Below are 57,264 nucleotides of genomic sequence, written 5' to 3'. Positions count from 1 at the left end.
CTACTACCCGTCCGCCGTTAGGCCGTTCCTTGCGGCTCTTGGTCGGGCGTTGGACTGATCGTCGGCGCAAGGCAAGCCACCTCGTGATGCGCCGATCGTCCCTCCAGGCGCACCAGTGACAGCCATCAGACGGTTCCAAGAGCCGTCAGAAGCGCCCTAGTACTCCAGTCGCGCTTCGCGATTCCCGCTGGTCAGGCAGTGTTTTCTCAGCCTGGGTAGCTGACGTGCCGTCGGGTAGAGCTTTCGGGAAACCCGCCGCGGCGCGTGGTGCGGCGCCCTCGCGCGGGCAGGCGCTGAACGTGGCGGTAGATGGTGCAATAGGCCGGTGGACGGCTGAGCTCGAGGAGCTGTTCCTGCGGGTCGGCGGGCGGTTCGGCCGCGTAGAGCCGCGGCGGGGCATGCGCGACTATGGAGTCCTTTCAGAAAGCTGGGAGTTCTGCGGGCGAGAGTCATGCAGTGGGCGAGTTGGAGGAAGGCGTCGTGCATGTCGTCGCGTGCTTCCCAGCGGATGCGTAGGCGACGTGGGCCGTGGAGGTGGGCGATAGCTGACTCGGCAACCCAGCCGGATGCGGCCCAGCCCCGAGCCGTGTGGCTGTCCGCGGCGTGCGACCTTCGGGGTGATGTGCCGCTCCCGCAGGCAACGGCGGTAGACGTCATGGTCGTAGCCACGGTCTGCGTAGAGGGCTCGGGGCTTTCGCCGGGGCCGTCCTCGCCGCCCTCGAACGGGCGGCACGGCGTCGACCAGAGGGAGGAACTGTGTGACGTCGTTGCGATGGCCACCGGTGAGGGACACACGCAGCCAAGTGCCGTGCGCGTCGGTCAGCACGTGATGTATCGAGCCCGGCCGTCCCCGGTCAACCGGACTCGGCCCGACTTTTGGGCGGCTTCGCCCCCGCTTGGCCTGCACATGCGAGGCATCGATCGTGGCGCGGGAGAAGTCCAGACGGCCCGCGGCCCGCAACCGGTCCAGCAGAACCCGCTGGAGTTCGTCCCACACCCCGGCCTCCTGCCATTCAGCCAAGCGCCGCCGGCAGGTAGGGCCCGAGCCGAACCCCAACTCCTGTGGCAGGAACTCCCACTGGATTCCGGTGTAGAGAACGAACAGAATGCCCTGCAGTGTCTTGCGGTCATCGATCCGCTTGCGGCCCGGATATCGGTACCGGCGAGGATGCCGGGGCAGTAACGGTTCGATGAGCGCCCACAGCTCGTCACCGACTTCCCATGGCTTCGGCTGGGACATCCTCACCCCCGAGGAACGAGATCACCGTCCCTTCCACCGTGCCACACCAAGATCTTTCTGCAAGGACTCCTAAGTCACAACTGCCAGCGGCAGCCGGACCGGCGGGGGCAGCGGCGGGATGGCCGGCTCGGCCCGCATGCCCTGGATCAGCAGCGCGGCGAAGCGCCGTGAGGCGGTCACCGCGGCGGCTGGCGAGGTGGTCCGGATGCCGCCGTTGGCCATGAGCACCATGATCAGGTCGTCCAGGACGAAGTCCGGGCGCAGCTTGCCACCTGCCTTGGCTCGGCGGGCGAGTTCAGCGACCTTGCCCAGTGCCTGCTCCCGGTCCGCAGCGAAGTCGATCGCGCGGGGGAAGGCCGAGACGAACGCCGCGGTGAAGCCCCGGTCCTGCGCCTGCATTTCACACACCGCCTCGATCACCAGGCAGAAGCCGCGCCATGGGTCAGGATCGGCCAGTCCCTCGTCGACGATGGCCGTGCAGGCCGTCATCTGCTCGCGGAACGCCTCGGTGACCAGCGCCTCCTTGGTCGGAAAGTGCCGGTAGAGGGTCGCGGGTCCGACCTCGGCACGCCGCGCGATCTCGCGCATCGCCACGTCCAGCCCCTGCTCGGCGAAAGTCGTGCGGGCCACGGCGAGGATACGTTCCCGGTTGTCCCGGGCATCGGAGCGCAGGGAGTGAGGCAAAGGGATCGTCACCGCTCTCACTTTAGTCAAACGGACGGGGTGTTCCGATAGCGTCCGACGCCATGAGAGCCCTGACATTCTCCGAGTACGGTTCCGCAAGTGTCTTGGAAGTCGCCGACGTACCGGAACCGCACGCGGGACCAGGCCACATCCGGGTGCGCGTGCGGGCATCGGGCCTCACTCCCGCCGACTGCCACCTCCGTTCAGGGCGGTTCCGCGACATGGTGCCGCTGTGCCTGCCCCACGTGCTCGGCATGGATGCCGCGGGTGTGGTCGACGAGGTCGGCACAGGGGTAACCGGTATCCGGCCAGGCGACGAGGTCTTCGGCATCGTCGAGGTCGCGGAGCTCGGCGGTGCGAACGCCGAGTACGCCGTCTTGGCAGCCTGGGCGCTGAAGCCGGACGCGCTGAGCTGGGAGCAGGCCGGCGGCGCGGCCGGGAACGTGGAGACCGCCACGCGGGCCCTCGACCGGCTGAAGGTCGACACCGGTACGACCTTGCTGATCGAGGGCGCGGCCGGCGGGGTCGGCACGGTCGCCGTCCAACTCGCAGCGGCCCGCGGCGCGACCGTCATCGGTACAGCCAGCGCGCACAACCACCAGTTCGTCGCGGGGCTGGGGGCGACGCCGGTCACCTACGGCCCCGGGCTGGGCGAGCGGGTCACCGCCCTGGCACCGGACGGAGTCGACGTCGTCCTGGACTGCGCCGGATCCGGCTCGCTGCCCGATCTGGCGGACCTCACCGGAAGCCCGGACCGGGTGGTGACCATCGCCGACATGAACGCCGCTAAGTATGGAGTCCACCACACACGCTCGGCGGGCCCAGGAGCGGACCCGCAGGCGGTCGAAGGACTTGCCGTGGCCGCCGCTCTCGCCGGCCAGGCCCGCTTCACCGTGCCGGTCGCGGCCGTCTTCCCCCTCGAAAACGCAGCCGCGGCGCACCAGTTGAGCGAGACCGGCCACGCCCGGGGAAAGATCGTGCTCACCCTCTAGTCCCGCACTTCGCGGGTCGTCGATTCGTATGATGTGACCGGCTTGGGGGTGTCCGGGGCCAGTGGTGTGGCGTTGGTCCGGGTGTGTCGATGACTTCCCGGTCTCCGCGGCCACGGTCTGTCCGTCAGCGCCTTGATGTGGTGGTGACGTCCGTGGTGGAGAAGCGTCTGGGCGCTCTGCCTGTCGCTGCCGAGTTTCTGCGCCGGCTGGATGTCGCCGGGATTGTCGACGAGGTGTGTCCGGGCGGCGCGAGCGCGCATCTGACCCACGGGCAGGTGATCGAGACGCTGATAGTCAACCGGCTGACCTCACCCGCACCGCTGGTGCGGGTCGGCGACTGGGCTCGCACCTGGGCGGTGGAGGAGGTCTTCGGCATCGAGCCGGCTCTGCTCAACGACGACCGTCTGGCCCGGGCCCTGGACGCGATCGCGCCCGGGCTGGAGCGGATCGCAGGGACGGTCGGTGCCCGGGCCGTCGCCGAGTTCGGCATCGATGTGTCCCGGCTGCACTGGGACATGACCAGCATGTCCGTCCACGGCGCCTACCCGGTCGAGGACCAGGACGAGCAGAACCCGGTCATCGGCTACGGGCGCCCCAAGGACCGGCGAGTGGCCCTGAAGCAGGTCCAGGCCGGACTCGCGGTCTCCGCCGACGGCTCCGTCCCCCTCCACGCCCGTGTCTTCGACGGCGGTGCGGCCGAGGTCAGTCAGGTCGTCGGCGCGATGAAAGACCTGCAGGGCATGGCCGACGAACAGAAGTTCCTGATGGTTGCCGACTCCAAGCTGGTGTCCCATGCGAATGTCACCGCACTGCTGGCGGCCGGGGTGGAGTTCACGTCCTGTGACTTCGGAGGCTTCGGATTGAAGCTATACGTTGCGGGGGATCTTGCGGACTGAAGGGCTACCTTGCGGACAGGGGCGGGGTTAGCTGGTCGTGGTCCATGCGTTAGAGGTTCTGCCGGGCGGTTCCGCCGGGCCGCTGGCGGCCGGGTTCGAGGTCGCGTACATCGCTCCGGAGAGGACGGAGTTGCGGCGCCCGCTGGCGAACGCGTGGGCGGTGTCGTTCGAGCACGCTGCCCCGGTACGCGCCTTCGCGTCGTACCGCCGGCAGCGCAACCTGCCGGGCCTGTGGTGGTCGGCGGCGAACGGGCGGCCTCTCTCGCACGCGCCGGACTACTTCGCCCGTCGCGACGACGGGACGGCCGTGATCGTCGACTGCCGCCCGGCTGAACGCCGCGGCCCGCGGGACGTGGTGAAGTTCGAGGCGACGGCGGCGGCCTGCACCGAGGTGGGGTGGGAGTTCCGGCTGCTGGGCGCCCCGGATGCGGTCGTGGTCCGCAACGTGCGGTGGCTGTCGGGCTACCGGCACCCCCGGCACCGGGTGGAGCCGGCCACCTCACGGCTGCGGGAGGTGTTCGCCGAGCCGCTGCCCCTGATGGACGGGGCCGCGGAGACGGGTGAGCCGCTTCGGTGCTGCCGGTGTTGTTCCACCTGCTGTGGTCGCACGAGCTGACGGTCGATGTCTCGGTGCCCCTGCACAGCAGCTCCCTGATCGCGCCGGGGGTGAGCCGATGACCGCGGGTGAGAGTCCGGTGCTGCGGCCGGGCGACTGGCTGACCTTCGACGGCGGCGAACATCAGGTGGTCGCGCTGGCCGGGACGGCCGTGCGACTGCGGTCGGCCGGCGGGGCGGAATCGCTGGTGCTGGCCTCGTATCTGATGGCGGCGCCGGACTTCGCTGTTACCGGCACCGAGCCGCTGCCGGAGCTGGAGCCGTTCGGTCTGCTGCAGACGCTGCCGGAGCCCGCGCGGGCGGCGGCGGCCGAGTGGCAGCGGCACGTGGTGGAGGTGGAGACCGGACTGCCGCCCGGCGCCGAGCCGGGCACGCCCGCGCGGCCGGAGTACGACCCGGCGACGCGGTCGCTGACCGAGCGGATGAGGGCGAAAGCGGCCGAGCTGGATGTGAGCCTGCGGACGGTGGAGGGCAAGCGGTCGCGCTACCTGAAGCAGGGGCTTGGGGGGCTGGTGGATCAGCGCACGACGCGGCGGTGGGAGACGACGGGCCGGGCGGACGCCCGGCTGGTGGCCGCGATCCGCGAAGTGCTCGACGGCGAGACGAACATCTCGACCGGCACGCGGTCGCGGCTGATCCGCCGCGTGACAAGACGGTGGAGGCCGCGCACGGTGAGGGGGTCGTTCCGCTGCCGAGCACGCGCACCCTCTACAAGCTCATCGACGCACTCGCCACGGGGCGGCACGCCTTCGGATCGGCGGTCACGCGGCGGCAGACGGCGAACCGTCCGGCAGGGCCGTTCACGCCGACGTTCGCGGACCGGCCCGGAGAACAGGTACAGATCGACTCCACCCCGCTGGACGTGATGGTGGTTCTGGACTCGGGGGTGACCGCGCGGGCGGATCTGACGATCGCGGTCGATGTCGCCACCCGCACGATCTGCGCGGCGGTGCTGCGGCCGGTGGGCACCAAGGCGGTGGACGCCTCGCTGCTGCTGGCGCGAATGCTGATCCCGGAGCCGATGCGGCCGGGCTGGTCCACCTCGCTGCGGATGGCGGCCTCGCGGATGCCGCACCGGCAGCTGCTCGACATCGACGCGCGGATGTAGCAGGCCGCCGCGAAACCGGTGATCGTTCCGGACACCGTGGTGATCGATGGCGGGAAGGTGTTCATCTCCGACACCTTCATCCGGGCCTGCGAACGCCTGGGCATCTCCGTCCAGCAGGCGCGTCCGCGCACGCCGACGGACAAGGCGATCGTGGAGGCGACGTTCTCCGCGGTCAACACGCTGTTCTGCCAGCACCTGGCCGGCTACACCGGCCGGGACGTGACCCGCCGCGGCGAGCGCGTCGAGCAGGCCGCCGTCTGGACGATCCCCGAACTCCAGGGATTGCTGGAGGAGTGGCTGCTGGCCGGGTGGCAAATGAGGCCGCACGACGCGCTTCGTGACCCGTTTCGGCCGGGGAAGGCGATGTCGCCGAACGACAAGTACGCCTGTCTGGTCGCGGCAGCCGGCTACCTGCCGCTGGTGCTGCGCGGGGAGGACTACCTGGAGTTGCTGCCGGTGGCCTGGCGGGTGATCAACGACTACGGCATCCGCATCGGCCACCGCACCTACGACGCGCCCGAGCTCGGGCCGTGGCGGCGCCAGCACTCCGGCCACGCGGCCAAGCGGGGGCTCTGGGAGGTGCACTACGACCCCTACGATCTCTCCCGCGTCTTCGTCCGCACCACCGGCGGCTGGATCACCGCGCCCTGGGTCCACCTGCCCCTGGTGAACGCCCCCTTCGCGGACTTCACCTGGGACCACGCCCGCCGCCTGGCCACCGCGACCGGTCTTGACGACTCCAGCGAGGCCGACGTCGCCCGCGTCCTGGACGCGCTGCTGACCCGGGCCGAGCACGGACCTGACCTGCGCTCCGCGCGGGTTATCGCCCGCACCCGCACCGCCGCCGCACTCCCGGCGCCCGCCGCACCACCCGAGACCGAGAACACGCCCGACCCTGAGCCCGACTCCGCGGCAACGCCGTCCGCGGAGGTGGTGCCCTTCGGGGTCTTCGACACCCACGCCGAAGCCGAAAGGTGGCTATGAGCACGCCCGCGACCAGCACACGCCAGCCGGAGTCCGGCGAGCAGGCCCCGCCGGACTCCCCGCTGACGACCAAGGAGGGCTGGCGCCGCTACGTCGAGCACGAGACTGTCCCGCCGAAGCTGCTGCCCGCCGCCGAGCGGGCCGCGCAGACCGGGCGGGAACGGGCACGGGCGGATGACCGGCGGTGGGAGTATCACGCGGACCTGCCGCTGGTGAACACCCCGACGATCCGGAAGGTGATCTCGACCGCCCGGCTGCTGATCCAGCTCAACCGCCATCAGGTCTCCGCCCGTCGCGGCGTGATCCTCTCGGGCGCCTCCGGCACAGGCAAGACGACGGCGCTCACGCAGCTGGGCCGCGCGCACGAGCTGGCCACGCGCCAGCGTCACCCGCGCGACCGGGCCCGGCTGCCGGTCGTCTATGTCACCGTCCCGCCGGCGGCCACGCCGAAGATGCTCGCGATGGAGTTCGCCCGGTTCTTCGGGCTGACCTTCCCGGCCCGGGCCACCCACACCGATGTCGTCGACGCCGTCTGCGCCACCGCCGCGCACGTCCACGTCGACCTGGTCCTGGTGGACGAGCTGCACAACCTCAACCTCGGCTCCCGCGCGGGGGCGGAAGCCTCCGACCAGCTGAAGTACTTCGCCGAGCGGCTGCCGGCCACGTTCGCCTACGCGGGCATCGACATCGAGAGCCAGGGCCTGTTCGCCGGAACCCGGGACCGGCAGATCGCCGGACGGTTCGTCGTGATCCCCGCCGCACCGTTCTCCTACGCCACCACCGCTGACAAGGACGCGTGGCGGGGGCTGGTCAGCACGCTGGAATCCATGCTCCGCCTCCACGAGCACGCCCCGGGCACGCTCACCGCGATGAGCGACTCCCTCTTCCACCGCACCGGCGGCATGATCGGCAGCCTGTCCCAGCTCATCCGCGGCGCCGCCGTGCTGGCCATCGAGGACGGCAGCGAGACGATCACCGAAGAACTGCTGGAGTGCGTCCCGACCGACTTCGCCGCCGAGCAGTCCGAACAGCTCACTGCCCCGGCCAAGGTGACCAGGCGGCGGAGGCGCGCGGCCTGATGCTCCTGCGCACGCTGCCCGACCCGGTCCCGCCCGCCCGGCACGAGATCCCTACCTCCTACATCACCCGCCTGGCTACCCTCCACGGCCTAGACGTCAACGGCCTGTGGTTACAGGTCACCCAGCCCGCCTACCTTGGGGCCAGCCGCCGCGTCGTCGTCCCCGAACGGCTCGCCGCACTGACCGGACGCTCCGTCCACGCCCTGGCCGGCGCGATGCCGGAACTACGCGACCCGCCACCGAACTGGGAGATGTTCCGCCACCAGCCGCAGACCGGCTGCCACCGCTGCGACGCCCGCCATCCCGGCGGCAAGGTGGTCCGGCTCCTGCCCCACCACACCTACGTCTGCCTGCGGCACGGCACCTGGATCGGCCCGCCCGACATCGACCACCCCGCCGTCGATCTCGCCCGGCTCCCAGACATCATCGACGCCCAGCGGCGCCACCTGCTCCTGCTGCGGCGCCACGGCTGGGCCACCACCTACGACGCGGTGCTGACCGGCCTGATGCTCTGCGCGCACATCTGGTCCGTGGACGGACGCCCGAAACCCTTCGGCTCCTGGGACACCTGGGACGACCGCCTCCACCTCCTGATCCCCTTCGACCGGGAGAAGCAGGACTACGTCAACTACAGCACCTCGCGGCTGTTCGCCGCGGTCTATCCCGAAGCCGTCGCCCTCGCCCCGCTGATCGCATCGTCCTACTGGCGTCGGCTGGCCGACGGCACCGAAGCCGAGCAGGAACGGTTCTTCGCCGAGGTCGCAGGTCGCGTCACCTACCCCTACAGCCCGCCTGACCGCGGCGGTGACGCCATCGCACACTGGGCCCTCGCCGACTCCTGGCGCCCACCCAGCCAGCCCCTGACCACCTACACACCCGGCCGCGTCCGCGGCACCCTCCCCGACGTCGCGGCGCACCGGCTCGCCCGCCACGAGAAGAGCACGATGTGGTTCAGCCGCAGCCGCCGGGACCAGGGCCGCACGCTCCTCTTCCACGGCCACCTCAAGCCCGTCCTCCTCCGAGGCCGCGAACATCAGTATGTGAAGTGGGAGGGCACCATCTGGCACAGCACGCGCACCGACGACCTCATGAGGCAGGACGTCGCACAGCGGCGCAAAGCTTCAAGACGGGGTCGTACGCCTGCGGCAGCGGCGGAGGGCCTTCACCAGAACCGGACGCACCGGCGAGGCTGTTGAAGGGCTTCCTCCCGTTGCCCGGGGAGGCGAGTCCGAATCATTTATGCATATCGCTGCGCGGAGTCGTGGGCCTGTCAGGAGGGCCCGTCTGTTCGCCTGCCTGGTACGTGGCCGCGTGGTGAAGTCGTTCGGCTGCCTGCTGGAGGTAGGCCGTGACCTGTGGGTCGGCGTCGAGGGTGTAGTCGGTGTCGAGGGCGGCGAGGGTCTGCGCGACGCCGGGCAGGTGGTCGCTGGAGCAGTCGACGGTGCAGGAGTTTTCGTCGAGAGGCTGGATGCGGCCGGCCAGGGCCCAGGTACGGCGGCGGACGGTGTCGGCGGGGGCTTGGACGGTGGCGATGGCGCGGTGGCGGGTGGGGGCGGTGGCGATCTTGTCGGCGACGTAGGCGGCGGGGTCGTCACCCGGTACCGGGCGGGGGGTGAAGCGGTGCCGGGTGGGGGCGAGGTGGGTGATGCGGTCGAGGCGGTAGATGCGCCAGTCGTCTCTGTCGGTGTCGTGGGCCAGCAGGTACCACAGGCCGCCGGAGGCGACCAGATGGTGGGGTTCGGCGCGGCGCGCGGCGGAGGCGCCGTGGCGGGTGGTGTAGTCGAAGGTGACGGTTTCATGGTCGCGGCAGGCGGCGGCGAGGGTGGCCAGCAGTTCCGCGTCGACGCGTGCTCCGCGGGTTTCCCAGCCGATGGTGGCCGTTGCCTGCTGCAGCGCGGCCACCTGGGTCCGTAGCCTGGTGGGGAGGATCTGTTCGAGTTTGGCCAGGGCGCGCAGGGCGGTTTCCTCCATGCCGATGAGGTGGCCGGCGGCGGTGCGCAGGGCGACGGCGGTGGCGGTGGCTTCGTCGTCGTCGAGCAGGAGGGGTGGCATGGCGGTGCCGGAGGCCAGGCGGTAGCCGCCGGCGTGGCCGGTGGTGCCTTCGACGGGGTAGCCGAGTTCGCGCAGGCGGTCGATGTCGCGGCGGATGGTGCGTCCGGTGACGCCGAGGCGGTCGGCGAGTTCGGTGCCGGACCATTCGCGGCGCGTCTGCAGCAGGGACAGCAGGCGCAGCATCCGTGCGGGAAGGTCGCTCGTCATGTTTCCCACAATGGCGCCCTTCACGGACGTGAGGTGTCCTAAAGGCCTCTTAGCGTGAAGGGCATGTCCGAGAACAAACCCCTCCGAACCTCATCGAATGCGGTCGATCCGCGCAGGTGGGCGGCGCTGGTCGTGGTGCTGGTCGCCTCCTTCATGGACGCGGTCGATGTGACCGTGGTCCATATCGCCTTGCCCGACATCCAGGCTGCGACCGGCGCGTCGACGGCGCAGGTGCAGTGGATCACCGGTGGGTACGCGCTGGCGTTCGCGCTGGGGCTGATCACCGGCGGCCGGCTGGGAGATCTGTTCGGCCGAAGGAAGGTCTTCCTGCTGGGGGTGGTCGGCTTCACGCTCACCTCGCTGGTGTGCGGGCTCGCCGGGAGCCCGGAGCTCTTGCTGGCCGGGCGGATCACGCAGGGCGCGATGGCGGCGCTGATGGTGCCGCAGGTGCTCTCCATCATCCATGTCACCTTCCCCGAGCGGGAGCGCGGCAAGGTCTTCGGGATCTATGGCTCGGTTATGGCCCTGGGCACCCTCGCCGGGCCCCTGGTCGGCGCCCTGCTCACCGAGGGGGATCTGTTCGGCCTCGGCTGGCGGCCGGTCTTCCTGGTCAACCTGCCGCTGGGCATCGCCGGACTGGTCGCCGGGGCACTGCTGATCGGCGAGTCGAAGGCCGAGCGGGCCGCCCGTCTGGACCTGGTGGGGGTGGTGCTGGCCACGGCGGGCCTGCTGGCGCTGGTGCTGCCGCTGACGCAGGGCCGGGAGCTGGGCTGGCCTGCCTGGACGTACGGGTCGATGGCCGCCTCCGTGCCGGTGCTGGGCGCGTTCGTGGCCTGGGAGCGGCGCCTGGCACGGCGCGGCGGATCACCGCTGGTGGTGCTGTCGCTGTTCTGGCGGCGCAGCTTCGCCGGCGGACAGGGCGTGCAGCTGCTGTTCGGCCTGGCCTCGGGAGTGTTCTTCCTGGCCTGGACGCTCTACCTGCAACTGGGGCTGGGCTTTTCGCCGCTGAAGGCGGGGCTGTCGGGGATGCCGCTGTCGGCGGCCATGATGGCCGGCGCCGGGCTGTCCATGCAGCGGCTGGTGCCGCGCTTCGGCCGCTGGGGGCTGCAGGCCGACGGGCTGCTGGCCGCGGTGGGGATGGTGCTGTTCGTCGGCCTGGCCGGGCACTACGGCACGGAGATCGCCGTGTGGCAGACGATGCTGCCGCTGGTCCCGATGGGCCTGGGCATGGGGATGATCATCGCTCCGCTGACCGACGTGATCCTCTCCGAGGTCCCCCACGAGCACGCCGGCTCCGCCTCCGGGCTGACCAACACCACCATGCAGCTCGGCCAGGCCGTCGGCGTGGCCCTGTCCTCGGTCGTCTTCTTCGGCCGGCTCGGGCCCGGCAGCCCCGCCGCCCAGGCGCAGCAGATGCCGCACGCCTTCACCGGCTCCCTGTGGTATGTCGCCGGCGCCTTCACCGCCGCGTCCGCCGTCCTGTTCGCCCTGCCCCGCACCGCCGGCACCAAGCGACCGGCCACCGCCAAGGCCGCCCCCGACCAGAAGGCCGAGCCGGTCCCGATCGGCTGACACGCCACCGGCCCCGCGGCCTCACTCCAACGGCCCGCACCACGGGCCCCCGCACCACAGGGGGCAAGGCTCGACACCACAGGGGGCAAGGCTCGACACCACAGCCTGTTCCCGCTCCCTTGTGACCCCGTACCGCACCCGCGAAAGGCATTTTCATCATGGGTTTCATGTCTCCCGGCCAGGTGGTCTGGTTCGAGATCGGCACCACCGACCCGAAGGCCGTCACCGACTTCTACGGCCCCCTCCTCGGCTGGAGCTTCGAGGTCGACCCGGACTCCTCGGTCGACGGCCGCACCTACACCCGCATCCTCGCCCCGGGCGCAGCCTGGCCGATGGGCGCCATCCAGCAGGGCGACACCGGCGGCGAGGCCATCAACCTCTCCGTCCTGTCCGCCGACGTGCACGCCGATGTCGACAAACTCACCGCGCTCGGCGCGAAGGTCATCGTCCCGGCCACCACGGTCGGTGAAGTGACGGTCTTCGCCCGGCTGGCCGACCCGCGCGGCAACATCTTCTCCCTGTTCTCCCGCGGCGGCTCCGAGAAGCTCGCCGAGCGGGCGGCGGCGACCGAGGAGCACATGCAGCAGGCGTCGTATGCGCCGCAGCCGGGTGCGATGGCCTGGTTCGAGATCGGCACCACCGACGCGCGGGCCACCACGGACTTCTACGCCGCGGCGTTCGGCTGGCGGTTCGAGAAGGACGAGTCAGCAGGCGGCAAGCCGTACTTCAGCATCTTCGTCCCCTCAGCCGAGTGGCCTTCCGGCGGCCTGTGGGACCACAGCAGCAGCCCCGATGGCGCCGACTACGCCATGCCGTCCTTCCTGGTCTCCGACGTCACCGCCACCACCGGCGCCGCACAGCAGGCGGGCGCCCGGGTCGAGTACGGGCCCGAAGCCAACCCCGACGGTCTGGTCTTCTCCCGCATCCTCGACCCGCGCGGCAACCGCTTCGGCCTGTTCTCCCAGCCCGCCCAGCCGGCTGACTCCTGAGCCGCACAGGGGTGGGCCGGCCCGGACGCCGCCCCGCCGAGGTTCCCCTGCGCCACCCACATGATCTACGACCGGCCCCTGACGGCCGTGCAACCGAGGAAAGGACCCATCCGCCATGAGCACCACCCACTCCACCGGCACTCTCAGCGGCTCGGTGATCTCGTACGCGATCTGGGCCGACGACGGCCGCCGGCTCGCCGAGTTCTACGCCGCCGCACTGGGCAGCGAGGTCGGACAGCCCTACCCCGACGAGCACGGCAACGAGGTCGCCTTCCCCGTCACCGTCGGCAACACGATGTACATCTTCTGGACCTCCAGCTCCTTCACCGCGCCCACCTGGCCCCAGCAGGAGCTGCCCTTCCACATGGACCTGGCCTTTCCCGATGTGGCCGCCGCCGAGAAGCGGCTGCTGGAACTCGGGGCGACCAAGCCCGACTTCCAGCCCGGCGACCACTGGACGGTCCTGCTGGACCCCTCCGGCCAGCCCGTGTGCATCAGCCAGGCCCAACCCTCCTGACCGCAGGAGTTGGCCGGACCGCACGCCGGAGGCACCGGCGCACTGCCCTGCCCGGCCCGGCACACCGCCCCCGCTCATTGAAAGGAACCGAGCCCTCATGAAGATCGCCCTGTTGGGAACCAACTTCGGCCAGGCGCACGCCGCCGTCTACGCCGCCCGCGACGATGTCGAGGTGGTGATGTTCGGCCGCGACGCGGACAAGACCGCGCAGGCCGCCGGACAGTTCGGGTTCGCCGCCGGCACTGACCTGGACGCCGCCTTCACCGACCCCTCCTTCGACTTGGTCGATGTCTGTCTGCCCATCGCGCTGCATGCGCCGATGGTGCTGCGCGCCCTGGAGGCCGGCAAGCACGTTCTGACCGAACTGCCCATGGCCGGTTCCCTGGAGGAGGGCCGCAGGATCGTGGCCGCCGCCGAGTCGAGCGACCGGCACGTGTTCGTGGACATGTTCGAGCGGTTCATCCCCGCCAACCAGGCCCTCAGCGACGCCGTAGGCGAGGGTACCTACGGCCGACTCCAGGAACTGACCTGCTGGAACGCGGTCGCTCTGTTGTGGCCGGGCGCCTCGCTCGGGCTGAAGGCGCTGCCGATGGAGGCCATGCACAGCGACCTGGACCTGATCACCCGGGCCCTCGGCACACCGGACCAGGTCCACGTCACCGCGGTGGGACGCGACGCGGACGCCGGCGCCCTGGAGGCCACCCTGGCCTTCGACGGCGCGATCGCCCGCAGCTCGGTCTCCTCACTGCGGCCCAAGCCGTGGGGTGCCCGCAGCGGCTACACCGCCGCCTTCACCCACGGCGTCCTTGAGTGGGTCTCGGCCATGGGCTACGACGGCAAGCCGGCCGGGACTCTCACCGCCTACAGCGACGAGGGGGCCCACGAGGTGGAGCTACCCGTCGCTGACCAGTACACGGCGATGATCGACCATGTGCTGGCCGTGCTGCGCGGTGAGGCCGCCAACGAGATCAGCCCGGCCAGCGCCCTGGCCGCACTGGAGCTGACCTGCCAGATCGACCAGCAGGTCAACCCCGCCACCTGACCGTCCAGCCCTGTCCCTGTTGCCACCCGGTCCCGACCGCGTGGCAACAGGGCCCCAGGCCGCCACCCCGCCCGCACGCCCCCAGCCAGCCAGAAAGCACCGCCATGTCCCGTAAGACATCTGCGCACGGCGAGATCGTCATCACCGGCGCCCGCGTCCATAACCTCCAGGATGTTTCGCTGCGCGGCCCCAAGGGTGTCATCACCGTCTTCACCGGGGTGTCCGGTTCCGGTAAATCCTCCATCGTCTTCGACACCATCGCGGTCGAATCGCAGCGGCATTTGAACGAAACGTTCCCCTTCTTCGTCCGCAACCGGCTGCCGAAGTACGAGAAACCCGAAGCCGACCTCATTGAGGACCTTTCCCCGGCGATCGTGGTCGACCAGAAGCCGCTGGGCGGCGGCTCACGCTCCACGGTGGGCACCATCACGGACATCGCCTCCCTGATCCGGCTGCTGTTCTCCCGCGCCGGGTGGCCCAGCGCCGGCATGTCGACGGCCTATTCCTTCAACGACCCCACCGGCACCTGCCCCACTTGCCAGGGCCTGGGCTACACCATCCAGCCCGACCTGGAGAGGTTTTTCGACCAGGAGCAGTCCCTGGACAGCGGGGCACTGCGCTTCCCCCTGTTCAACGTCGGCGGCGTTCAGTGGTCCCTGCTCACCCGCTCCGGGACGTTGGATACCGGCAAACAGCTGAAGAAGTACACGAAGGCCGAGTGGCACATCCTCCTGCACGGCCGCGGCCCAAAGACCCCGGCAGGCGGAGCGGCCAAGAGCGTCGATGACGAGGGCATCCTGGACCGCTTCCACCGCCTCTACCTCAACCGCGACCTGTCCACACTCTCCCAGCGCACCCGCCAGGCGGTGGAGGAGTTCACCACCGAGGGCGAATGCCCCACCTGCCACGGTGCCCGCCTCAACGCAGCCGCGCTGAAGACGAAGATCAACGGACACGGCATCGCCGACCACATGGCCATGGAAGTCACCGACCTCATCGACGTCCTGGGCAAAGTCGACCACCCGCTCGGCACACCGCTCGCCCAGGCCGCCGTCCACGCCCCGGAGCGCATCGAACAGATCGGACTGGGCTACCTCCACCTCGGCCGGGAGACCGGCACCCTCTCCGGCGGCGAGGCCCAACGCCTGAAAATCGTGCGCAACCTCGGCTCCAGCCTCACCGGCATGACCTACATCTTCGACGAACCCTCCACCGGCCTGCACCCCCGCGACGTCCACCGCATCAACGACCTGCTCACCCAGCTCCGCGACCAGGGCCACACCCTCCTGATCGTCGAGCACGACCGCGACGTGATCACCCGCGCCGACCACATCATCGACATGGGCCCCGGCGCCGGCACCCACGGCGGACAGGTCATCTTCCAGGGCACCGCGGCGCAACTGCGCCGCGCCAAGACCCCCACCGGCCGCCACCTCGATGCCGCCATCCCGCTCAAGACCGATGTGCGCACCCCCACCGGCAAACTGAAGATCACCAAGGCGCATCTGCACAACCTCAAGAACGTCAGCGTCGAGATCCCCACCCGCGTTCTGACCGCCGTCACCGGCGTGGCCGGCTCCGGCAAATCCACCCTCATCAGCAACGTACTGCGCGCCCAGCATCCCGAGGCGGTCTTCATCGACCAGCAGGTCATCGGGTCTTCCTCCCGCTCCACTCCCGTCACCTGGGTGGGGGTCATGGACGCCATCCGCACCGCCTTCGCCCAGGCCAGCGGCGCCAAGCCCGGCCTGTTCAGCTTCAACTCCACCGGTGCCTGCCCCGAACTGGAGTGCCGACGGGTTCCCTCCGGGGTGCTATGTGAAAGTTATGGCTGTTCATGCAGGTCGGGGCCGGTGGTCGATGCTTCACCCGATCGTGTGGCTGGCCGATGTGCTGACGCTGCAGCGGCAGAGTGCGGCGACCGCATCTGCGGAAGCAGAACGTGCGGTGTTCCAGGATTCCCTCGCCGAGTACGTGTGGGCCCGCGATGTCGCAGGGCTGTCGCCGCGGACACTGGAGTCGCTGGTCCAGCCGGTGCTGGAGATCTGTTCGTACTACGACGTCATGCCCTGGCATCTGAGCTCACGGCAGCTGGACCAGTACTTCGCGGGCCCAGGTAGGCGCCCGCGGCACAACACGATCCGCTCGAAGATCAATCGGATCGATCTCTACTACGCCTTCCTGGAGCAGCGGTACGCCGGCGAGATTCACCGGCGCTTCGGCGCGGTGGTCCAGTCGCCGGTCGATGCGTTCAACCGGCCCGTTCACCGCGGTGATTTCGGGCTGCGTATTCCGCCGTCGGCGCGGGCGACGAAAGAGTTCTTCGCCGCGTGGCGCGTGGCGCGCGGCTCTGCCGCGGGCGCGGAAGTATCCCGTGGCGGTCCGCAACTATGTGATGTCGAAGCTGACGTACATCTCCGGGGTCCGGGCGAAGGAGCTGTGCCAGGTACAGCTGGGGGAGGTGCACTGGGAGAACGGCCAGTGGGGCCGGTTCCTGGTCCACGGCAAGGGCGCCGGCGGCTCCGGCCCGCGTGACCGGGAAGCCTTCCTCTTCGAGGAGGGCCGCGCGCTGTTGTGGTGGTACGTCGAAGTAGTGCGGGGTGAGTTTCCCGATGATCCCTGTGATCCGCGGGCGCCGCTGTTCCCGTCCGAGCGGCTGGCGAATTCGCTGGCCGGCATGGAGGGGCTGCTCGCGCCGCCGGTGGGGCCCGACACATTCCGGCGGGCGCTGAAGATGGCCTCGCGCGATTATCTGCGAGGACCGGTCGATGTGCTGTTTCCGCATCTGCTGCGGCACGCGTGCGCGACCCACAACTATGAGCGGGGGATGCCGTTGTGGGACGTGCAGGTTTTGCTCGGTCATGTCTGGGCCTCCACCACGGTCGGGTACCTGGCGACCGCGAAGGGCGATCCGGAGCGGGCGAGCCTGGAGTCGTCCCGGCGAGCGGTTCGCCGGCTGAGCACGGAGGCGTGATCCGGTGAAGTGGAATCTGCGCTGGGCTGCGGCCAAGCGCGACATCTGGCGTCCGACCCAGTTGCAGGCGGCCTTCCGCCAGGTGGGGTTCACCCCGTCGTTGAGCAAGGTGGCCGCCCTGTGGTCGAACAAGCCGGTCACTGTCCGGCTGGAGGACCTGGACAAGATCTGTGCCGCCCTGCACTGCACGGTCGCCGACCTGATGGAAGCCGAGCCGGTCGCGGCAGCCGAGCAACGCCCGGAGAGCGAGCAGCGGGCGGTCGGCGAGAGCAGGCCCGTGCGCCCGGTTCCCCGCCCGGGCAGCGGCGGGGCCCGGCGCCCGCTGCCGCCGAACTGACGCGGGTCAGGCCATGATCAGGGGATTTGCTCGGCTGGGGTCGTGCGCAATGTGTGCGGGCTGGGGAGCGGTGAACGGGAAGACGCTGTGCCCGTGGTGCGCGTGGGCGTGGCGCCGGGTGGCTGCGGGCCGGGACGGCTGGAGCCAGGCACGGTGCCGCCGCTGCGCCTGGAGTGTTCCGGTGACGCGGTCGGGCGTGTGCGCGCCCTGCCTCTTGGCGGCCCGCCTGGGCGAGGACGATCCCTGGGCCTGGGGCGAGCTCCGCGGCGAGGACCTCGCCCCGGGCCGGCCACGCCAGCTCGTGCTGGGCATTGAGGGAATTTCCCTGCCCGAGGCCCGGCCGGTCCGGATGCCCCAGGGCAAGCCGGGGCGGCGCTACAGCGTTCCCGCCTGGTTACGGGCCCGGTCTCCCGAGCCGCTCCAGGACGATCCCCGCATCTGTACGCCTCAGGTTCCCGGGCAGCTGGGGCTCTTTGCCACCCCGGCTCGCCGGTTCGCCCGTACCCATGCGGCCCGCATCCGCGACCGGCACGTCCCCGGCTTCGAGGCCGTCGCCGGGCACCTGCGGCTGATGGCGGACGAACGCCGCATCAAGGTCCGCACGATGTGGATCTGGCGGTTGGAGGGCTTCGCCCGCCTGGCCCTGTCGGCCCGCGACCCCGACCAGCACCAGGTCGCCGCCGAGGCCCTGCACGGCCTCCTGTACTACGACCCGGTCCTCGGGCAGGCTCTGCAGCGGGCCGGTCTGCTTGCATCGCCTCCCCCTGCCCGTCTGGTCCCGCCCCGCGGCACCGGGCCCACCCGCCAGGGCGGGCAGCGCGCCCCGGAGCTGCGGGGACAGTGCACGCACTGCCTGGCCTGGGCGAACGACCGCCGGACCCTGTGTGCGCCGTGCACAAGCTGGTGCACTGAGATCCGCAAACACGGCGGCAGCGAGACCGAGTGCGAACGCTGTCACCGCACATTGCTGCTCAGCGGAGGCATGTGCCGCAGGTGCCGGATCGTCGTCGCCGAGACCGAGGTCGACGCCGCCCAGGTCGCGATGGTGGGCGGCGATCAGCTGTGGTTCGCCGGCCTCCACGCCGCCGCACTGGCCACCGGACCTATGCCTCCGGGTACGGCAGCACACCACGGCCGCTTCGACCTCAAACGCCGCCGCGCCCGGGCCGCAGCCCAGCGCCGCCTGTCCGAGCATCTTCTCGACCCGGCCCAGCTGGAGCTCTTTGCGGCCCCGCCCAGGGACTGGTCCCGCCTGGACACCACCCACCCGCCCGCCCTGACCGAAGCGGCCGCCGCCCTGGTGGCCGACTTCACCACCTACATGCGCAGCCGCGGCTGGAACACCAACGCCTTCAATGGCAACATCCGCACGCTGCGCATCGTGACCGGCCACCTCGGCACCGAGCTGCTCATCCGCGAGACGGACATCCGGGCCCTGGCCTCCCTGCGCCCCAGCCTGAACGGTGCCCGCGTCCTCAACTACCTGCGCCTGCGCGGGCTCCTGGAACCCCAACCACCCCAGGAACCCAACATCGCCCGCGCCCGCCACCACGCCTGCTCCGTCAGCCAGCCGGCCTTCGCCGCCGCGCTCCACACCTTCATCGACGTCCTCACCGGACAAAGCAGCATCCCCAGCCGGCCCCGCAGGCCCAAGACGGTCGAGAACTACGTGGTCACCGTCCTGCCCACCGTCCACGCCTGGAGCGCCGCTGGCCTCACCGACCCCCGCCAGATCACCACGGAGCACATCGAGGGCGTCCTGGACCCGCTGTGCGGCGATCAAGCCCACCGCCTGCACACCGCACTACGGTCCCTGTTCCGGGCCCTCAAACGCGAACGCCTCGTCTTCCGCGACCCCGCCCGCAACATCTCGCTCACCATCAGCCGACCGCTGCCCGCCTCACTGCCCGCCGACCGCATCGCCGGCCTACTGGACCAACTCGACGACCCGCGCGACCGCCTCATGACCGCCCTCGTCGCCATCCACGCCCTCCTGCCCGGACAACTCACCCGCCTCCTGCACGGCGACCTCGACCGCAGCAAGGGCCGACTACGCCTACGCCGGCCGGGCCACAGCGACCACCTGGTCTACCTCGACGCCTTCACCCTGCGCCTGGCCACCGCCTGGGAACACCACCGTCACCGACGCTGGCCCGACAGCTCCAACCCCCACCTGTTCGTCACCCGCAACACAGCCGTTGACGACTCCGGCCCACCCATCAGTGCCGACACGGTCTACAAGACCTTCCGACGGCTCGGGCTGCCGCCCAGCGTCCTGCGCATCGACCGGATCTACGACGAAGCACGCCACAGCGCCGATCCCGTCCGGCTGATGCAGCTCTTCGGCCTGTCCAACCACTCCGCCACCCGCTACGTCCTGGCCGCGCACCCGGACAAGAAGAACGGCCCCATCGCCCCGTGAGGCATCACACGGAGACCCACTGGCCGTTTGTTCCATATTCTCGGGCGTGACGCTGACGACCATCTCGGCGCGCCGCCATCACCGGCTTGTCTGCCGCCCAGTGCGCAGGTGGAGGGGCACAGGTCCCGGTGATGGCCGCACATTTCGGCGCCCAGTCGGTACCGGACGGAACGGTGATCCGAGCATCCATACTGCCCGGGTTCTTCGCGCCAGCGGACTGCCCTCGTGAGGCCGAAGCCCTTTCCTTTCCCGTCAGGAGCGGCGACCGGTGCCGCTCTGTGCGACTGTGACGGGGACGGCGCTGATGCCTTGCAAGAAGCTGAGCGGGGACCAGGGGAGCTGCTCGGCGGGCACGGCGAGTTTCATGTGTGGCAGGAGCCCGGTGAGCGCGACCAGCACGGTCTGGATCTCCGCGCGGGCGAGTTCGGCTCCCGCGCAGTAGTGGCGGCCGTGCCCGAATGCCTGGTGAGGGGGAGCGGGCCGCCCGGGCAGCAGGCGGTCGGGGTCGGGATACGCGGCGGAGTCGTGGTTGGCGTGGTCGAGAGCGGCCAGGACGACGTCGCCGGTGTCGATCCGGGTCCCGGCAATAGTCATTGGGCGGGACGCGAAGCGCCAGGTGGACAAGGCTGTGGCCGACGTCAGTCGCAGCAGCTCTTCGGTGATGGGCCGCAGCAGAACGGGGTTGTCGCGCAGCAGGCCGGCCAATTGGGGTTCCTCCATCAGCCGGACCGCACCGTGCGCGAGGACTGAGACCGTGTTGAGGGTGTTCCCTGCGATGAACTGGAAGAGGATTCCGACGGCTTCGGACGCGCTGAGGGTGCCGTCGCGCCACGCCGTGGCAGCCAAGGTGACGATGTCGTCGCCGCGCCGGTCGTCGGAAGGCGCGTTGCGGCACTGCCGGAGCAGTCTCATCGCCATGCTGCGGACATCGGTAACGACCCTCAGATAGCGGGGATCGCCCGAGCTCAGCGGCCCGAACAGCGTCGCGCCGCCCTCCCGGACGAGTTCGCGGTACTCGTCGGGGACACCGAGGATCGCGCACAGGACGCGCACGCTGAGGGGCTCGAACACGTCGCCGACGAGTTCCCCGCCGCCCCGAGCCACGAACGCGTCGAGCAGCCGGTCCGTCTCGGCGCGGATGAGGGGCCGCCACCGCGCCGTGGCCCGGGCGGAGAACGCGTGCTGGGTGACGCGGCGTAGTCGCGTGTGGTCCGGCGCATCGAGGCCGAACAGGTGCCGCACCCCGGGCGCGTACCCGTCCTCAGGGTAGCGGCGCCCCCCGAAGGGCGGCTTCCCGTCCGGCAGGCTCAGCCAATCCTTGATCAGCCGGTCGTCGTCGAGGACTTGCTTGACCTCTTCGTATCCGGTGACGATCCAGGTCGGCAGCTCGTCGAACAGCAGAACCCGGTCGATCGGGCCGGGCAGCGCGGCGAGGGCGGCATGGATGGCGTGCGAGCAGCCGTGCGGAAGTTTCGGCAGCGGACGCGCGGGGCTCTCGTCGCCCAGGGCGGTGGGACGGTCGTCCGCGCCGGGACGGGCGTCGTCGTTCGGCATGAATTCCTCACGTCTCCCTGTCCTGCGGCGAGTCCTGCAGCGGCCCGTCCGTAGCGAGCCGCCGCGCTGCGGCGAGGCGCTGCCACTTGCCGCTGGTGGAGCGGGTGAGATAGTGGGGCGGGACGAGGTGCACCCGTAAGGGCGCGGCGCCGAGTTCGGCGCCGACATGGCCGCGGAGCCGCTCCGCCAACACGGGGCGGTCATCCGCCGGAAGGTCGGTTTCGGCGACGAGTCCGATACGGTCGTCGCCGTCCGGTCCGATGTCGGCGAACGCCACAACATGGCCGTGGTAGACACCCGGCACCTCGTGGGCGAAGTGCTCCACGTCGGCAGGGAAGTAATTGCGGCCGTGCGCGATGACCATCTCCTTGCGGCGGCCTCCGACGTACAGGTTGCCGTCCAGCCAGAACCCGAGGTCGCCGCTGCGCAGCCAGCCCTCGTGGAAAAGCTCGGCAGTCGCGTGCTCGTTTCGGTAGTAGCCGGGTGTGACCGCGGTGCCGCGCAACTCGATCTCGCCCAGACGCCTTTCGCCGCACACCGCGCCGTCCGCGACGATGCGGAGCTGCAACCCCTCGACGGCCGTGCCCACGCGCACCAGGCCGGTCGCCCCCGCGTCGTCGCGCGATACCGGACGGACCTCTCCCCGCGTGCCGAGCAGGTCGCGGTCGACCCACGTGGTTACCGGGAGAGCGCCGGGAGGGGGAAAGGCGATCGCCAGGGTCGCCTCGGCCATCCCGTACACCGGGTACATCACCGACGGCGCCATGCCGGCGGGCGCGAACGTCTTGGTGAACCGTTCGACGGTGCGCACGGAGATCGGCTCGCCGCCGTTGAACGTCAGCCGCCACGACGACAGGTCGATCCCGTCGGGCATCCGTCCCGCACGCGCCGCGTCGACCATCAGGTCGTAGCTGAAGTTCGGGCCGGTCGTCAGCGTGCCGCCCACGGCGGACAGCAGGCTCAGGAACTCCTCGGGGCGGCGGACGAACGTCCGCGGCGTCACCGCGTGGGTGCGGCCGCCGTTGAGGATGTTGGTGAGCATTCCAAACAGGCCGAGATCGTGGTAGTGCGGCGCCCACTGCACCCAGACATCGCGCGGTGTCATCTGCGCCGAGACTGCGATCGCGGCGAGCCCCGCGAGGATATTGCGGTGGGGCAGCATGACCCCGCGCGGCGCCATCGTGCTGCCCGAGGTGAACTGCACGACCGCGAGATCATCGGCGCCCACCTGAGGCAGGGCCCGTCCTGCGGGCAGGTCGATGTCACTCTGCACGAGGCGCAGCACCGGCACGAGCTCCCGCAGCTGGCCCGCCACGACTCGGTGGGCGTTGTCGGTCACGAGGGTGCGCATTTCGGCGGCCTCGGCGAACCGCCGCAACTGTGGTGCCTGCGCAACGGGAAGGACTGTCGCGGCCGCGCCCGCCCGCATGATCCCGAACAGGACCTTGAGCAGGTCGGGGCCGAGGCTCATCAGTACGCCGACGATGTCGCCCGGCCGGACACCCTCCTCCAGCAGCGCACGGGCGAAGCGCGCCGACGCCTCGTCCAGCTCCGCCGGCGTCGTCCGGCGCGCCCGGGCGTCGGCGTCCGGGAACTGCACGGCCGTGTCGCGCAGGGATACGGAAGCGGCGACTTCGGCCAGCGCCGCGCCGAGTGTCGGTTGCGACCAGGCGCCCGAGACCGCGCCGCGCTCGTCGAGTCGCTTCACCCCCAACTCCCGTCCGGCTCGGGTTCGAAGATAGCGGTGAACTCCTCTTGGACGAGCTGGTGGAAACGCGACGGGTCGGTGAACGCGGCCGGGTCGATGTTGAGCGCGACGCAGGAGGTGTCCCCGTGCGAGACCATGGTGGCGTTGCACGCGCTTCCGGCACGGGGCGCGAACGTCATGTCCTCGACGAACTCCGCCCCGGCGATGTAGCACGGCCGTGAGTAGCCCGGCACGCTGCTCACCCACAAGTCGATTTTGCTCAGCATGTCGTACGCGGACATCCGCAGGGCGATCCCGGGAATCCAGCTGGCCATCGCGCTGACCAGCGGGATCACCTCCTCAACGAGGTCGTTCCGCTCCCGCTTGATCAGCTCGTGGACCGCCCGGACGCGAGCGGCGGGATCGATGTCGCCGAAGGCTCCCCGCAGCAGCATGACGCCGATGTGGTTGCCCGGCCCCCGATGCCCGAAATCCCGCAGGTTGACGGGCATGGCCGTCGACAGATTTTCCGCCGTGGCGTTGAAGTGCCTGTGGTACTTCTGACAGGCGCCCAGCACGGCCGCGACGAAGACGGCGGCGGTGCTGGTCCCGGTGCGCTCCGCCGCCCTGCGCAGTGCTGACCCGGGCACTTCGACGGTTTCGAACCGGCGTCCGAGACTGCGTCGGCGCAGCAGCGCCGAGCCAGGCTGCAGTTTGTACTGACCGGCGGGCCAGGTGATGTCCGGCGGGCGGCAGGCGGCGGGCGTCGGATCTTGCATCAGGGTCTGCGCCTTGCCGAAGAAGTACTGGGCGGCGCGCCCGGTCTCCTGGGCGATCGCGGTGGCCATGGCTTGGAGGTGTTGGTCCAGCCCGGTCAGCGCGGGATGGTGGGCTCGCGCCATCGCCTCGAACTCGAACGGTTGCTCCTCGTCCTGGCGGGCCTCGGGTGTCGACGGCAGCAGCCGCCTGAGCATCTGGACAATGCCGATACCGTCGGCGAAGCAGTGGTGCCATTTGAGGATGAGGGCTGCCTTGTCTCCCTTGTACCCTTCAACCAGGGTCGCCTCCCAGGGAGCACGCGTCCGGTCGAGGTCCTGTCCGGCCCACCACTCGACGGCGTGGAGCAACTGGCGACGGTCTCCCGTCCCGGGGAGCCGGATGCGGCGCAGATGGTCGTCCAGGCGGAACTCCGGATCCGGCGACCATGTCGCGGGCCCGGTCTCGGTGGCGAACTCCAGGACGCGCTGACGCAGCCGGGGCACCCTTTCCAGGCACCACTTGAAGCACCTTCGCACCCGCTCCCAGTCGGGCGCCGAGGCCAGCACGTAGATCGCGACGACGTTCATGGGCAGTCGGGGATCACGGCTGACGCGCCACATCCACGCGTCACCGCCGTTCATCGGTCCGGGGAGGGCCCAGTCGTGTAAGGGAGCGTGGTCGATGCTCACGGCCAATCTTCTTTCGTGTCAGCTTCGTGAATGGCTCGTTCGGCTTGCGGGCGACGCACCGTTGCAAGACCGTTTACACGCCGGGACGCGGCACGACGCCTTATTTCGCGCTCCTGACAGGGAAAACAGAATCCGCCGGGAAATCACCGAACGGCATGCCGTCATTGCCTCGGTGACGCGTGATCGCATTCACCCGGGACGGCGTCTACGAGGTCCGGCAACCGCGAGTTCTGCATGGGCACTTCACACGGTCAAGTTATTAGCTTAACGTGGCCCTCATGGCTGGGCAATACCCAACTGCGTTCGTCTTCAGCGGTGGTGGAAACGAGGTGGCGTCGGAGATCGGAATGATCTTCGCGCTGACCGAGTCAGGGATTCGACCGGACCTTATCCTGGGTTCGTCCGCAGGCGCATGGCTGGGGGCGATCTTCGCCGCGCAGCCCGATCGCCGCGGACTCACGGCCATTTCCAACTTCTGGGCGCAATACCTCGGATCACCGCGACTTTCTCGTACGTTCACCAGGGCCGTATTACGCCTCTTCTGGCTTCCGGTGCAGGAGGACACCCAGCGCGCGCTGCGCGTCGTACTGGCGCGCCATCTGCCGATACGGCGGTTTGAGGACCTGCCGGTGCCCTTCCAGTGCTCCGGCATCAGCCTGCGTTCGGGGCAGATCGAGTGGTTCTCCAAAGGTGAACTGCTGACGGCGCTGCTCGCCGCGTCCGCGGCCCCCGTCCTGCAACCGCCGGCCTTTCGAGACGGCACGTGGTACCTCGACGGGGGACTGGTCGACCTCGTCCCCCTTCGGCGAGCCCTCAGCCTGGGAGCCCGCACGATCTACATCCTCCCGGCGACCGATCTCAGGCCGATGTTCCCATTCTCCCCGCGCGTGGAAGTCCCACCCGTGAATACCACCCTGACGCTGAGGTTCCAGGAGGCGCTGCAGCACGTGCCCGAGGGAACGGTCGTCCATATCCTCCCGCTCGGGCGCAGGAATCCGCCGCTCGGGCTCGAACTGTACCGCCGCATGCTCCGCCTCGAACTCACCAACCCTTTCCGTGACTCGGAAGAAGAGGCCCGGCTCGCCTACCGGGCCACCACCCGCTATCTGGCCGAGCATGCGAACACATAACGGCGGACAGCGAGCAGCGGGACGGCGCGGAAACGGACGCCGGCCCGCTCGGGCTTCCGACTCGCAACGCGCGTCCTACGAGTACTGGCCGCCTTACGTCACCGCGGCGGGAGATCACGCGCGGCTACCAGTTCCAGATGGCGCACATAGCGCGCGATGCGTTCCTGGGCCTGGTGCCCTTCGGGACGCAGCCCGCCGATGTCCAATAGCGCGAGCTTGCGCACGAAGGGCGCCACCACCGCTTCATAGTGGATGCGCGCGCCGTAGACGCCCCCGGCGACGATGTCACGCGTCATCGCGGCGAAATCGGCCGAGACGTGTCCCGGAAGCCGGAAGCCGGGCAGCACGTCGGCGACAGCGGTGAGGACGGCATCGGGATCGCGTTCCAGCGCGGCCTGCAGCACGTTCCGGTAGAAGATCATGTGCAGGTTCTCGTCGGCGGCTATGCGACCCATCATGCGGTCGCAGACGGGATCACCGCTGGCCGAACCCGCGTTGCGGTGGGCCACCCGGGTCGCCCACTCCTGCAGCGTCGTGTAAGCGAGGGCCTGCAGGACCCCGTCTTGGTCGAAGCGGTACCCCGTGGTGAGCTGACGCATGCGAAAACGTTCGAGCGCCACCGGATCGACTTCCCGTGCGGTCAGCAGGTAGCCGCGCAGCGCGATGGAATGGCGGCCCTCCTCGGCGGTCCAGCGATGCACCCAGTCACTCCAGGGGGCACGCTCACCGAACGCCCGCAGGAGAATGTGGTAGTAGCTGGGCAGGTTGTCCTCGGTCAGCACGCCGAGGAGCAGCGACGCGCGGGCCGCCCTTGACAGGCGCGACTGCCCGGGGACCCACGGTTCGCCGTTCTGCGGACCATCGAAGTCGCGTCCGCGGCTCCAGGGGATGTACTGGTGGGGGAACCACTCCCTGGCCTCGCGCAGGTGGCGGTGCAAATTGTCCTCCACCACCGGCCCCAGGTCGGCCAGAACCCCGCGACCGCCGGTGGTGATGCCGGCGATCCTGCTGCTCATATCGGCACCCCCTGAGCGAGTTTGGCCAGGTCGCCCACAGTGCGCGCCATGAGCAGGTCCTCTTCGAACAGTTCTACGCCCGTCCGTTCCTCAACGAGCACGACGATCTGCAGCAGCCGCAGCGAGTCGCCGCACGGGAGCCCCAGCAGCAGATCGTCGTCGGCGATGTCGCCGGGCTCGACTCCGAGCACCTCCGCCACCGTAGCCCGCACCACGGCGGCTATGGAATCATCCATCCGTGCTCTCCAACCGATTGCCGATATATCGGACGTCCTTCGAGGTGTGACACCAGGGGCTGGCGTGAGCACCCGTCAGGACGGTGCGAATTGGCAGTCCCGCCACGCAACCGTTCGCCCACAGCGTCGTCACAGTGACCACCGCATTTTCGGTCTTGCCGTATCGGCCCAGCCACTGGCGGCCCATGTGCGCGGTCGCCGTCCCGTCCTTGGGATCCCCGAAGTCGTCGATCACCAGCACCCCGCCCGCATGCGGGGCCGTGCGGATCGCCTTGCAGCTGCTCCAGGCGGCGGGCATTGACCCGCTCATGCTCCCACGGAGATCCGGAAGGGAGAACTGCAGTCGCTGCACCGCCGGGTGCTGGGATCCGGCCACTGGTTCCGCCCCGGCCAAGCAAGTCAGCGTCGTGTTCCGCTCTTGCGGGACCAGCAGCCCGGTCACGTACTAGCGGAAGTCCTGCCGCTGGGCCAGCGATTCGAGCAGATCATCGAAGTCGACGGCGTAGCCCTCGAGCGGTCCCGGCGCCGGTGGACACGGACGACGAGCGGTCATGGCAATCACCCCTGTTCGTCCTTTTACTGCGACGACTGCCCGACGTCAACAAGCCGCCGACGATCGGATGTTCGACATCCCGTGAGTTCGCAGGTTTCACCGACCTGTCCGGACACACCTGCCACGCCTGACACGGTGCGGCCCTGCCCGGGCGGAGCGAGGAAGTCAGTCACGCGCCCGCCGAGGCCCGGCGAGACGAGAACGCTGACGCCGGAGCCGGCAGTTCTCGTCGAGCAGTCGCCAGTTCTCCTCCACCAGTACACGTTTCCTCTCCCGAAGTGCGCGTGCGTGCTCAAGGGCTGTCTCCAGCCGCTTCACGAGAGCCGATAACTGCGTTTCCACCGGCATGAAGGTTCCCCGACCCGGCCCCGTCATGGCGGCACCGACGGAACCCGCCTGCCGGGCGGCGAAGGTCAGGCGGTAGGCTGGGGCTTCTGCCGCCCGGTCCCGGATCTGCTGCCAGGCCGCCGCGGCACCCGGGCCCGATGTCACCAGCAGGGCCGCCAAGTCCAGTTCACCCGCGCTGTCCATCTCCCCAGCGTCCCGCCTGGGCACCGTACCGGTCAACGCGCTCGCACGTCCCACGAGCACCGACGCGGCCGGGCGGCGCGAGCGAACCAGCGCGGAATGCCCGGCCACCGCCCGGCCGAGACCGATTCTTCACCGGCACCGCCAGCGAGCCAACCGAAGGACGAAACGTCATACCGCACAGGCGGGCCGGCCGGACTCGGCGACAGGGCGGCGCAGGTGCGGCCCCGGCTGCGTACTCATCCCGTCGCAGGACAACACCGGGGCCTGGCCCGCACGCTCCATACCGGTGCAGGCCACAGCGGAGCCTAGTGCCCCGCAGAAGGCGACGGCACCACGGGCCCCACCGACACGCCAGCCCGGACACTGACCGCAGCCAGCTTAAAGATCCACGGAGACCGCGAGCCGGGTACCGAGGATATGGAACGCAACGGACGGTAGGGGGTGCTCCGGCACAATGACCCGCAGGTTCGTCGCCAGAGCGCGCCAGGAATCCGGGAACCTGTCGGTTTCCCTGCGGCGGCAAAGGCACCATCACCGCCGACATGGCCTTCGCCGACCCCATCACCACCACCTGCGAAACCTGCCAGGGCACCCGCTACAACGACCAGGTCCTCGCCCACACCCTGCACGGCCGCACCATCGTCGACATCCTGGGAATGACGGCCCAGCAGGCCGTGGACGTCTTCACCGCACCCGCCGAGAAGAAGATCCGCGGCCCCCTCGAAACCCTGATCGAGGTCGGCCTCGGTTACCTAGCCCTCGGCCAGCCCGTCTCCACCCTCTCCGGCGGCGAACTCCAGCGCCTCAAACTCGCCGGCCAGCTCGGCCGTACCAGCACCATCTACATCCTGGACGAACCCACTACCGGCCTGCACATAGCCGACATCGAAATCCTCCAGCGCCTGCTCGACCGGCTCGTCGACGACGGCAACACCGTCATCGTCATCGAACACAACCTCGACCTCATCAAACAAGCCGACTGGATCATCGACATGGGCCCAGAAGGAGGCCGCCACGGCGGCCAACTCCTCTTCACCGGCACCCCCAACCAACTGCTGCACCACCCCACCTCCCACACCGCCCAAGCACTCCGCAACGACCTCGCCCCCTCCCCCAGGAACTGAGAGACCGCCCCTGTCCCTGACTCATAGGCACCGCACCCAGTCAGGCGGAGCAGGGCGGATGGAACAGTGCTGACCGAACCGAACCAGACGTCGCGCATCAACGGAAGATGCAAGATCCCACTGCGCAAACCTGTCCCACGTCGGACGCAGCATTCCTTCATTCCCCCGCTAGAGGGTGTCTGAGAAGCCCCGTTCAGGGCAGGTGACTTGGTAGTTCCTGCACTTCGGGGAGGCGGGATGACCGGGCGACGGCGGGCGTATCCGACGGATCTTTCCGACGCCGAGTGGGTGGTGCTCGAGCCACTGCTTCCGCCGCCGAAGCCGGGCGGCCGCCCACCCAAGCACTCACGCCGCGAGTTGATCGACACGTTGGCTTACTGGGTGCGGGCCGGCTGCGCCTGGCGGCTGCTCCCGCACGACTTCCCGCCGTGGCAGACGGTCTACCACTACTGGCGGCAGTGGCGGATCGAGGGCCGTTGGGAGGAGATCCTCGACGTCCTGCGCGCTCGCGAACGCACTGGTCAAGGCCGGGAACCGACGCCGAGTGCGGGGGTGTTGGACAGCCAGAGCGTCAAGGCCACCGAGCGGGGTGGCTGGCACGGGTACGACGGCGGCAAGAAGGTCCTGGGCATTAGGGCGCTTCTGACGGATCTCCGCGGCATCGCGACTCCCCCAGCTACCGCTGGGAGGTGCCCCCAGGCACGCACCCTCGCCGCACGGCGCAAAGGGACAGGTGGCTCCGCCACATGACCCTTCACACCGCACTCCCCCTAGCTCTTCGAGCAGGGGGGACCCCCAAGCGCACGCACCGAACGCCGCTCCGTCCCCCACGGAGATCCATCAGAAACGCCCTAAGCGTCACCTCCTGGTCGACGCTCGGCCTTGTCCTGGCCGTCTGCGTCAGCCCGGCCAACGTGAGCGATCGCGACGGCGCGGCGGTGCTGCTGGCCCGGTGTGCCGGCAAGTTCCCCCGCCTCCGGCACCTGTGGGCCGACCAGGGCTATCGCGGCCGCGACTTCCTGGCCTGGGTTCAGGAGGAAACCGGGGTCACCATCCAGATCGTGCAGCGCAAAGACGGCGGCTTCCGTGGTACTTGGGCCAAGGCCGACGCCCCAGCACGAGTAGTGCCGATCTTCGCGGTAGTTCCCCGCCGCTGGGTGATCGAGCGGAGTTTCGCCTGGCTGGGCCGCTACCGCAGGCTGTCCAAGGACTACGAGTACTTGGCCGACAGCCAGGAGAGCGCCATCTACTTGGCCACGGTCATGCTCCTCCTGCACCGCACCGTCAGGGCCCATCCCTGAACGGAGCTTCTCAGGCACCCTCTAACCGGGCGAAGAGCTGAGCCGACCTGCCAGAAAACTCCACCAAAGCAGCGATATTGACCCTGGATGTGTGCCTGAGGTGTTGGTGAGACGCGTGCTGGATGCTGGAAGTGACCTTTCCGGCCAAGGCCGGTCAACTTATACCGCGCTAATCATCCAACCCGAAGCGAACTCCTGTTCCCGGCATTTCTGAGAATAGGTATCGAGCCATTCCGGACGTGAAAATTGTGCACTGAAGATCAGAGAGTGGAGCGAGAGGACTGCCGGGACAGTCATCTCCCGGGTCCCGCCCACGGGTGCGGTAGCGGGATCCGGTTTCCCTTGTGGCACGCGGTATGGCTGGTCTTCATCTGTAGACACTCATTCCCCATGGCGGAGTCTCAGATTCGTCCGAGAGAATGCCGCACGACGAGGCTGGTTCGGTTTCCCCGGCCCACCGCTGACGTACTTCATCTGCTACCCGCCGGGAGCCGCGATGAGTCAGAAGCCCGAGAACAGGACTCCGCTCTGCATCGCCCCCTTCGTCTCGCTGGCCATCTGGGCCGATGGCGAGTCGGTCATCTGCTGCGAGGACAAGGGGCCGGAGGCCGGTCGTCTGGGCTTGGTCGGCGACATGTCCGAGCTGGTCAACAGCGAGAAGATGCGTATCGCCCGCCGGCAGTTCCTGCGCGGTGAGGTGCCGGAGGGCTGCCGGGCATGTCTCGACGAGGCCACGCGCCAGCCGACCGTCCACAACTACTACCAGGAAAGATTCCACTGGCGGGATGTCGCAGATGCCTACGATGAGACGACCGGCGACGTCAGCCGGACGCAGTACCTGTTGATCGCCCTCAGTAATCTCTGCACCTACAGCTGCCGGATGTGCTTCGACAAGCTCAGCACACGGCTGAATTCGGACCGCCACCGAATACTGGGCGTGGAGCCGGTCGGATACCGGCGCAACGACATCGACAAGGTCATCAGCTTCATCCGGGCGAGCCCGATCCGTATCGTCACGTTCCACGGCGGCAACCCCATCAACGAGCCCCGTTTCCTGGACGTGCTGAACGAGCTGTCGAACGATGTGTCCGTGGAGATCATCTCGAACGGTTCCACGCTGACCTCAGGAAAGGTCGACATCCGTCCGCATCTCACGCGATTCCGGCACGTTCACTTCAACATCAGCCTGGACGGCACTCGGCGGACGACCGAATACGTGCGCATGCACAGCGACTTCGACGACGTGTTCCACCACTTCACCGAGATCAAGTCCCTTCCCAACACGACCGTCAACCTGCACAACACCATCACCAACCTCAACCTGTTCGACCTGCCCTCCTACTACACGATGGTCCTGTCAGGGGAGTTCGCCGACGCCGACTCGATTTCCAGCTACATCGCCACGGTGCCCGCCGTCCACCGGATCACCACGCTCCCGCCCGAGCTGCGGCGGCTGGCGCGCGACCGCATCGAGGGTTTCCTGCGGGTACTGGGTGACGCGGGTGGGACGACGCCGACGAACGCGTTCGACTTCAAGGCGAACAACGCGCGGGCGTACGCGCGAAACGTCCTCCACCGGATCGACTCGGTTCCCTATTCCCCGCGCCTCTTCGCCGAGTTCCTGGATCTGACTCGGAGGACCGACGCGTTCTACGGCGTCGATCCACTGCCGGAGTACAGCGATTACCTCACGCCCGGCACGTCCGGCACGTCCGGCTCATCGGGGCCGCTCCGGCCGGAACCCCCACTCTCATCCGCTGCCCAGCCTGCCGCTCCCGATGTGGTGGCGGCGAAGGGAGTCGTCGTGCCGCACAATGCCCCCGAGCCCGCCGAAGGCACCCAAACCCTCGCGGGCCCCTGCCCCTATGTCGGACAGCGCAGCTTCCGGGTGTCCGAGTGCATTTTCGGTTGGAACGCCGCGTACTTCCAGAACTGCACGGCTGTCACGGTCCGGATCCAGCTCAACCCCGACGCGGGGATCACGCCCGCCACGATGGCGACCCTGCGTACGACGTGGGAGACCGGCATCGAGAACAAGTGGAGCAACCACTTCGTCTGCGCCGGGCCCTACGGCACCTCCGTCATCACCGTTGACGTCCAGTGGGTGACCTCCAGCCCCCACCACGTCGTCCGGGTGCGCCAAGGCCCTGCCCAGACCGACATGACGACGTGGGACACGTCCGACAGCGGCGACGTCGCCGCACACGAGTTCGGCCACATGCTCGGAAATCCGGATGAATACGCCGATACCCGCTGCCCGAACCGCAACCCCGTCAACACGGGAACGGTCATGGACAACAACACCGGAGCGGCGCTGCAGCGCCACGTCGCCCGGATCTGTGTCTCGGCGCCGCTCGCGGCCGAGGTCTTCTCGATCGGCCTGGATCTCATCTAGGCCCGACCGCTTCACGACGAGGACGAGGACGAGGACGAGGACGACATGAGGGTAACCATCGAATCCTTTACGCGGCCCGACGTCGAGCGCATGAAGGCCGCGGTCGCACGGCTGGCCGACGGGCCGGAGGGCGATCAAGAGGGCGCTGCCGCCGACGACGTGACGATCGACCTGTACATCTCCGGCGGCTGCCCGGGACAGCGGGTCGACTTCCGGGCCTCGGTCCCCTCCAGGGGCGAGGCCGAGGTGACCCATGTGGACGAGCTTCGGGACGTCGACGAACGGTTCTCACAGGCGGTTCGCCCCGAGGAACTGACAGCCCTCGCACGGCACTTGGACGTCGAGTCACTGATGGAGCTCCCCTCGAACGCGGACGAGGGGTACGTGCCGGACTCGCTCGTCGGTTCGGTCGCCATCACGTCGGCGAACGCCCGGATCACGTTTTGGTTTCCTCTCGAGGACGAAGATCCCCCGGAGGGCGAAGAGGTGGCAATGAGGATCGACCGAGGGCAGGTCCCGTTCGTGCTGCGCGCCTCGATGGCTCCCCCGGGCGTCCGTCCGGCCTTTGCCCAGTTGGCAGCGGTCGTCAACCGGCTCACCGGCCGACCGCAGCTCTGACGCCGGATGAAGGCCATCCACGTCAACTCCACCGTGCCATCCGTGCCGTACCTGGGGCGGGTGAAGGGACCCGACGGCTACGCGGTGGAGGACTTCGAACTCCTCACGACCATCCTCTCGGCGGCCGCATGGCGCCGCTTCAACGGCCCGGTCAAGCTGTACACCGACCGTGTCGGGGAGGCGTACTACCGGCGCCTCGGGATGACGGAGCTGTGGGAGGGCGGCATCGACACGGACGTGCTGGAGTCGCTGCCCGCCTCCATCAACCACGACGTGTTCTGGACCGCCGGCCGCGTCGCGGCCCTCCGGGCGGAGGCGGCACCCTTCGTCTCACTGGACACGGACCTCGTCGTCTGGGGAGCGATCGACGGCCTGATCACCTCGGAGTTCATGGCGCTGCACAAGGAGCCCCTGCACCACGGTGTGTACAGACCCCGGTGCGAGCTGAGCACGCCCACCGGTTACGTCTGGGAGGAGTGGGACTGGGATGCGCTCCCGTGCAACGCCTCACTGACGTACTTCGCGGCTGACCGGCTCACCGAAATGTTCCATGCCAGGGCGATGGAGTTCATCCTGGGGAACCCGATCCGGCAAGAGGCCGAGAGCCGTCTGCCGGTCCACGACGTGTTCGTGGCCCAGCGGCTGCTGCCGATGTGCGCGCTGAGACTGGGGGTGCAACCGGCGTACTTCCTCGACTGGCCCAGGCCCGAGCGCAACAGCGAGACGATGGCCAGCGGCGAAAGGAACCAACTGGTCACCCACGTCTGGGCCTTCAAGGATGCGCTCAAGAGCGACCCGGACTGCCGGGAGTCGTTCTGCCGACGGTGCGTGGCCCGGATCCGCCTCGACTACCCCGAACTCGTGGGAATGCTGCATCACATGCCCAGCATCCGGCGGTACCTGTCGTGAGACAACCGCCGCCTGCGAGCCAAGGCAGTGCGCGGGACCGTCAGCCGGGGCGCCGCGGGAAGGGGCGACTGTGAAGGCGATCCACGTCGTTTCCACCCGGCCCACCACGAATTACTACGTCTCACGAGCCGGAGGCTCCCCCTACCGGCAGGAAGACTTCGAGGTCCTCACGACAGTCCTGTCGGCCCTCGAGTGGCGCCGGCACAACGGAGTGATCCGGCTCTACACGGATCCTCCGGGCCAGGAGTTCTACGACCGGCTCGGACTCCTGGACCTCTGGGACGGCGGGGTCGATGCCCGACTCCTGGAGTCGGCGTCTCAAACGATCAACTGCGGCGTCTTCTGGTCCTTCGGGAAGATCGTGGCCTTGCGGCAGGAGGAAGCGCCGTGCTGTGTCATGGACATCGACCTCATCGTCTGGGACGGCATCCGGCAGCTTGTCACCGCGGAAGTGATGAGCTTGCACGAGGAGTCACTCGGCTTCGCCGCCTACGTCGGCCGGGACCGCCTCGTCGCACCACCCGGATTCGACTGGAGCGGCCTTGACTGGTCGGTCGCTCCTTGCAGCGCCGCGCTGCTTCTCTTCACCAAAGACGCATTCAAGGATGAATACGCCGCCCGAGCGCAATCGTTCATGGAGGGCAACCCGGTCCAGTCGGAGCCCGACGGGTCGGTGCCCACACACCCGATCTTCGCGGAACAGCGGCTGCTGCCTATGTGCGCAAAGGCGAGCGGCGTGCGCATCGGTTCATTCCTACGTGACTACACGGGGGCCGAGCTGTGGTCCGGACAGAAGAACAAGACATTCACCCACCTGTGGAACGCGAAGTCCCTCCTGCACAACAACCCCAGGAAGAGGAGGGAGCTCTGCGCAAGGTACGCCCACAGAGTGCGACGGGACTACCCGGAAGTCGCCGAGGTACTCGCGAGCTCCGAGCTCCTGCGGGAACACTTTCGAACGGCGGACGGCCTGCCGCACGCATAACCACCTGGCCTGCGCACTCAAGAAACCGGAGCCCCTCCCCTCCCCGATGTACAGGAACTCTTAAGTCACCTGCCCTGAAAGGGGCTTCTCAGACACCCTCTAGTTGCTTGTCGTCGGCGGCTTCGACGAGCTCGTTTGCCAGCGCGGCAGCGGTGGTGTAGCGGACGCGGTAGCCGGCCATGGCAGCCGCAGTGCCCAGCGCGATCAGCAGGTGCGACTTGCCGGTCCCGGAGTCTCCCATCAGACACAGCGGGTAACCCTTAGCGATCCACTCGCAGTTCGCCAGACCGTGGATGACTGCCGGGTCGACGTTGGGATTGGCGGCGTAGTCGAACTCGCGCAGGGACTTTTCGCGGGGAAGCGGGCGGCCCGGATGCGTGGTTCGGCCCGCCGCCGGTCGCGGTCCTCGCACTCGGCCATCAACAGCTCGGCGAGGAACCCGGCGTAGGAGAGCCCTTCGCGTTCGGCGCGGGCGATCGTGTCGGCGGCCTGGGCCCGCATGGTGGGAAGCCGCAGCATCCGGCAGGCGGTGTCGATCGCGGCGTCTGAAGCCTGTGCGGTGAGCGCGTGATGAACGGCGGTCATGACGGAGATTCCTTCCAGCGGAGGCTCAGCAGCTCATCCCACTGCTCCAGGCGGGGCAACGGACGGCGGTCATCGGGCAGGGGGCGAGCCAAGCGGCGTGGAGTGAGGTGGCTGACCTGCGGCAGCTGCGGATCCGGTTCGGGCAGGGAGGGAGATTGCGCGGTGACGGTGGGAGCACGGCCGGCCGCCTGGGCGGCCTTTCGGGCCTCCAGCGCGACGGCGTCCTCGCTGCAGGTGCCCAGCCTGACGGCAGCACGAAGCCCTGCGAGCAGGTCGGCGTGTTCTTGGTGACGGTGCAGCAGCAGGTCCACCGCGCTGCTGGCCTCCAGGTGGTGGGCGAGGAAGGCCAGCGTGGCCTCGGCCCTCGCCGCCGGCCAGCGCTCCGGTCGCGGCCCGGGCGAGGGCGGTAGGCGGCGGGTACGAAGCCGGTGTACAGGTGCGCCCGCAGGGATGTCGGAGTGGGGAAGCGGGCGGTATCAAGAAGTTCGGCCGGATCCGGCAGGCTGACACCGCGTTCGCCGGGGCGGGGGTTGTAGATCGTCCGGGCCAGGAACAAGAGCAGCGGGGTACGCAAGACATCGACGGCCGCGGAGGCAAGCACGGGCTGCCAGCGGGCGGCGGAGGCGGTGCTCTCGCCCCCGGCGTCCCGGCGAAGGTAGGCGGCGACGTCGTCCAGGCCGAGAGGAGGCAGCTCGATGGCCGCGGCGCCGGCCAGGCGAACCGGCACACCTGCGGCAGGAGCGAGCATGGCGGCGTACTCGGCGAGGCGGCTGGAGAGGACGAGTGGCCGCCCTGGTGGCAGGGCATAGTTGATGGCCTCCAGGGCGACGGGACGCTGGCGGGCCGGAAGCTCGTCAAAGCCGTCCAGCAGGGGCAGGATCAGGCGCTGGTCGAGCAGGGCGCGGGCGCGGGTGAGCGGCGGACCCTGCCGGACGGGGGCGGCCAGCCCGGGATAGTCGGTGACCAGACGCTCAGCCAGCCAGTCGTCCAGCTCCTGGCGGGAAGGATCCCATGAGGCGAGCGGGAAGACGACGGGAACCGGACCGCCCGGCGCGCGTCGTTCGACCAGGCCGAGCACGAGGCGTACCAGAAGCATCGTCTTGCCCGCGCCGGGCTCGCCGAGCACGGCCAAACGGCCCCCGGGTACGCGGTTGAAGACGTGGACGATGTCGCTGCCGGCCCCGGCCAGTGCCTGCGGGCTGTCGGCCCAGGGATCGGAGAGGGCGTCACGACCGGTAGGGGAGTCGGCCGCCATGCGCATGAGCAGGGGCCATTCTTCGGCGAGTCCGGCCTCGGCCGGACGCCAGGAGACCGGAAGGGCGTAGGGATCGTACAGCCGTCGCACACGGGCCTCGGCCTCCCACTGGCGACGGACGGCGAGCGCAAACTCGTCCGCGGTTTCGCTGAGCGAGGCAGCGGTGGCGCGTTCGCGGCGGTTCGCGCGGTAGCTCAGCCAGGAAACGGCCAAGGAGGCGATGCCGACCACCACACCGGTAAGTACGGAGCTGACGTTGAGGGCATGTTCCAGCCGCTGAACGCCTTGGCGGTCGGCGGCGGCCCAGGCAATCACCCGTGCGATCCACAGCAGACAGATCACGGCGACCGCGCCCGTCAGAACACGTTTCCAACGTGCTCCGGCAGGGATCCGGCTCTCCCCCGTCCGCATGTCCGCCAGGATGCCTCAAGATCGCACGCCACGGCAGGGGTGTGTTGCGCACGAAGCGACCGCCCACCTGGCGTACGCCGGTCGCCGTGACTCGGGCCGGCTCCTTACACGGTCTTCGTCTCCCAGAGCAGGGCGAGAACGCCCAGCACAGCGTGCAGTCGGCATCGCCCGCATACCGGAACCACCAGAGACAACCAGTCGCGGCTGTCTTGAATTCGAGGAAGGCGCAGCGACCGAGGTCAGCATCGCATCGGTGTGCCGCTCCACCGCTTCCAGGACGGCCAGGTCCTCACGGCAGGACGCAGCGCGGCCTTCTCATGGACGGCGCGAGCGTGTGGCGGTGCTCGTCATACGCCGTCTTCCTGGTGCTCACCGGGTCGGTGGGTACCGTGCGGCCGCCGGGAGGGTGCCGGCCGGGACCACCCGCCGACTGGTGATCTTGGCCGAGGCTCGCCGCCCATGACCGGACGAAACGTCTGGGCTCCCGCGCCCGCCAGTCCCCTGGCCTTGCCGTTGTGGGCGTGCACCGCTCAATGGCCGCGAATCGCACTGCGCGTTCACCGGCACTTGCCGGCCGTTTGCACCCGGACCGGTTACTAACGTCTGTCCGGCCTGTCACTCTCGTACCACACGGATGGTCCATACACGAAAGGGATCCGAGATGCAGTCGATCACCCGGTTAGCGTCCCGTGCCACCGTCCTGGCGACCGCCTTGGGAGCCGCCGTCGCTCTCTCCAGCGGCCCCGCCACTGCCTCGCCCAGCCTTAAGGGCTGGTCCCCGCAGTGCGACTGGGGCAAAGCCTGCATCCGCCTCGCGTCGGACGCAGGACGGTGGTGGAACCTGAACAGCTGTGGCTACAACCCCATCAACGACCGCTACTCCTGGGCCAAGGCCCACGGCAACGCCTTCACCGTCACCTACGTCAACGGCACGTGGGACCGGGTCGAGGCGTGGACCGAGCGGCCGCTGGACGGCAACAACACGGTCATCAGGGTGGACGTGCACTGCTGAAGCCGAAGAACGGACGATCTCACTTCTGCAGGGTCCGCTTCCCGCCCCGTGACCCGGAGCAGCCCCGAGCTCCGCTGGCCGCGACCGTACCGGGCGGGAAGCCCTGCGCCGCCTGGTTGAAGGAGCCGGCCACCCACGGCACAGCAGCTTGACGGCCACGCCCCGGCCTGCGGATGCTTCGGGGGGCTGCGGTCCTTCGTGCGCGTCGCGAAGGACCGTTTCTGTACGGGCCTACGCCCGTGACGGGGCCCAGTGAGGCACGGCAGGGCGGCACCGGCTTCGCGATCGGTACCTGTCGGCCTCCGGAGCAGTTCCGACCTGTCGGAGGCGGTCCCGCAGTCCAGAAGCCCGCGCTGTGCGGCTGGCCTCGTTCCTGGCCGCATACCGCGACTGCCCGGCGAAGCTGCCCCGGTTCAACCAGGGCCAGCCCGGCGGTCTGGCCAGGGCACGACCGCTCCGTACCGCAGGCTGGGTGTCTGCTGCCTGCGTCGACGACCTGGGCGCAGCGGCCCAGTGGGCTGTGACGGCAGGCCGGGGAGGGCTTGACCTGCCAAGGCGGATTCAACTGGCCGGCCCGCCTCGCACGGGTGCCGCTGGCCTCACCGTGTGCCGGGCCCTCGCGGGGGAGGCCGGCGACCGCCGCTGGGGCATGCTCCAGCTGCCGAAACGATGTACGGGGCGCTGGCAGCCTGAGTTCACAGAGGCTTGCCCGGCATTCCCTGTTCTGTTCAGCGCAGCATTTGCGGGCCTCGCAGGTATTTCGGGTGCCGACCGGTCGGGGCTGCTTCAGCACCCCTTCTCGATCTTGAGGAGGTTCTTGTAGTGGTTGACGGTGTACCAGGTGGCGTGGGTGTTCACGTTTGCGCAGGGTGCCCCGCTCATTTTCGTTGCAGTGCTTCCAGGCGGTGCCGGCCTTGTACGACTTCCTCTAAGAAGAGGCTCGTGCACAGCGTGCCTCTTACGCCCCGCCACACATAGCCAGGCATAGCGCTGGTGCATCAACGCTTACTCTCAAGGGAGTTGATGTTCCTCACCTCCGGGAGGTTGACCTATGGCTGCCGTGCACGTGACCGTGTGGGATGACCGCGAACAGGCCGGAGGGGGCCGGGCCCCGACAGCTTCGAGGGCTCCGGTGGCCCCGGCGGCCGCTGCTGCCCCCGCCCTCTTCATCCACAACATCTTCACCTGGGGCAGCGACTCCACCTACGGGTTCGCCGCTCAGCGGACCCTCGCGGACAGCCGGCAACTCCTCCTGATGGATCGCCGGGGTTACGGCGACAGCCCGGACACCGCGCGCAGCGACTTCGACATCGACACCGAGGACGCCGTGGAGGTTCTGGGCGATGGAGCCCGCGCGGTGGGGCCCGGCGGCGCCCACCTCGTGGGACACGGGAACGGCGCCGTCGCCGCGCTCCTCGCCGCCGCACGCCGGCCCGGCCTCGTTCGCTCCCTCGCCCTCATCCAGCCCTCCGCCTTCACCGCCGCCGCGCACCATCCGGTCGTCGCCGGCCTCCTCGACCGGGTGCGCGACGGCGCCCCGGGCATCCCGGACGGCGTCACGCCGGAGCAGTATCTGCGGGCGTCCACCGAAGGGCTGGGAATGGCCATGCCCGAGCCCACGCCGCGCCGGCTCCGTGCCGTTGCCACCTCCATGAGGGAGCGCCCCATCTGGGAGGCGGAGATCCCACTGGACGTGATCCGGGGCGCCGCCCTGCCGATTCTGGTGATCTGCGGAACCTGGGAGCACGCGCCGGCCGCGTACCGCGAGCACGTAGGACTCCCCCTCATGGCCGTGGCCGAGTCCCTCACAGACTCCCTCGGGGGCCGCCTCCTGCGGGTGCCCGGGTACTACCCGCACACCCAGGAGCCCGCCACCGTCAACGCCGCTCTCCGGGAGCTCTGGGGCTGACCCAACTCCGCATCGGCTGCCGACCCCGCGCGAGACCACCGCATACGCGCCCCCCACCACCGGCCACCGGCCGAGCGGGACGTATGACCCAGCCCGCTGCCCGCCCACCACCCCTGCCACCGCCCGGCCGGACGCCGTCACGGACCACTTCTGGGCAGAACTCGACGGCCGCCACCCAGTCACCTAGCGTGTGCGCCGGCCCCTACCGGAAGGGCTGTGCCGTCGCGCTCTACCACCTGCGCGAGAGAGGAAGCCCCTGGGGAGAATCTGGGGAGTTTGGAGACCGCTGGGGAGAACCGGCTGCAAAACGGCATAGAGCTGAAAGGCGCTGAAAGCCCGTTCCGTGCAGGTCAGAGACGTAGGAGCCCGCATAACCGCAGGTCAGCCGGGTCCGGTAGACGACTTCATGACATACGTACCGAGATCGTCGGCCTCGACGATCCCCGGAAGCGACCCGCCCTCACGCAAGGGCGTGACGTAGCGGGTCGCGATGACTTCGGACAACATGCGGATCAGGCTACTTCCTGGGCTTCGTCGCAGGTCAGCGACGTGCGGGCAAGGGGGCACACCAATACCGATGCAACCATATCGATACGTTCGCATCGATTCAACTCCGGTCGCCACCCACCGTCGAGCCGACCCTGTAGAGCAGCCCCTCCAGAAGACCGCATTGATGACCCCATCAATGACCCCATCAATGACCGCATCGATGACCGCATCATGACCGCGTCACCGGCCCACGAAAAAGGGTTTGAGAGCGGCAACGCCCCGTCGCTACTCTCCTGCTGGGCCGTGAAGGCGTCGTAGGGAGGTGAGCCCCGTGAACACAGTCACCCATGGGTGCTCCCTCAATCCGCCACGGTCCGGCGGCTGACGTTCGGTGTCGCCGGGAGCGCCTGAGATCGAGGCACTCCCAGAAGGAGACTCCGATGAACACCAAGCCTTCCCCAACCGGCCTGAGCGAGAACGCGGTGATGATCACGCGCGTCGCGGACCGGCAATGGCATGCACTGGATGACGACCTGGTGGTCGGCCGCGGGTATGCGGAGCACCGGGCCGACGGACGCTTGTTCGTCAGCATCGACGCCTGGCGCGACGCCATGTTCGACCGGCTCGCCGAGGCGATGCTGGCGGAACTGCCCACGCCGCTCTATACGGTGGTCGACGAAGCCGACGTCGAGCTGACGGCCGGCTGGCTGCGGGCCGGTTTCACGACCCGGCGCCGCGAGTGGGAGTACGTCGTGCCGACCGACCCGCGGGTCACCCGGCTCGACGACGTCCTGCCGCCTTCGGGCGTGACGATCGTGCCCGCCGGTCAAGCGGACGAGGGCCTGCTACGGGCGGTGGACCGCGCGATCCGTGACGAGATCGAGGCCACCGTCGGCCGGCAGTCGATGCCCGCGGAGGTGATCCCCCTCCCCGAAGGCGACACCATCGTCGACCCGTCGAAGTACGCGGTGGCCGCGGCACCGGACCGCTACCTGGGCCTGATCCGGGTGGTGACGGTGAACCGGCCGCGCATCGGGCTGATCGCGGTCCGGGCCGGTGAGCAACGTCGCGGCATCGCGCGGGCACTGCTGGCCCACGCGCTGGGGACGCTGCACCGCTCCGGGTCCGCCAGGGCCTGGGCCGAAGTCCACGAGTCCAACCAGGCGGCCGCGGCGCTGTTCGAGGGCATCGGCGCCCGGCCGATGAGCAGCAACCTGGAGCTGGTGCGATGACGAAGAACAAGAACGTCATCGAAGTCGAGGGCAAGGTCGTCGAGTGCCTGCGCAGCGCCATGTTCACCGTGGAGCTCGAAAACGGCCACCAGGTGCTCGCGCACATCAGCGGGAAGATCCGCAAGAACTACATCAAGATCATGCTGGCAGACCGGGTGCTGGTGGAGCTTCCACCGTACGACCTGACGCGCGGCCGGATCGTGTTCCGGTACCGGAGCTAGCGGCGGTCGGCATCTTCTCCGGTAGCTGACCCTGGGGCCCCGGTCACGGCGTTTCCGTGACCGGGCTCCGATGACGGCTCCCACGGCCTTGGCAGCCGCAGCACGTGTCGGCAGGAATTGCGTAACGCATTACGTAGATCGCTCCCGAGAGGCGCGATGACGCCGCCCCCACACCTAGCCTCGACGACGCCATCCAAAAAACCTCCCTGCCTGACCACAGCCCGAACCGACATCTGCCCGAGGCGCCCTGGGGCCCGTCTTCACTCGTATCGGGTGGCGATGTCTGGTCATGCACGAGGCGCAGGTGTACGCAGGTGCGCATGTCCGCAGGCACATCCACGCACCCCTGCGCCATGCACGGCCCGAACAAGACGGACGTCAACCTGTGCCGCCCTAGGGAACTCGAGATACGAAAGGTCTGCTGGATGAAGATTCGCCGCGTACTGACGGCCGCCGCGGCGGCTGCCGTGATAGCGCCCGCCGCCGTACTGGCCGCGCCCGCCGCCGCATTCGCAACGGGACCGGTGTCCGAGGCCGGTTCCCGCACACCCGCCTCTCCCGGCTCCCCCACTGCCGGTGGCACGGCATCCCAGGGCCGCGACGGGGCCACCGGCGCGCCTGACGCCACCGGTGCAGGCAAGAACGCCGGTGATTCCGACAGTGCGGGTCAGTCCTGCGCGTTCGAGTCCGACCAGTTGAACGTGGCCGTCCGCGGGCTGCCGCATCAGCTGACCGCGGGCGGCGCCTGGACCCCCTTCTCCATGTCGCTCACCAACACCACCGGCAAGTCCCTGGAGGAGGTCCAGCCCTTCCTGCTCGTGTCCTCCGCCGAAGACGTCGACCGGCCGTACTGGGAGCTGGAGACCGAGTACCGCGACGCCAAGACGGGGCAGTGGAAGTCTTTCCATGACGCGACGCCCGAGGACCTGTTCGGTTTCTTCGCCGTCGGTCCGCGCAGCACCATCACGCTCCAACTCCGCACCCGCGCGGTCAAGGACGCCAAGCCCGGCGCCGGATACGCGCTCGCCGCAGGCGACTACCGCAACCGCGACGGTTCCTGTGGTTCGGCCAAGGAAGCCTGGTACGACTTCACCATCCTCCCGGCGGGCGCGAAGCCGTCCCAGCATCCGACCACCAAGCCGGGTGAGCAGGGCAAGCCGGGTGACGCGGTCGGGCACAGCCAGAGCGCCACGTCCGGCGGCGGTACGGGTGGTTCCTCTTCGGCCGGTGTCCTCAGCACGCAGGGTGGCGCCCGCCTCGCCGCGACCGGCTCCTCGACCGCGCTCCCGGCGATCGCTCTCGTCGGCGGAGCCGCGATGGTGGGCGGCGCCGGTGCGGTCATCGGCGTACGCCGCCGGAAGGGCACAGCTGGTCCGGCCGCCACGGACGCCACCGCGTAAGCCCAACCGTTTCCGCAAGCACCTGACCACCTGATACCCCAAGGACCCACGGCCTCGGAACACAATGACACCGGAAACAAGGGCGCCAAGGGTCCGAAGAACCGGGAAAGAGATCTCCATGAAACTGCGCCGCGCCCTGTCGGCCTCGGCCGCGACGGCCGCCCTGCTCCCCATGGCGGTGGCCGCCGCGCCCACCTCCCAGGCGGCCCCGGCCGCGGACCTCCCGAAGTGCTCCGACGTCGGGCAGCCCCACAACAACACCTTCGTGGGCCGCTCGTTCGGCATACCCAAGTCGATCACTCTCGGCACCCACTGGACGACCTACACCGCCACGCTCACCAACGCCTCGGCGAAGGAACTGAAGTCGTTCGAACTCAGCGCCAAGGTGCTCAGTTACGTCTACAACGAGGGCGAGCGCGACCTGAGCCCTTACAGCGACCTGCAGTACTGGGACACCACGCAGCGCGCCTGGAAGACGCTGCGCCAGGCCGATGGCAAAGCCCGTGGCCCCATCCCCGGCCCGAAGACGCTGAAGCCCCGCGAGTCCGTCCACGTGCAGCTGCGGTTCAGGGTGAACAAGAACCTGCCCATGGACCAGACGTACGACGCGTTCACCAGCCTCACCGGCACCTTCGTCGACAGCTACCAGGACACGGACTGCACGGCCGAGGGCGACGCCGGCGGCAGTTTCTCCCCTCGCGCGGGCTGAAACCAGCGAGGAGCGCTGTCGGCGGTACCACGTGGCGATGGACCGTTTGTAGCCCGACCGGGCACCCGTCCTCAGCCACGAACACCGGCACATCGGTCTCACCGGGTTCGAGCCGCCCCCGAGCAGCTCCCATTCCTCACGCTGGTCGACACATTGTCGATTCACCGCGGGGGCGACGCTTCCACCCATCTGTTCGACTTTCTCGACGAACGTGCTGGGCGCACCACCGTGGTGGTGCGCCCAGCACTCGAACGATCACACCGATTCGGTTCTGCCCGCGTGCGACAGGGCCAGGTCGTCCTGCGGCGGGTGGGGTGCGACCGGCGCCGGTGGTACGAGACTCCGCGCGCGCCGGCGACGAGGTCTGACGTGCTGGCGCACATCGTCGATGCCGCGCCGCATCGTGGTGCGGAGCCACTTCCCGACGGGCCGTTCGACGATGCGGTGGATGAGCCAAGCGGCCACCAGCATGAGTACGGTCACCGAAACCACCAGGACCGGGGCGGGGACCCGGTTGCGGAAGTGGTGGATGAGGGTCATGCCGATGTTCATGTGGATGAGATACAGCGGATACGTCAGCGTTCCCGCGATGGTCAGCCACTTCCACTGAATCCGGTCGAACAGGCCCACTGCGATGGCGCCGACGAGGGCGAAGCCGACGACGATGATGACGCGGGCGGGCCAGGAGGGCAGCGTGCTCGCGACGGCCTTGCCGAGGTTGGTGGCCAGGCGGTAATCGATGTAGCGCTGAGCGAGCAGGAGCTGGAGGATGACGATCGCCCACAGGACCGCGTTGGGCCGGTGGCGGCGCATCAGGTAGAAGGCGATACCGGCGATGAAGAACGGCGCGTACTGCGGCATGGCGAACGAGGTGAGCAAGGGCGTTTGCAGGGCCGGCGCGAGGGCCGCGGCGACTGTCCAGACGCCGCACAGGACCAGGCAGTTGCGGTAGGTGACGCCGAACAGCATGACCACGACCATGATCAGGTAGAACTTGAGCTCCACGAAGAGCGTCCAGTACACCGGGTCGATGTGGGGCGTGTTGTTGCCGCTCTGGAGCATGGTCAGGTTGGTGATCACATGGTCCCAGCCCCGCACGGACGCGACCTCCGGCCACGCCTTCACCACCACCACCGTGATCACGATGGCGGCCCAGTACGCGGGGAACAGGCGGGTGAGCCGGGAGACGGCGAAGTCACCCGCCGTACGGCCCCAAACGCTCATGCAGATGACGAAGCCGCTGATCAGGAAGAAGACCTCCACCCCGAGCCACCCGTACTGGGCTGCCGTGTGCGCGGTCGGGAAGATCGTCCCGGTGGCGTGGCCCCAGGGCCGGGCGAGGGCGACATAATGGTAGAAAACCACCATCAGCGCGGCCAATAGCCGCAGCCCGTCGAGTGCGGCAAGTCTGTGGCCCGAGCGGCGCTCGGTCATGGTGTCCCCCTAAGCGCTCTGGTCGGGAACGCTTTGGTCCGAAGGATGCACAGGCCGCGAGAGCCTGTGAGTGGATTGGTGTCGCTCGCATGTGCCGAGCAGGAGAAGGGGAACTTCCGTGCGGGGCCCGGCCACGTCACCGGCCCGGCAGACTTTCCGCGCCCGCCGGGGCCGCGCCCTGAGGGGCTGTCAGGCGAACTGGAGCATGGTCCGCCAGGTGGTGCCCCCCGAAGAGGCTGCCGGTGGCCGCGCCGATACCACCCTTGCCGTCCCCCTTGTAGAGGTGCAGGGTGCCGTCGCCCCAGATGGCCATGAGGTCCGGGCCGAGCGCGAGGCCACTGCCACGGGCCGGGAGCACGTCCGCCGAACCGGGCCCGGGTGTCCCAGCGCCGTGAACGGCGGCGGACACGCACAGAAGGTTTACGCCCCGGCAAGTCCCCGTCGTGCCGTCTTCGCCTACTTGCTCGTACGGATTTCGACCAGGGTGTACTCGCGGCGATCCGGATCAGTGGACTCTCCGACCGGCGTCCACTCGCCCTTGGGGACGTCGACCTGCTGCGACTTGCCCTTCGGCTCAGTGAGGGTGACGTCAGCGGTGTGCTCGGCCGATCCCTTGATGGTGTGGACCGAGGGGATTTCCAGGGAGAGGTAGCCGGAGGCCCCGGTGGTGCGGAAGCAGACCGTTTTGCCCTTCCGCGACTCCACCATCAGCAGCCCGGTGGCGGAGGAGCAGTCGGCGAGGGTGATGTGCCCGTCGCCCCGCTTGAGGATGATCCCCTTCTCCGCCTTGATCTTGTCGGCGTTCGGGTAGCTGAAGTCCTCTACCGCGTAACCGGGCTGACCGTCGGCCACCGATATCGGCGCATCGGTTCCGTTGGCGTAGGAGGAGGTCGAGGTGACGACGACCGCCGCGGCACAAGCCGCGACAGCCGCACCGGTGGCGATGATCCGCCGTGCGAGCTTCATACGAGATACCTCGTGGGGCAGGTGGGGCGATCGGTGCCGCGCGCCCGCCAAGGGCCGAGGCGGTGTTCGGCGTGCCGGGCAGTCCGATCATAGAGACGTCAGATCCAAACACATCCCCTCACCCGGCGCTAGACACATAGGTCGGACATCGCCTGATGAAAGGGATCAAAGCACCTTTGTGCGCTTTCTCATTTCTTACTTAGGCATCTCCTGGTAGAAGAGCTCTGCTGTGCGTGCGTAGCGTTGCGGCGCGCCTGTCGTGTCCCTGCCGTAACCACCCGCGTCGACCCGGGACATGGCGGCGCCTGGCACACCTCTCCGTCTGGGGCGCCGCCATCGGTGGGCCATCTCCAGGCATCGATTCCGAAGGACCGTTTTGGACACCACTTTCTGGAGCCGGCGGCGCGTTGTCGGCGCCATCGCTGCCACCGCGGCCGTCGCTGCCTCGAACATGGTCCTCAACCCGGTGGCGGCCTGGGCCGACGCTCCGTCGAACGACGGTGATCCCCTGAACCTCCCCGACACCGACCGGGCGAAGGTGGTCAATGCATGGCTGCTGGGCGGCAAGGCCACCCGCGCGGCCGCGGAACTGGCGCTGATCGGCTCGGACGCCGATGTCCAGACCTTCCTGACCGTCGAACTGCCCGCGGCCACGGCGGAGGACAACCGCGTCGCCGTCTCGTCCTCCCTCGTCGGAGCAGGCAAGGGCACCCGCCGCGACGCCGGCGAAGCCCTTGACCACGGTGACGCCGCCATCTCCGACTACCTCAAGGGCGGCTTCAAGGCCGGCATCCTGGAAGACCTGCGCGTGGCCACCTCGATCGTGATGGCCACGGGTGACAAGGCCGTACGCCGGGAAGGCGGCGCCGCCCTGGACGCGGGCACCCAGGAGGCGTTCGAGGAGTACCTCGGCGAAGGCCAGTACACCGCCCGCCTGGAAGACGCGCGCTTCGAGGTGTCCACGCTCTTGGTGCAGGCGGGCCCGGAGGTGAAGAAGTACGCCTCGCGCGCCCTGGACGGCACGGCCAATGACGTCGAGTGGTTCCTCGACACCGGCCAGCACATCGCCCGCGCCCGTGACCAGGAAGCCGCCTCCATCGGGGAACTCGTCGCGGTCGTCGAGCGCGAGGGCAAGAAGGCCGACGCGAAGACGAAGCTGGCCGAGGAGGCCGCCAGTCGCGCCAAGACCGCCGCTGACGAAGCCAAGAGAGCAGCGGACAAGGCGGCGGTCGAGGCCAAGGCGGCCGAGAACGATGTGGCCCTGTCCGGCAAGGCGGCCCGTAAGGCCGCCGGGGCCGCGCACGATGCTGCCAACGCGGCCCGGATCGCCATCCGCGCTTCCCACGCCGCCGTACAGGCATCCCGCCGCGCCGCCTATGCGGCCACCGCGGCGAGCCATGCCGCGGCCATCGCCGGGTCCGCCGCCTCCGCGGCCTACCGGGCCGCCATCGCCGCCTCGAAGGACGCCTCCAAGGCATCGGCCGCCAAGAGCGCCGCCATCGCCGCCCGCGACGGCGCTGCCAAGGCACGCAGCGCGGCGAAGGCCGCCGATTACGCTGCCACCGCGTCGGCCCAGGCGGCCGGCGCCGGGGCCGCTGCCGCCTCCGCGGCGCGGAACGCCTCGGCCGCCGCGAACGCTTCCGCCACGGCCGCCACCGCCGCCGGCGCGGCACAGGCGCATGCGGCGGAGGCCAAGCGGCAGGCGCGGATCGCGAGCGCCAACGCCGCGATCGCCACCAACGCCGCCGGCACCGCACAGGCTCTGGCCAACGCGGCAGCGGCAGCCGCCCGTACCGCGCGCGACGCCGCGAACAGCGCCGCCGATCACGCGGAGAAGTCTGCGGAGGCCGCCGAATGGGCCGCCCAGTATGCGGGCCAGGCCGTCGATTACGCGAACAAGGCCACCGCCTTCGCCGACGAGGCCACCAAGGCCGCGAACGCCGCCACCGAGGCCGTGGACAAGGCGGTCGAGGTGGAGAAGCAGGCGCGGGAAGCCGAGTGGCAGCGCCTGGACGAGGACAAGAAGCAGGCGATGGAAGAGGCGCGTCTGCTCGCGCAGCTCGAAGAGCAGGAGCAGGCGGATCTCGCGGGCAAGCGCACGCTGGCCGAACGGACGGCACAGGCGACGAAGGACGCCATCGCCCAGGCGGAGTCGGCGCTGAAGTCCGGCAACACGGGCCTTGCCACCACCCTCGGCCGCAAGGCGGCCATCGCCCTGATGGACTCGCACGGCTCCTGGTCGCGGGAAGCCGCCCGGTTCGCCCTGTCCGGCACCGACGCCGACATCCACGCCTGGATCGACACCGACCGCCTGATCGCGCAGCGGCAGGACGACCGGGAGACCGTTCTCTACATCGCCCGGACGTCCACCCCGGACATCGCCGAAGCAGCGACCAAGGCGCTGCAGAGCGACGCCCCGGACGCCGCCACGACGTTCCTCGGCACCGGCGTCATCGAGGCCGCCCTGGACGACAACCGTGTCGCGATCGGCCGCGTGCTGGCCTCCTCCCCCGGCAAGGCGGTGAAGAAGGCCGCGAGCGACGCCCTGGACGACGGGAGCGCCAAGGCACTGCACGCGTTCTTCAACGACGCGTTCGAGGCAGCGCAGCAGGAGGACGAGTCGGTTGCGACCTCCACACTCATCGCCGGCGCGGGTCCTTACACCAAGGCTCACGCCCAGGTCGCGATGGAAGGCCCGGCGTGGATGCGCCGCAACCTCCTCATGTCCACCCAGTACAAGACCGCGCAGCTCGACTACGACTCCGCGACGCACATCGCCGCCATTCAGGGCGCGATCGCCGCCGCCGGAAAGATCGCGCACAAGGCGCAGGAAGCCGCCGGCCGTGCGCAGGAGGCGGCGGCACACGCCCGCAACAATGCCGCGAAGGCCTTGGAATGGGCGGACCAGGCGCAGAAGTCGGCCAAGAAGGCCGACGATTACAAGAAGCAGGCGGAGTCGAACGCCGACGCCGCCGAGCAGTCGGCCAAGAACGCCCAGCACTCGGCCGACAAGGCAAAGCAGGCCGCTGCCGGCGCCCGCACGGCCGCCCGCACGGCCAACTACTCCGCCAACGTCGCGGTGGACGCCGCTCGCCGCGCCGTGGCCTCCGCGAACTCCGCACAGTCCTCGGCCGCGTCCGCCCGCGCCTTTGCCCTCCAGGCCGGCAAGGACGCCAAGACGGCGGCAGTGGCCGCTACCCAGGCGCACCGGATCGCCACGACCAAGCGCAAGGCCGAAATAGCGGAGGCAGCCAGAAAGGCCGCCGAGGAAGCACGCCGGGCCAAGGAGGCCGGGAAAAACCCCGCCGACACTCCGGAGAACGACAAGACCGATAAGCTTCCCTGGGATATAAAGCTGGCGCGGGATCTGGCCAACTTCACCAATACTGCCAGCATCTTCACCGGTTTCTTTTCCGCTGGTTCCAGTTTCGCGGCCCTGATGCTCTCCATGACCCCCGCCGCTCCCGCTGCACCGTACGCAGCGGCCGTCGCGGAGTTCTCAGCATTCGCTTCCCTCGGTTTCAGTGCGCTCAACGTCGGCTTCACCGGTTACGGATACGGGCTGGGCAGCTCCGAGTTCAGGCAGTCCGTCGGGAGCGCCCTCCTGGGCCTGGTCACTTTCGGCCAGTCCAAGTGGATCGGAAAGCTCGCCGACTTCGAAGGCATCTCGAAAGCCACTCGAATCGGCACGAAGATCACTCAGATCGGTCACGACCTCATCTCGCCGATCACTGGCCTACTGGGCTTGTGACCTGCTCGCACTCCTGACAGATACGCTGCAGGAATACACCCGAGGGTCGGCGCGCACACCCCGCCGACCCTCGGGTACCGTCGAAAGGACCAGCGTGCTGGCACGACTCCCCCTTCCGTATCTGCTGCTGATGGCAGCTTGCGCCACTTTCATCCTCTGTTTGACCGTGGGTAGGACCTTGAGGGTGCGCACGGTGACACTGGCATGCTTCGCGGCTTCTTTCGCATGCTGTCTCGGCATGATTGTGGTAGGGCGACTTCAGTACCAGCATTGGAATGCCGAGCAGATGCTGGTCGTCTATTCCTTCGGATGGATCGGTCTCACCATCGGTCTGATCCCCGTCAGAAAACCGTATCTGAAATACGCCGAAGAGCGACGCCGTGGCATCACGAGGGAAAAATACGAGTACCCGAAATGGTACGCACTGGTGACACTCGCTTCGAGCACCTTCTTCGGTCTCGTAGGGTTCGCTTTCGCAAGGTGATGACGCACCACACACCTGTCGCGGGAATGACGTGACGCAGGGGTCGCCAAGACCAGGCCGAGGCCGGTGAGCGGATCAGACCCTTTCGAGGATCGTCTTCAGCTCGGACAGCATCATGGTCCAGCCGCCGCTGACGCCCTCGAGCATCTTGGAGTCGTCCGAGGTGAAGCCGTCGTGGGTGATGGTCAGCTTGACGCCCAGTTCCGGTTCCTCGGCCGGCTCGATGTCGAAGGAGACCTTCGAGCGCTCCTTGACGGCTTCGGTGAACTCCGCGTCGCTCATGCCGAACATCTTCTGGTGCATCGGCTGCAGCGTGTGCCAGGTGTAGGCGAGCCGCTTGCCGGGCTCCGACTCGGTGACGACCTGGCCGAGGTCCTGCGGCTCGCCGCCGTCCTCGACCGGCCACAGCACCTTCGAGCCGGTCTTCCAGTCGGAGGAGGGCGCGTAGCCGCCGTGGTACTGCTTCAGGAACTCCAGGCTGGTCAGCCCCTCCCAGAGCTTCTCGGGTGTGGTGTGGATGTAGATCGTGTAGACGAACTCGGGCTTGCTCATCGCCGTTCCTTCCAAGGTGTGCTTCAGATTGCTGAGTGCGGCCATCCGGCCCCGCTCGTACTGGCCTATCCAGCGGTCGGCGAGGTCGTGGATGGGTACGGGGTTGAGGTAGTGCAGCCTTTCCCGGCCCTGGCGGACCGCCGTGACCAGACCCGCGCCCTCCAGGACCGCCAGGTGCTTGGACACCGCCTGCCTGCTCATCTCCAGCCCCGCGGACAGCTCGCGCAGACTCTGCCCGGCCCGCTCGTTCAGCCGGTCCAGCAGCCGTCTGCGGCTCGCGTCCGCGAGCGCCTTGAATACCTCGTCCATGTCGTCCGACCCCCTCACCTCCAGATTGGCAACCCTTTGGTTGCCTGTCAAGCCGAGGGCGGCCGCGGTACGGATCGGACCGCGGCTCCCGGACGCCGCTGCCTTTTGGCCCGTCCGGCTATGGCTCCCTTCGCGCAGGCGCCCTACTGTCGACTGCAGACGGGGCAGGCCCCGGCCATGAAGTTCCGTACGCCGGCCGCCTGCCGTCGGAACGAGCCCGCGCACGCTCTTTCGCTCCGCACCGCACATGCCGCTCGGAGTACCGCTGCCGACGCGCTCGATCGCATCGTTTTGGTGGGATCGGTCGCGCCCCTGGTCCCGGTCCTGATCCTGCTCTTGGACCGGCACCGGCTTCGGTGGTGGCGTTGGGTGTTGTGTTGTCCCAGTGGGTCCTTGGGTCCTTGGGTCCTTCGGACGGAGGTAACCATGACGGAAGACACCTCGGGGGCGCCGGCAGCCCCGTCTCCGTCGCCGAAGCCCCGTCGTCGCCAGAAGCCGTTGTCCGTCACGCTCCCGGGGTGTTGGGGCGCGCTGCTGTTCGCCTGCCTCTCCTTCACCCCGTCGCTGCTCCCGCGCGGTGGCATCCTCCAGGGGCTGATCTGCGGCATCAACGCGGCCCTCGGCTACGCGGCCGGGGTACTCGCCGCGCGGATGTGGCGCGCGTTCGCCGATCGGGATCCGCGGCCCCCGAAGCGCAGGTCCTGGTCCGCCTTCTTCCTCGGCGCAGTCATCCTGTTCGGCCTCTTCTTCGGCTTCGGGCAGTACTGGCAGTACCAAATCCGCCGGCTGATGGGGGTGACTGACTACAACGTCCCGCTCGCCGTGGCATCGCCCCTCATCGCGGTGCTGGTTTTCTACCTCCTTCTGCTGACCGCGCGCGGCATCCGCAGCCTGTACCGCCGGCTCGTGCGCCTGCTCAAGCGCTGGATCGGGCCGCGTGCCGCGTCCGCCGTCGGCTGGACCGCCATCGCCGCTCTCGTCTGGGCGATCTTCACCGGGCTGCTGCTGGACGGCCTCGTCAGCCTCGCCAACGAGACCTTCTCGCTCCGCGACACGACGACCGAGGAAGGAGCACACCGGCCCACGACGACCCTGCGTTCGGGCGGGCCGGGCTCGCTCGTACCGTGGGACTCGCTGGGCCTCCAAGGACGCAACTTCACCGGCACCGGTCCGTCGGCGGCCGCCATCGGGAAGTTCACCGGCCGCCCGGCGAAGGAACCGGTCCGGTCCTACGCCGGACTGGCGTCGGCCGGCAGCGCGGAGTCCCGGGCCGCCAAGGCGGTCGCCGATCTGACCCGTCAGGGCGGCTTCCAGCGCAAGAACCTGCTCGTGATGACGACGACCGGCAGCGGCTGGGTCGACCCCGCCGCGGTGGACTCCTTCGAGTACCTCAGCGGCGGCGACTCCGCCACCGTCGCGACCCAGTACTCCTACCTCCCGTCGTGGCTCTCCTACCTGGTCGACCAGACCAAGGCCCGGGAGGCGGGCCGCGCCCTCTTCGACGCCGTGTACGACGCCTGGTCGAAGCTGCCGCCCGACCAGCGCCCGCGGCTGTTCGTCAGCGGGGAGAGCCTGGGGTCCTTCGGCGGTGAGACCGCTTTCAGCGGGGAGTACGACCTGCGCAACCGCACCGCGGGCACCCTGTTCGCCGGCCCGCCGGCCTTCAACACGCTGTTCCGGGAGTTCAGCGACCACCGTGACGCCGGCAGTCCCGAGGCCCAGCCCGTCTACAAAAGCGGGCGGACCGTCCGGTTCGCCAACGATCCGACCGCGGGCATCCCGCCGGCGGACCGGCCCTGGAACGGCAGCCGCGCCCTCTACCTCATGCACCCGTCCGACCCGATCGTCTGGTGGAGCCCGCGCCTCGTCTACAGCGAACCGGACTGGATCGGCCAGCATCCAGGCTCCGACGTACTCGAACAGATGGTGTGGCTACCGTTGGTGACTTTCTGGCAGGTCACCGCCGACCTTCCGTTCGCCACCGGTGTCCCGCCCGGCCACGGGCACACCTACACCACCGAATACGTGGACGCGTGGCACGCCGTCATGCGGCCCGCGGACGTCACTGCGCAGGACCTCGGCCGACTCAAAGACATCATCGGTGGTGATAAGTGACGGCGTATGCCGCGCGTCTCGGGGGGGGCGGCAGGGGGCGGGGACGGTGCGGGAACGCGCCCCCGGGTCCGGGCCCGGGCCGTCACCCCGGCCGGTCGCCGTAGTCCCGTAGTCTCGTATCGCGTAGTCACCGCAGCAGGAAGCCGGTCAAGTAGCCGAACGCGTTGGCCGCCCAGTGCAGACCCATGGGCGCCAGCAGGCTCCCACTACGGCGGCGCAGTTCGCAGAAGAGCACGCCCGCCGCCCCGGTGAACAGCACCGCCGCCGCCACGGCGACCGCCGCCCCGAGCGCGGAGCGGCCGAACAGCGGCGTCAGGGCCGGCTTGTCGGTCGCCAATCCCAGCGACGGCAGGACGTGCCACAGCCCGAACAACACGCTCGACACGGCCGTCGCCCACACCGCGCCCCGGGCCCGGCGCACCAGGCCGTACAGCACACCCCGGAAGGCGATCTCCTCCAGCAGCACCGTGCCGACCGGCACCGTGACCAGGACGCGTAACGCCACTTGGCCACCGGTCAGCCCGCCGTACCGCTCGTCCGCGAACAGGCCCCGGGTGACCGGCAGCAGCGCCGCCGCGGCGTAGCCCACGCCGACCAGCCCGATCAGGACCATCGCCCAGCCTGCGCCGCGCTTCAGCGTCGCAGCATCCAGTCCCGCATCCGCCCAGGTGCATCCGGCCCAGAACAACACCCCCAGCAGCAACACGCACACCACGACGGCAGTCAGCAGCCCGAATGACGGCGCCCATCGGCTGTTGACCAGGTTGGCAAGCGCCAGCACCGCCACAGTGATGCCGACGGCCACACTGGTGCTGATCGGCCGCGTCACGCGCACGGCGCCACCGGCCGATCCGATTCCCTTCCGACTCACGGCATGGTCCCGGTCTCCGAGAAGGCGGCCAACCGAGCACCGCAGGCGGTGTATCGGTCGCTCCGCACATCCTGCACCCGGCGACCGCCGCGGTCCACAGGTGCCGGTTGGCCGACCACGCGCCGGCTTTTCGACTCCCGGCTCTTCGGCTTCCGGCTTTCGGCTCTGCGACTCCCGGCTCCCGCCCCAGCGCGAGCGGCCCGTCCCGTTTTACGATCTTGGTCGATCGAGCGCAGAGTGATCCGGTGACGTGCTGCGCCGTCACACGTCCGTTCCCGGGCCGTATACGGCAAAGGTGACGGCGTGGGACGGGCTGGGCAAGGCCACGGGATCACTCTACGGTGGGACGGGCCGCTCCGTCGGGGCAGGCCGAAAACGAGGGGGTTGGGTGGAAGCCGAGTTGGCGGCGCTCGCGGCGTCGGGGGCGACGACTTTGGTCGGGCTGATGGTTTCGGAGACCTGGGGGCAGGCCAAAGAGCGAGTGAGCCGGTTCTTCCAACGGCGCGGTGCGCGCGGGGCCACCGACGAGGAACTCCAGGCCGCCGGGGACGAACTGGCGGAGGCCCGTGCGGCGGGCGACACCGGTGCGCTGGCAGAGATCGAGGCCGACTGGCGTCAGCGGATGCTCAGCGTGCTGCAGGCCGACCCGTCGGCCGTGGAGGAGCTGCGGAGCCTGCTCTCCGAGCTGGGGCAGGAAGCCTCGCACGTTTCCGTCAGCTCCGTCAGCGGTGGCGTGTACCACGGTCCGGCGTTCCAGGGCTCGCACATCCACGGCCCCATCACCTTCCACATGCAGCCGCCGCCCGCGCCAAGTCCCGTACCGAGTCCCGTTCCGGCCAGGCCGGACCAGGTACCGTCGCTGACCGTTGCTTTCGTCAACCGCACTGCGGACCTTGCCCTCCTGGACGGGTGCCTGCCCGGTGGTGGTGGCGGGAGCAGCCCGGCGCGCGTCGCGCTGGGAGTACTGGAGGGCTTGCCCGGCGTAGGCAAGACGGCGACGGCCTGCCGGTGGGCCGAGCGGTCCCGGCAACGGTTCCCGGACGGACAGTTGTACGTCGACTTCGGGGATTTGCGGGAGCCTGGCGGCAGGGGCGGTGCGGACGTCTCCGAGGCCGTTGCCATGTGCTTGAGGTCGCTGGGCGTGACCGAGGACTACATGCCGCGCTCGCTCGCCGAGCGCACCGCGCTGTTCCGGTCGCGTTCGGCGAGCCTGCGGATGCTGCTGGTGCTCGATGACGTCAGCGAGCCCGCCCAGGTCAGGGCCCTGGTTCCCAAGGGGCCGGGCAGCGTGGTGCTGGTGACGAGCCACGGAAGGCTCGGGGAGCTGGCCGCCGTCGACGGGGCCGCGCTGATCCCGCTGGAACCGCTGGACCTGGCCGGCGGCCTGGCCCTGCTGGCCGAACGGTGCGGCGAGCAGGCCGTGGCCGCGGAGCGACCGGCCGCCGAGCGGCTGGTCGAGCTGTGCGGCGGTCTGCCGGTGGCGCTCCACGTCGCGGCGGCCCGCCTCCTCACCAGCCGTCGGCTGAGCCTGGCATCGCTGGCCGCGGAACTGGACGACGAGAGCAGGCGGCTCGCCGGTCTGTCACTTCGAGGGGAGCATTCGGTGTCCGCTGTGCTCAATCCTTCCTACCGGCTGCTCCCACCGGGTGCCGCCCGCCTCTACCGTCTGCTGGGCTGGCTGCCCGTACGCAGCTTCGACGCGGCAGTGGCCGCGGCCGCAGCGGGCAGCGACACCGCGGGGGTGGAGCCGTTCTTGGACGTACTGGATACCGCCGGCCTCCTGGATGTGAGCGATGACGGCCGCTACCTCATGCACGACCTGGTGCGCCTGCACGCCCGCGAACGCGCTGTCGCGGAAGAGCCGGCGACCGAGGAGGCGGCGCTCGCCCAACGGGTCCTGATGCACTACCTGACCCTGACGGCCTTTGCCGACCGGGCCATCAGGGAGGACCGCCTGCGCATCGCCGACCTGTCCGAACTACTGGACCGGACACGCAATCCGTTCACAGCCGAGGACGGTCCGGCCCCGCTGGAGTGGCTGAAGACCGAACGCGCCAACATCCTGACCGTCCTGCGTACGGCCGCCCGGCAGCAACTGCACACGCCGACGTGGCAGCTGGCCGAGGCGTTCACGGTGCTCTTCCTGCATCAGCGGCACCTCGGGGCGTGGAAGGAGTCGCTGGAACTGGGAGCGGCAGCGGCAGCGGCCGCGGTGGTGCCGGCGGCCGAGGCCCGCCTGCGCAGCCTGCTGTCACGCCCGCTGCTGGACCTGGGCGAAGACGACCGGGCTCGCACGGAACTGGAAACCGCGGTCGCCTGTGCGGAGGTGTCCGGCCACCTCGTCCTGCGCGCATCCGTGCAG

At 69.3% G+C, this 57,264-nt stretch carries 48 protein-coding genes and 4 pseudogenes (1 of these 52 only partly in view); 34 read left to right on the top strand and 18 right to left on the bottom strand.

What is annotated here, in order from left to right; genetic code table 11:
• Positions 1-423: 423 nt before the first annotated feature.
• A pseudogene (locus ACZ53K_RS30955) lies at positions 424-1,240 on the bottom strand (IS5 family transposase); the annotation flags it as partial.
• Between the two features lie 69 nt (positions 1,241-1,309).
• Positions 1,310-1,936 (bottom strand): TetR/AcrR family transcriptional regulator, encoded by a 627-nt coding sequence (locus ACZ53K_RS30950; RefSeq protein ID WP_468842992.1) that lies wholly within the window; start codon positions 1,934-1,936, stop codon positions 1,310-1,312.
• A 50-nt stretch (positions 1,937-1,986) separates the two neighbouring features.
• Here ACZ53K_RS30950 and ACZ53K_RS30945 point away from each other — a divergent pair, with 50 nt between their 5' ends.
• The 8 genes from ACZ53K_RS30945 (at position 1,987) to ACZ53K_RS30910 (ending at position 8,794) form a co-directional block, all read left to right on the top strand.
• Entirely contained in the window at positions 1,987-2,916 is a 930-nt protein-coding gene (locus ACZ53K_RS30945; RefSeq protein WP_468842989.1) for an NADP-dependent oxidoreductase, read from the top strand.
• Positions 2,917-3,068: 152 nt separating this feature from the next.
• A complete protein-coding gene (locus tag ACZ53K_RS30940; protein ID WP_468842987.1) occupies positions 3,069-3,812 on the top strand; it encodes an IS1634 family transposase in 744 nt (247 codons plus the stop codon).
• Positions 3,813-3,849: 37 nt separating this feature from the next.
• Positions 3,850-4,428: a TnsA-like heteromeric transposase endonuclease subunit gene (locus ACZ53K_RS30935; protein WP_468842984.1), complete on the top strand. Its 579-nt coding sequence runs from the start codon at positions 3,850-3,852 to the stop codon at positions 4,426-4,428.
• A 58-nt stretch (positions 4,429-4,486) separates the two neighbouring features.
• Positions 4,487-5,293, top strand: coding sequence for a hypothetical protein (locus ACZ53K_RS30930; RefSeq protein WP_468842981.1), 807 nt, complete (start codon positions 4,487-4,489; stop codon positions 5,291-5,293).
• The gene (locus ACZ53K_RS30925) at positions 5,293-5,535 is read left to right on the top strand and encodes a hypothetical protein (RefSeq protein WP_468842978.1); all 243 of its coding nucleotides are present in this window, start codon (positions 5,293-5,295) and stop codon (positions 5,533-5,535) included. Before ACZ53K_RS30930 ends, ACZ53K_RS30925 begins: the two co-directional genes overlap by 1 nt.
• A gap of 36 nt (positions 5,536-5,571) precedes the next feature.
• A complete protein-coding gene (locus ACZ53K_RS30920) occupies positions 5,572-6,519 on the top strand; it encodes a Mu transposase C-terminal domain-containing protein (protein ID WP_468842976.1) in 948 nt (315 codons plus the stop codon).
• Positions 6,516-7,598 (top strand): TniB family NTP-binding protein, encoded by a 1,083-nt coding sequence (locus ACZ53K_RS30915; RefSeq protein WP_468842973.1) that lies wholly within the window; start codon positions 6,516-6,518, stop codon positions 7,596-7,598. The genes ACZ53K_RS30920 and ACZ53K_RS30915 overlap by 4 nt, the downstream gene beginning before the upstream one ends.
• Positions 7,598-8,794 carry a hypothetical protein gene (locus tag ACZ53K_RS30910; RefSeq protein ID WP_468842971.1) on the top strand — a complete coding sequence of 399 codons (1,197 nt, stop codon included), beginning with the start codon at positions 7,598-7,600 and terminating at the stop codon, positions 8,792-8,794. Before ACZ53K_RS30915 ends, ACZ53K_RS30910 begins: the two co-directional genes overlap by 1 nt.
• Before the next feature lie 37 nt (positions 8,795-8,831).
• Here ACZ53K_RS30910 and ACZ53K_RS30905 read toward each other — a convergent pair whose 3' ends face one another.
• A complete protein-coding gene (locus ACZ53K_RS30905) occupies positions 8,832-9,857 on the bottom strand; it encodes a helix-turn-helix transcriptional regulator (protein ID WP_468842968.1) in 1,026 nt (341 codons plus the stop codon).
• Between the two features lie 63 nt (positions 9,858-9,920).
• Here ACZ53K_RS30905 and ACZ53K_RS30900 point away from each other — a divergent pair, with 63 nt between their 5' ends.
• From ACZ53K_RS30900 to ACZ53K_RS30865, 8 genes are all read left to right on the top strand, one after another.
• Positions 9,921-11,429 (top strand): MFS transporter, encoded by a 1,509-nt coding sequence (locus tag ACZ53K_RS30900; RefSeq protein ID WP_468842965.1) that lies wholly within the window; start codon positions 9,921-9,923, stop codon positions 11,427-11,429.
• 167 nt (positions 11,430-11,596) lie between these two features.
• Positions 11,597-12,418, top strand: a complete 822-nt coding sequence (locus ACZ53K_RS30895; RefSeq protein WP_468842963.1) for a VOC family protein — start codon at positions 11,597-11,599, stop codon at positions 12,416-12,418.
• A gap of 115 nt (positions 12,419-12,533) precedes the next feature.
• Positions 12,534-12,935, top strand: coding sequence for a VOC family protein (locus ACZ53K_RS30890; RefSeq protein ID WP_468842960.1), 402 nt, complete (start codon positions 12,534-12,536; stop codon positions 12,933-12,935).
• Between the two features lie 97 nt (positions 12,936-13,032).
• Positions 13,033-13,977 (top strand): Gfo/Idh/MocA family protein, encoded by a 945-nt coding sequence (locus tag ACZ53K_RS30885; RefSeq protein ID WP_468842957.1) that lies wholly within the window; start codon positions 13,033-13,035, stop codon positions 13,975-13,977.
• A 104-nt stretch (positions 13,978-14,081) separates the two neighbouring features.
• The gene (locus ACZ53K_RS30880) at positions 14,082-16,097 is read left to right on the top strand and encodes an excinuclease ABC subunit UvrA (protein ID WP_468842955.1); all 2,016 of its coding nucleotides are present in this window, start codon (positions 14,082-14,084) and stop codon (positions 16,095-16,097) included.
• Between the two features lie 254 nt (positions 16,098-16,351).
• Positions 16,352-16,951 carry a site-specific integrase gene (locus ACZ53K_RS30875; RefSeq protein ID WP_468842952.1) on the top strand — a complete coding sequence of 200 codons (600 nt, stop codon included), beginning with the start codon at positions 16,352-16,354 and terminating at the stop codon, positions 16,949-16,951.
• A 4-nt stretch (positions 16,952-16,955) separates the two neighbouring features.
• Positions 16,956-17,288: a helix-turn-helix domain-containing protein gene (locus tag ACZ53K_RS30870; protein WP_359305146.1), complete on the top strand. Its 333-nt coding sequence runs from the start codon at positions 16,956-16,958 to the stop codon at positions 17,286-17,288.
• A gap of 181 nt (positions 17,289-17,469) precedes the next feature.
• Entirely contained in the window at positions 17,470-19,710 is a 2,241-nt protein-coding gene (locus ACZ53K_RS30865) for a site-specific integrase (RefSeq protein ID WP_468842947.1), read from the top strand.
• 252 nt (positions 19,711-19,962) lie between these two features.
• Here ACZ53K_RS30865 and ACZ53K_RS30860 read toward each other — a convergent pair whose 3' ends face one another.
• Genes ACZ53K_RS30860 through ACZ53K_RS30850 form a run of 3 tightly spaced genes read right to left on the bottom strand, consistent with a single transcriptional unit; the run spans position 19,963 to position 24,399 of the window.
• On the bottom strand, positions 19,963-21,264 hold the full coding sequence (locus tag ACZ53K_RS30860; protein WP_468842944.1) for a cytochrome P450: 1,302 nt from the start codon (positions 21,262-21,264) through the stop codon (positions 19,963-19,965).
• A gap of 7 nt (positions 21,265-21,271) precedes the next feature.
• Positions 21,272-22,972: an AMP-binding protein gene (locus ACZ53K_RS30855; RefSeq protein WP_468842941.1), complete on the bottom strand. Its 1,701-nt coding sequence runs from the start codon at positions 22,970-22,972 to the stop codon at positions 21,272-21,274.
• Positions 22,969-24,399, bottom strand: a complete 1,431-nt coding sequence (locus tag ACZ53K_RS30850) for a wax ester/triacylglycerol synthase domain-containing protein (protein WP_468842938.1) — start codon at positions 24,397-24,399, stop codon at positions 22,969-22,971. The genes ACZ53K_RS30855 and ACZ53K_RS30850 overlap by 4 nt, the downstream gene beginning before the upstream one ends.
• Positions 24,400-24,677: 278 nt before the next feature.
• On the opposite strand from ACZ53K_RS30850, the gene ACZ53K_RS30845 reads away from it, so the two are divergent.
• Positions 24,678-25,529, top strand: coding sequence for a patatin-like phospholipase family protein (locus tag ACZ53K_RS30845; protein WP_468842935.1), 852 nt, complete (start codon positions 24,678-24,680; stop codon positions 25,527-25,529).
• 98 nt (positions 25,530-25,627) lie between these two features.
• On the opposite strand, the gene ACZ53K_RS30840 is transcribed toward ACZ53K_RS30845, so the two are convergent.
• The 4 genes and pseudogenes from ACZ53K_RS30840 to ACZ53K_RS30825 all read right to left on the bottom strand — a co-directional run bounded on the left by ACZ53K_RS30840 (position 25,628) and on the right by ACZ53K_RS30825 (position 27,865).
• Positions 25,628-26,545 carry an acyl-ACP desaturase gene (locus tag ACZ53K_RS30840; protein ID WP_468842932.1) on the bottom strand — a complete coding sequence of 306 codons (918 nt, stop codon included), beginning with the start codon at positions 26,543-26,545 and terminating at the stop codon, positions 25,628-25,630.
• On the bottom strand, positions 26,542-26,781 hold the full coding sequence (locus ACZ53K_RS30835; protein ID WP_468842929.1) for an acyl carrier protein: 240 nt from the start codon (positions 26,779-26,781) through the stop codon (positions 26,542-26,544). Before ACZ53K_RS30835 ends, ACZ53K_RS30840 begins: the two co-directional genes overlap by 4 nt.
• Positions 26,782-26,845: 64 nt before the next feature.
• Positions 26,846-27,334: pseudogene (locus ACZ53K_RS30830) on the bottom strand (transposase); the annotation flags it as partial.
• Positions 27,335-27,499: 165 nt separating this feature from the next.
• Positions 27,500-27,865, bottom strand: a complete 366-nt coding sequence (locus ACZ53K_RS30825; protein WP_468842926.1) for a hypothetical protein — start codon at positions 27,863-27,865, stop codon at positions 27,500-27,502.
• A 542-nt stretch (positions 27,866-28,407) separates the two neighbouring features.
• On the opposite strand from ACZ53K_RS30825, the gene ACZ53K_RS30820 reads away from it, so the two are divergent.
• The 7 genes from ACZ53K_RS30820 to ACZ53K_RS30790 all read left to right on the top strand — a co-directional run bounded on the left by ACZ53K_RS30820 (position 28,408) and on the right by ACZ53K_RS30790 (position 35,197).
• A complete protein-coding gene (locus tag ACZ53K_RS30820; RefSeq protein WP_468842923.1) occupies positions 28,408-28,989 on the top strand; it encodes an ATP-binding cassette domain-containing protein in 582 nt (193 codons plus the stop codon).
• 237 nt (positions 28,990-29,226) lie between these two features.
• Complete coding sequence (locus tag ACZ53K_RS30815) at positions 29,227-29,739, top strand: transposase (RefSeq protein ID WP_468842920.1); 513 nt, start codon at positions 29,227-29,229, stop codon at positions 29,737-29,739.
• A complete protein-coding gene (locus ACZ53K_RS30810) occupies positions 29,736-30,290 on the top strand; it encodes a transposase (RefSeq protein WP_468842917.1) in 555 nt (184 codons plus the stop codon). The genes ACZ53K_RS30815 and ACZ53K_RS30810 overlap by 4 nt, the downstream gene beginning before the upstream one ends.
• Positions 30,291-30,786: 496 nt before the next feature.
• Positions 30,787-32,685: a twitch domain-containing radical SAM protein gene (locus tag ACZ53K_RS30805; protein ID WP_468842914.1), complete on the top strand. Its 1,899-nt coding sequence runs from the start codon at positions 30,787-30,789 to the stop codon at positions 32,683-32,685.
• A gap of 45 nt (positions 32,686-32,730) precedes the next feature.
• Positions 32,731-33,303: a hypothetical protein gene (locus ACZ53K_RS30800; protein WP_468842911.1), complete on the top strand. Its 573-nt coding sequence runs from the start codon at positions 32,731-32,733 to the stop codon at positions 33,301-33,303.
• Between the two features lie 6 nt (positions 33,304-33,309).
• The gene (locus ACZ53K_RS30795; protein WP_468842909.1) at positions 33,310-34,212 is read left to right on the top strand and encodes a hypothetical protein; all 903 of its coding nucleotides are present in this window, start codon (positions 33,310-33,312) and stop codon (positions 34,210-34,212) included.
• Between the two features lie 70 nt (positions 34,213-34,282).
• A complete protein-coding gene (locus tag ACZ53K_RS30790; protein ID WP_468842907.1) occupies positions 34,283-35,197 on the top strand; it encodes a DUF6734 family protein in 915 nt (304 codons plus the stop codon).
• A gap of 100 nt (positions 35,198-35,297) precedes the next feature.
• Here ACZ53K_RS30790 and ACZ53K_RS30785 read toward each other — a convergent pair.
• Both ACZ53K_RS30785 and ACZ53K_RS30780 read right to left on the bottom strand, forming a co-directional pair.
• Positions 35,298-35,782, bottom strand: a pseudogene (locus ACZ53K_RS30785) (ATP-binding protein); the annotation flags it as partial.
• 25 nt (positions 35,783-35,807) lie between these two features.
• Positions 35,808-37,379, bottom strand: coding sequence for an NACHT domain-containing protein (locus ACZ53K_RS30780; RefSeq protein ID WP_468842904.1), 1,572 nt, complete (start codon positions 37,377-37,379; stop codon positions 35,808-35,810).
• Between the two features lie 730 nt (positions 37,380-38,109).
• Here ACZ53K_RS30780 and ACZ53K_RS30775 point away from each other — a divergent pair.
• Positions 38,110-38,460 (top strand): hypothetical protein, encoded by a 351-nt coding sequence (locus tag ACZ53K_RS30775; RefSeq protein ID WP_468842902.1) that lies wholly within the window; start codon positions 38,110-38,112, stop codon positions 38,458-38,460.
• A 1,051-nt stretch (positions 38,461-39,511) separates the two neighbouring features.
• A complete protein-coding gene (locus ACZ53K_RS30770) occupies positions 39,512-40,369 on the top strand; it encodes an alpha/beta fold hydrolase (protein ID WP_468842900.1) in 858 nt (285 codons plus the stop codon).
• Positions 40,370-40,753: 384 nt separating this feature from the next.
• Here ACZ53K_RS30770 and ACZ53K_RS30765 read toward each other — a convergent pair.
• Positions 40,754-40,876, bottom strand: a pseudogene (locus tag ACZ53K_RS30765) (HipA family kinase); the annotation flags it as partial.
• A 422-nt stretch (positions 40,877-41,298) separates the two neighbouring features.
• On the opposite strand from ACZ53K_RS30765, the gene ACZ53K_RS30760 reads away from it, so the two are divergent.
• The 4 genes from ACZ53K_RS30760 to ACZ53K_RS30745 all read left to right on the top strand — a co-directional run bounded on the left by ACZ53K_RS30760 (position 41,299) and on the right by ACZ53K_RS30745 (position 44,420).
• Positions 41,299-42,090, top strand: coding sequence for a GNAT family N-acetyltransferase (locus tag ACZ53K_RS30760; RefSeq protein ID WP_468842898.1), 792 nt, complete (start codon positions 41,299-41,301; stop codon positions 42,088-42,090).
• A complete protein-coding gene (gene infA, locus ACZ53K_RS30755; RefSeq protein WP_468842896.1) occupies positions 42,087-42,311 on the top strand; it encodes a translation initiation factor IF-1 in 225 nt (74 codons plus the stop codon). The genes ACZ53K_RS30760 and infA overlap by 4 nt, the downstream gene beginning before the upstream one ends.
• 425 nt (positions 42,312-42,736) lie before the next feature.
• Positions 42,737-43,711 (top strand): LPXTG cell wall anchor domain-containing protein, encoded by a 975-nt coding sequence (locus ACZ53K_RS30750; RefSeq protein ID WP_468842893.1) that lies wholly within the window; start codon positions 42,737-42,739, stop codon positions 43,709-43,711.
• A 118-nt stretch (positions 43,712-43,829) separates the two neighbouring features.
• Positions 43,830-44,420, top strand: coding sequence for a hypothetical protein (locus ACZ53K_RS30745; RefSeq protein ID WP_468842890.1), 591 nt, complete (start codon positions 43,830-43,832; stop codon positions 44,418-44,420).
• Positions 44,421-44,675: 255 nt separating this feature from the next.
• On the opposite strand, the gene ACZ53K_RS30740 is transcribed toward ACZ53K_RS30745, so the two are convergent.
• The 3 genes from ACZ53K_RS30740 to ACZ53K_RS30730 all read right to left on the bottom strand — a co-directional run bounded on the left by ACZ53K_RS30740 (position 44,676) and on the right by ACZ53K_RS30730 (position 46,820).
• Entirely contained in the window at positions 44,676-45,854 is a 1,179-nt protein-coding gene (locus ACZ53K_RS30740) for an acyltransferase family protein (protein ID WP_468842887.1), read from the bottom strand.
• A gap of 136 nt (positions 45,855-45,990) precedes the next feature.
• Entirely contained in the window at positions 45,991-46,263 is a 273-nt protein-coding gene (locus tag ACZ53K_RS30735; protein ID WP_468842885.1) for a hypothetical protein, read from the bottom strand.
• Between the two features lie 47 nt (positions 46,264-46,310).
• On the bottom strand, positions 46,311-46,820 hold the full coding sequence (locus ACZ53K_RS30730) for a hypothetical protein (protein WP_468842882.1): 510 nt from the start codon (positions 46,818-46,820) through the stop codon (positions 46,311-46,313).
• Between the two features lie 376 nt (positions 46,821-47,196).
• Here ACZ53K_RS30730 and ACZ53K_RS30725 point away from each other — a divergent pair, with 376 nt between their 5' ends.
• The gene (locus ACZ53K_RS30725; protein WP_468842879.1) at positions 47,197-50,571 is read left to right on the top strand and encodes an ALF repeat-containing protein; all 3,375 of its coding nucleotides are present in this window, start codon (positions 47,197-47,199) and stop codon (positions 50,569-50,571) included.
• Positions 50,572-50,665: 94 nt separating this feature from the next.
• A complete protein-coding gene (locus ACZ53K_RS30720; protein WP_468842877.1) occupies positions 50,666-51,055 on the top strand; it encodes a hypothetical protein in 390 nt (129 codons plus the stop codon).
• Positions 51,056-51,130: 75 nt separating this feature from the next.
• Here the strand turns inward: ACZ53K_RS30720 and ACZ53K_RS30715 are convergent, their stop codons facing one another.
• Positions 51,131-51,916, bottom strand: coding sequence for an ArsR/SmtB family transcription factor (locus ACZ53K_RS30715; protein WP_468842874.1), 786 nt, complete (start codon positions 51,914-51,916; stop codon positions 51,131-51,133).
• Positions 51,917-52,342: 426 nt separating this feature from the next.
• On the opposite strand from ACZ53K_RS30715, the gene ACZ53K_RS30710 reads away from it, so the two are divergent.
• On the top strand, positions 52,343-54,031 hold the full coding sequence (locus ACZ53K_RS30710) for an alpha/beta hydrolase (RefSeq protein ID WP_468842871.1): 1,689 nt from the start codon (positions 52,343-52,345) through the stop codon (positions 54,029-54,031).
• Between the two features lie 127 nt (positions 54,032-54,158).
• Here ACZ53K_RS30710 and ACZ53K_RS30705 read toward each other — a convergent pair whose 3' ends face one another.
• A complete protein-coding gene (locus ACZ53K_RS30705; RefSeq protein ID WP_468842869.1) occupies positions 54,159-54,902 on the bottom strand; it encodes a lysostaphin resistance A-like protein in 744 nt (247 codons plus the stop codon).
• Between the two features lie 388 nt (positions 54,903-55,290).
• On the opposite strand from ACZ53K_RS30705, the gene ACZ53K_RS30700 reads away from it, so the two are divergent.
• Positions 55,291-57,264, top strand: the 5' portion of a protein-coding gene (locus ACZ53K_RS30700) for an NB-ARC domain-containing protein (RefSeq protein WP_468842866.1). It continues 528 nt past the right edge of the window; the window shows 1,974 of its 2,502 coding nt (coding positions 1-1,974); the start codon lies at positions 55,291-55,293; the stop codon falls past the right edge of the window.

The organism is Streptomyces sp. NPDC033221 (genome assembly GCF_055577005.1).
Note: the sequence above shows the minus strand (reverse complement) of the source record. Positions and strands in the feature narration are given on the sequence as shown.

Coding starts and splice junctions, on each gene's coding strand:
- ACZ53K_RS30945 (WP_468842989.1), top strand. CDS start 1,987: ATGAGAGCCCTGACATTCTCCGAGTACGGTTCCGCAAGTGTCTTGGAA.
- ACZ53K_RS30930 (WP_468842981.1), top strand. CDS start 4,487: ATGACCGCGGGTGAGAGTCCGGTGCTGCGGCCGGGCGACTGGCTGACC.
- ACZ53K_RS30925 (WP_468842978.1), top strand. CDS start 5,293: ATGGTGGTTCTGGACTCGGGGGTGACCGCGCGGGCGGATCTGACGATC.
- ACZ53K_RS30915 (WP_468842973.1), top strand. CDS start 6,516: ATGAGCACGCCCGCGACCAGCACACGCCAGCCGGAGTCCGGCGAGCAG.
- ACZ53K_RS30910 (WP_468842971.1), top strand. CDS start 7,598: ATGCTCCTGCGCACGCTGCCCGACCCGGTCCCGCCCGCCCGGCACGAG.
- ACZ53K_RS30905 (WP_468842968.1), bottom strand. CDS start 9,857: ATGACGAGCGACCTTCCCGCACGGATGCTGCGCCTGCTGTCCCTGCTG.
- ACZ53K_RS30900 (WP_468842965.1), top strand. CDS start 9,921: ATGTCCGAGAACAAACCCCTCCGAACCTCATCGAATGCGGTCGATCCG.
- ACZ53K_RS30895 (WP_468842963.1), top strand. CDS start 11,597: ATGTCTCCCGGCCAGGTGGTCTGGTTCGAGATCGGCACCACCGACCCG.
- ACZ53K_RS30890 (WP_468842960.1), top strand. CDS start 12,534: ATGAGCACCACCCACTCCACCGGCACTCTCAGCGGCTCGGTGATCTCG.
- ACZ53K_RS30885 (WP_468842957.1), top strand. CDS start 13,033: ATGAAGATCGCCCTGTTGGGAACCAACTTCGGCCAGGCGCACGCCGCC.
- ACZ53K_RS30880 (WP_468842955.1), top strand. CDS start 14,082: ATGTCCCGTAAGACATCTGCGCACGGCGAGATCGTCATCACCGGCGCC.
- ACZ53K_RS30860 (WP_468842944.1), bottom strand. CDS start 21,264: ATGCCGAACGACGACGCCCGTCCCGGCGCGGACGACCGTCCCACCGCC.
- ACZ53K_RS30845 (WP_468842935.1), top strand. CDS start 24,678: ATGGCTGGGCAATACCCAACTGCGTTCGTCTTCAGCGGTGGTGGAAAC.
- ACZ53K_RS30840 (WP_468842932.1), bottom strand. CDS start 26,545: ATGAGCAGCAGGATCGCCGGCATCACCACCGGCGGTCGCGGGGTTCTG.
- ACZ53K_RS30835 (WP_468842929.1), bottom strand. CDS start 26,781: ATGGATGATTCCATAGCCGCCGTGGTGCGGGCTACGGTGGCGGAGGTG.
- ACZ53K_RS30825 (WP_468842926.1), bottom strand. CDS start 27,865: ATGGACAGCGCGGGTGAACTGGACTTGGCGGCCCTGCTGGTGACATCG.
- ACZ53K_RS30820 (WP_468842923.1), top strand. CDS start 28,408: ATGGCCTTCGCCGACCCCATCACCACCACCTGCGAAACCTGCCAGGGC.
- ACZ53K_RS30815 (WP_468842920.1), top strand. CDS start 29,227: ATGACCGGGCGACGGCGGGCGTATCCGACGGATCTTTCCGACGCCGAG.
- ACZ53K_RS30810 (WP_468842917.1), top strand. CDS start 29,736: ATGACCCTTCACACCGCACTCCCCCTAGCTCTTCGAGCAGGGGGGACC.
- ACZ53K_RS30805 (WP_468842914.1), top strand. CDS start 30,787: ATGAGTCAGAAGCCCGAGAACAGGACTCCGCTCTGCATCGCCCCCTTC.
- ACZ53K_RS30800 (WP_468842911.1), top strand. CDS start 32,731: ATGAGGGTAACCATCGAATCCTTTACGCGGCCCGACGTCGAGCGCATG.
- ACZ53K_RS30795 (WP_468842909.1), top strand. CDS start 33,310: ATGAAGGCCATCCACGTCAACTCCACCGTGCCATCCGTGCCGTACCTG.
- ACZ53K_RS30775 (WP_468842902.1), top strand. CDS start 38,110: ATGCAGTCGATCACCCGGTTAGCGTCCCGTGCCACCGTCCTGGCGACC.
- ACZ53K_RS30770 (WP_468842900.1), top strand. CDS start 39,512: ATGGCTGCCGTGCACGTGACCGTGTGGGATGACCGCGAACAGGCCGGA.
- ACZ53K_RS30760 (WP_468842898.1), top strand. CDS start 41,299: ATGAACACCAAGCCTTCCCCAACCGGCCTGAGCGAGAACGCGGTGATG.
- infA (WP_468842896.1), top strand. CDS start 42,087: ATGACGAAGAACAAGAACGTCATCGAAGTCGAGGGCAAGGTCGTCGAG.
- ACZ53K_RS30750 (WP_468842893.1), top strand. CDS start 42,737: ATGAAGATTCGCCGCGTACTGACGGCCGCCGCGGCGGCTGCCGTGATA.
- ACZ53K_RS30745 (WP_468842890.1), top strand. CDS start 43,830: ATGAAACTGCGCCGCGCCCTGTCGGCCTCGGCCGCGACGGCCGCCCTG.
- ACZ53K_RS30740 (WP_468842887.1), bottom strand. CDS start 45,854: ATGACCGAGCGCCGCTCGGGCCACAGACTTGCCGCACTCGACGGGCTG.
- ACZ53K_RS30730 (WP_468842882.1), bottom strand. CDS start 46,820: ATGAAGCTCGCACGGCGGATCATCGCCACCGGTGCGGCTGTCGCGGCT.
- ACZ53K_RS30715 (WP_468842874.1), bottom strand. CDS start 51,916: ATGGACGAGGTATTCAAGGCGCTCGCGGACGCGAGCCGCAGACGGCTG.
- ACZ53K_RS30710 (WP_468842871.1), top strand. CDS start 52,343: ATGACGGAAGACACCTCGGGGGCGCCGGCAGCCCCGTCTCCGTCGCCG.